Origin of the sequence: uncultured Aquimarina sp. (genome assembly GCF_947500065.1) — a bacterium.
Lineage (GTDB): Bacteria > Bacteroidota > Bacteroidia > Flavobacteriales > Flavobacteriaceae > Aquimarina.
The window spans coordinates 57672-115342 of record NZ_CANMQT010000014.1 but is presented as its reverse complement, the minus strand read 5'-3'; the positions used below and the strand labels follow the sequence as shown (position 1 = coordinate 115342).

Sequence of the window (57671 nt, the reverse complement as noted above, 5' to 3'; positions counted from 1 at the left end):
CATGGTGATGGGGCTTCTGTTTTATTGTATAATCTTACTAAGAAAACTGTTGTGCTAACACAACAATTCAGATTGCCTACTTTTTTAAATGGTAGTAAATCAGGAATGAGTATTGAAGTTTGTGCAGGATCTCTTGATGGAGATACTCCAGAAGTATGTGCAAAAAAAGAAGCATTAGAAGAAACAGGGTATGATGTTAATTCCGTTGAAAAAGCATTTTCTGTATATGCATCTCCAGCCACGATGACGGAAATAGCACATTTGTTTATTGCTGAATATACAGATGAGATGAAGATAGAGAGAGGTGGTGGACTTGATCATCAAGAAGAATATATTGATGTGCTGGAAATAGATTTTAGAAAAGCATTTAATATGATGGAAACTGGAGAGATTAGAGATGCTAGAACGGTTATGTTACTACAATTCCTAAAAATAAAAGATATAATGGAATCTTAATTACATATCTAATAAGTACACTTTTTAAGTATCTTTATCAAAAAACATTCATCCATATCAGAAAACAAAAAAACATGAAACAGATCACATTTTTTATCATTGCACTTTTATTTATAACCTGTAAAGAGGTAACTACAGCACAATCTCCAATGTCAAACATCACAGCTTCTGATGTTGAGGTTATTATGAACTTTCTAGCTAGTGATGCATTAGAAGGTAGAGATACTGGTTCTGAAGGACTAGAGAAAGCTGCAAAGTTTATAGAAGAGGAGTTTAAGAAATCGGGTATTGAGCCTTATTTTGATTCATACCTGAATACTTTTGATGCTAAAGGAACCGAAACATATAATGTAGTAGGTTATTTAAAAGGAACTGATCCTGATTTAGCAAATCAATTTGTGGTAATTGGAGCACATTTTGATCATATAGGAAAAGGGAAACCTGTGAGTGGAGATACAATTGCTAATGGAGCGAACGATAATGCTGCAGGAAGTACTGCTGTGATTTCGTTAGCTAAACATTTTGCAAAAACAAAAAATAATAAACGTAGTGTATTGTTTGTATTGTTTGGCGCTGAAGAAAGAGGATTGCTAGGTTCAGGTCATTTAGCCAAAGTTTTAAAAGAGAAAAATATTGATCTATACACTATGGTGAATTTCGAAATGATAGGAGTGCCACTAAATGACAAGAGCTATAAAGCATATATCACAGGGTATGAAATTTCTAATATGGCAGAAAAAATCAATGAATACTCAGGAAAAGAATTCATAGGTTTTCTGCCAAAAGCAAAAGAGTTTCAGCTATTCAGAAGAAGTGATAACTATCCTTTTCATAAAGAATTCAATGTGCCTTGTCAGACAATTTCCACCTTTGATTTTACCAATTATGACTATTATCATCATGTGGATGATGAGGTTTCAGAAATGAATTTCGAATTTATGGCAGAACTAATAAATGACTGTGCTCCAGTTATTGCCAAAATTCTAAATACACCAACAAAAGAAATTAAGTTAAATTAAAACTTTCAGACCTATTAGGTTTTCAAAACCTGAAAAGTCTTTTTTATAAAAAAGATGAAAAACATTATAATTACCGGTGCAAGCAGAGGAATAGGATATGAGATGGCTAAGTTGTTTGCGGACGAAGGGCATCAGGTTTTGGCTTTATCTAGGAATGAGAAACCTATTGCAGCTTTGAATCATAAAAACATTCATACATTCTCTTTTGATTTGTGCAACTCATCTGATTTGCAAAAATTAAAAAGTTATGTCGCCGATTCCTGGGATCAGGTAGATATTCTTATCAATAATGCAGGTAAACTATTGAATAAACCTTTTGGTGAAATTTCTACTCAGGAATTCGAAGAAGTATATAAAGTAAATGTTTTTGGTGTGGCAGAAATTACTCGCCTTATGTTACCTTATATGACAAAAGGAAGTCATGTGGTTACTGTAAGTAGTATGGGAGGAATTCAAGGAAGTATGAAATTTCCTGGTTTGGCAGCATACAGTTCTAGTAAAGGAGCGGTTATCACGTTAAGTGAATTGTTAGCAGAAGAGTATAAAGAAAGTGGTATTGCATTTAATGTCCTAGCCTTAGGTGCTGTGCAAACAGAAATGTTGGAAGAAGCATTTCCAGGATACGAAGCACCACTCACAGCAATTGAAATGGCAAATTATATTAAAGACTTTTCGCTTACCGCTAATAAATTTTATAATGGTAAAGTATTGCAAGTATCTAGTAGTACACCCTGATTTATAATAATTGTTTTTTTTCTTTGATATGCATAAAAAAGCGGGAATACTACTATTACTACTTATAACTTTTTCTTGTAGTAAAAAAAAGAAAAACTTATTTACAGAAGTAGATAGCGAATGGCAGTTTAGGTCCGTTAAAGATGCTTCTTGGTTACCCGCATATGTGCCCGGCACAGTGCATACAGATTTATTAAAAAATGAAAAAATAGAAGATCCATTTGTAGGAACCAATGAAGAAAAACTACAATGGATTACTTCTAATGATTGGGAATACAACACTATTTTAAAGTTAGAAGAAGAACAGTTAGAAAGAAAACATCATGAGCTTAGTTTCGAAGGAATTGATACCTATGCAGAAATATTTCTGAATGATAGTTTACTTTTAAAAACTAATAATACTTTTAGAACTTGGGATGTAGATGTAAGTGGAAAACTTCAGAAAGAAAACAAATTAAGGGTTCTGTTTAAAAACCCAACAGAGATTGAAGCGATTAAAAAAGGAAAGTTGCCTTATGAATTACCCGCTGGAAATCGTATTTTCTCTCGTAAGGCACAATTTCATTATGGATGGGATTGGGGACCTACATTTATTACAGCAGGTATTTGGAAACCCATAATCCTTAAATCTTGGGATGATATACAGCTAAAAGATGTATATATTAAACAAAATTTCTTAGATAAAAAACAAGCGAAATTACAAGCCGATATTCTGTTGAATACTACCCACGACTTAGAAGAAGATGTGATTGTACATGTATTGGTTAATAAAGAAGTAATTGAATCTAAAAAAATAACACTAGAAAAAGGAAGTAAAAAATATAGTGTAGATTTTGTCATTAACAACCCAAAATGGTGGTGGACGCATAACCTTGGAGAACCTTTTCTATACGATATTGATATTCAGATACAATATGGAGATGAGGTCGTTGCGTCACGAAAAGTTAAAAAAGGATTGCGGACTATTGAGCTAATTACTGATAAAGATACACAGGGAGAATCTTTTTATTTTAAGTTAAATGGAGTGCCAGTTTTTATGAAAGGCGCTAATTACATTCCTCAAAATATCTTTCAACCAGAAGTAACGGATCAAGATTATAAAAAACTTTTCGAGGATGTGATTGAGGCCAATATGAATATGTTACGTGTTTGGGGCGGAGGAATCTATGAAAACGATATTTTTTATGATTTAGCGGATGAAAAAGGTATTCTTTTGTGGCAAGATTTTATGTTTGCTTGTGCTATGTATCCTGGTGATACGGCTTTTTTAGAAAATGTAAAACAAGAAGCGATAGATAATGTTACGCGTTTGCGTAATCATGCTAGTATTGCACTATGGTGTGGTAACAATGAAAATAATGAAGCTTGGCATAATTGGGGATGGCAAGCAAATAGAAGCGAAGAAGAGAAAACTGAGATATGGAGTAATTATCAGAAATTATTTAATGATATTTTACCGAATACAGTTTCTGATTTAACAAACACCTCTTATTGGGAGAGTTCACCTAAATATGGAAGGGGAAATCCAAAATTCCAAACGGAGGGAAATGCTCATGATTGGGGAGTATGGCATGATGGATATCCATTCGAACGATTCGAAGAAAAAGTGCCGCGCTTTATGAGCGAATTTGGATTCCAGTCATTTCCAGGTTATGAAGCCATTCAATATTTTACACAAAAAGACAGCATAGATATTAATCACTCAAGTTTTGCGACACATCAAAAACACAATAGAGGATTTGCACTAATAAAAGAGTATATGGAACGTGATTTTCCTGTTCCTGATAAGGATGAAGATTATGTATATGTTAGTCAGTTGTTACAAGCATATGGTATGACCAAAGGTATTGAAGCACATCGTCGTACCAAGCCATATAATATGGGAACACTGTATTGGCAATTGAATGATTGTTGGCCTGTAGTTTCCTGGTCAGGAATTGATGGTTTAGGAAACTGGAAGGCATTACACTATAAGGTAAAAAAGAGTTTTGAAGATGTACTTGTTTCTCCAAAAATTGAGAATGATACATTAAATGTATATGTTGTAAATGACGAATTAAAACAACAAGAAGGGACATTAGAATTAAAAATTAAAAGTTTTGACGGTAAGATAGTTTGGGAATATGATGAGCAAATTTCTGTAAAAGAAAATGCTTCTCAGGTAGTTTTTAAAATATCAATGAAAGCGTTAAATATTTTAAAAGACGAAGTAGTATTAATAGCAGATTTTAAGGAATCGAGCACTAATTTTTATTTTACCAAACCAAAAGATTTAAAACTATCAATACAAGATATCACTCAAAAAGTAACTAAAGTTGATAATGGTTATGAGATAAAATTATCATCAACGGCATTACAAAAAGACGTGTTCTTGTATGCTAGTAGTAAGGGTCACTTTAGTGATAACTTTTTTGATTTACTTCCAAATGAAGAAAAGGTAATTCTTTTCGAAACTTCAACAACTTCAGAGATTGATGTTTTAATGAAAACATTGAATATGTTGACTGATCTTTAAAGAAAGTGGGACGTTAAACAAGTGTCTTTTTGTTTTTTAACCACCCATAGAATAAAATATAGGCATAGCATACTATTACTAGTAATAGGGCCATTTTAAACCCAATATTATCGGTCAAAAATCCATAGAAAGGAGGGATCAATGCACCACCTACTATTGCCATACATAATAATCCTGAAGCTTGTGGTTTTAAATCTCCTAATCCGTCTAATGCAAGGGTAAATATGGTTGGAAACATAATAGAGTTGAATAATCCAACAGCTAGTATGGACCACATAGCGACAAGTCCAGCAGTATTCATGGATATCAAAAGCATGGTGATCGCAAGTCCGGCAAAAATGCTTAACACTTTTCCTGGCGACATAATCCTAGTAAGGTACGCTCCGATAAACCGCCCAATCATAGCTCCAGACCAATAAAAAACTACAAAGGCTCCCACAATTGCTTTACCGTCCATAGTAGTTAAGTCAGAGTTTAGAATACGTTCACACAGGTTTTTCATAAAAGGAGTATCCTTAATTACCGATACTAAATTCATATCCAAGAAATAATTAACCAAATAACTACCAATAGCAACTTCTGCACCTACATATACAAATATTCCTAGTGCACCCAGAAGCATTACTTTGTTTCGTAAAAGTCTACCATATCCATCTTTTGGACTTTCTTTCATGAGTGTAGGTAATTTGATAAACCTAAACAGGATTACAAGCAATAGTATAAAACCTGCAATCATTATAAAGGGAGTTTGTACAGTAGCCGCTTCAGCAGCATAATAGGTGTCTTTCTGAGTATCTGTTAAAACGTGGATTTCTTCAGAAGATTTCACAGAGTCGCTTAATAAAAAGATGGCTCCTACAACTGGTGCAATGGCCGTTCCAAGAGAATTAAATGCTTGGGATAGATTAAGACGACTAGCAGCCCCATCTTCACTACCTAGTAATGCAACATATGGATTAGCTGCTACTTGTAGAATGGTGATACCTCCTGCGAGCGTGAAATACCCTAATAAAAACACACTAAAAAAACGATAAGAAGATGCAGGGTAAAAAAGTAAACATCCAACGGCCATGGTAGTTAGGCCTAAAATGATTCCTTTTTTATACCCTATTTTGGATAGTATAAAACCTGCAGGAACTGATAATACAAAGAATGCTGTGAAAAAAGCAAATTGAACCAATCCAGCCTGAAAATAAGAGAGTTCGAATACATCTCTTAATCTAGGAATTAAAGAATCTACTAACACTGTTATAAACCCCCATAAAAAGAATAATATGGTAATAATGATAAAAGCACTTCGGTAAGATTTTGATTGATTCATTGTAAAATAGTTTATGCTTTATTATAAAAATTTGTTGGAATGTTTTCATTATTTCCATCTTGATATTTCATCATCGTAAACCCTTCGTGGATACAATAATGACCAACTTCTCCAGATTTATTCATGGCGATATAGGCAATCTGAAAATCTTTATAACGATCATTTTTAGTAACGATTCTTCGGATAGCTTCTTCACAAGCTTTTTGAGGGCTTGATCCATTTCGCATAAGTTCTACAATTAGAAAACTACCTACGGTTTTTAAAACTTCTTCTCCCATTCCAGTCGCAACAGCACCACCAACTTCATTGTCAATAAATAATCCTGATCCTATAATTGGTGAATCCCCAACACGACCTTTCATCTTATATGATAACCCAGAGGTGGTACAAGCACCGGCAATATCTCCGTTATTGTCCATAGCTAACATACCGATGGTATCGTGATTTTCAATATTAATGATAGGTTTATATTCTGGAGATTTCTTCCATTCTTCCCACGCTAATTTTGATTCATTTGTAAGTAAGTTTTCTTTTTTGAAACCATTACGATATCCAAATTCTTCTGCTCCCTCACCTGCTAATATTACATGCGGAGTATCTTCCATAACTTTTCTGGCTAATGCAGCAACATTAGTAATATTCTCTACACAAACGACAGCACCGCAATCACCATCAGAATTCATAACGCAGGCATCTAAGGTTACATTACCTTCTCGATCTGGAGCGCCACCTTTTCCTACAGTAGTGTTTTTTATATTTTCTTCTTCAATAGCAACTCCTTCAATAACAGCGTCAAGAGCAGATTTTCCAGCTGCTAAGGCTGCACCGGCTGCAGCATTTGCTTTGGTGAAACGCCAAGTGCAGATGGCAATAGGAGAAGGATTAGACATGTTCATAGTTGTGTTTTTTTCTTGTTCGACTAACTGATTCGGATTTTCTTTACAACCTATAATGGTGGATCCAACAGTGAGGCCAACACTAGTAAGTGCTGTGTTTTGAATAAATTGACGTCTCTTCATACTACTTGATAATTATTTCATCCGCAAAAATCCAAGCTTTTCCATTATGATCACTTCCTAAATGCCATTTGGGGATGTCTCCAACAGTTTTAGCTTGAATTTTTACATAGCGTGCTTGTTGTTTAGCAAATTTTCTTTCTACAACGTGAATGCTAGCCGTTTCGTTACTAATTGGTTCTTTTTCTATTTCATTTTTGGATAATGGTTTCCAGATTTCACCATCTTTAGAAATCCATATTTCAATTTTCTTTGGGTAAAAGATCCAACTTCGTTGATCCTCGAGAAAACCTATAGAAACTGTATTAATTTCTTTAGTTTTCCCTAAATCTATAGTAGCAATTAAATCACTGTTATGGAAACCTTGCCAGGATCCAGATCGATAATCTGTAGTCCCTTTAATACCATTTATAAGTGCATTGGGACCGCCGCCGTTATATCTATTGGCATACTCATTTTTTAATTCAATCGAAAGATTAGCATCTATCTTAAAGAATTCTGTAGAAATGACAGTACTTTTTAATCCATCTAGAGAAGCATATGTTTTTAGAATTGCAGGAGATGAAATTTCTATAGGCTCATTATATTTTTTGAATAGAGTATCATTAAGACTGTAGTGGATGATTGCGTTTGAGTCAATACTTTGCAATGCAATTGTTGTTTTTTCTTTAAATGCGATTTCACCTTTGGCAATAAAAGGTGGCGTAATAATGATATGTTCTTCAATTTCAGTACTTGGAATGTATGTATCTTTCGTAGCCCATTCAGTGGGTGTATTGGTCATTTCAAAAATTAAGGCTCCTCCTGTAATAATATCTTTATGTTTTAGGTAGGAAAAAGGATATTGCTTATTGTTTAATTTAGCAGAAGCGATGTACTTATTTTCTGTAGAAAGATTATTAGCGATAATAGTAAATTCTTTTCCATTTTCAAGATGTATCGTAGCTGTATCAAAAAGAGGTGTTCCAATAATATAATCGTTGGATCCTGGAGTTACAGGATAAAAACCAAGGCTACTAAAAACATACCAGGCACTCATCTGTCCACAATCTTCATTCCCAGAGATTCCATCAGGAGTATTAGTGTATAATTCTGTAAGAATTTGATGAACTTTTTCCTGAGTTTTATGAGGTTTGTTTACGTAATTATAGAGATAGGCCATATGATGACTAGGTTCATTTCCATGCGCATATTGTCCGATAAGTCCTGTAATGTCTACTTGATGTGATCCAGAAGTATTACTATTTGCAGAAAATAAGGTGTCTAATTGTTTCTCTAATGCTTTTTTGCCTCCTAATAAATTTATAAACCCATTAATATCTTGGGGAACATAAAAACTGTATTGCCAGGAATTGGCTTCTGTATAATTAAAGTTTACTTCATAAGGATCAAAAGGAGCGAACCAAGTATTTCTATATCTGCCGCGCATGAATTTTGTAGAAGGGTCAAATACATTTTTATAATTCTGTGCTCTTTTTGTAAACTCTGCTACATCTTCCGGTTTATTCATGGCTTTTGCCATTTGTGCAATCGTCCAATCATCATAGGCATATTCTAAAGTTTTGGAAACAGATTCACTTTCTTCCTCTACAGGGATATATCCGAATTTTTTATAAGATTTTAATCCTAATTTGTCTCTTGTCGCACTGTGTTTCATAGCTTCAAAAGCTTTTTCTGAATCATAATCAATAATTCCTTTCAGATAAGCATCTGCAATTACAGGAACTGCGTGATATCCAATCATACAATGTGTATAATTACCTGCTAAATCCCAGATAGGCATAATGCCACCTTCATCATATTTAGCAAGAAATGTATTGATGAAATCATTAGTTCGATCTTGTTCTATAATAGTATACAAAGGATGTGCAGCTCTATACGTATCCCAAAATGAGAATACAGAATAATAATCGAAATTAGAATTTTGGTGGATTTTTAAATCCATACCTCGATATCTACCGTCTACATCTTGATAAAGGTTAGGAGCAAGCATGGAATGATACAGTGAGGTGTAAAAATTAGTTTTGTAATCGTTGTTAGTACTTTCAATTACAATCTTACGTAACTGGTTTTCCCAAGTGCTTTGAGCGGTATCTTTTACCTGATCAAATGTTTTGATTCCTATTTCTTCTTCTAAGTTTTTTAAAGCTCCTTGCTCGTCAACTGCTGAAATACCTATGGTAATAAAGATGGGGTCGTTTGATGTGTTGTCAAATTCAAAAGCCATTTTTTTCCTATCTTCCGTAGATTGCGTACTCTTAATAGGCTTAGAAAATTTGATATGATAAAATAATAGTTGTTTCTCTGCCCAGGCTTTGGAGTGTCGATATCCATTGATCTCTGTATCAGAAATTATGTTTATTTGATGATCCAATACTTGATCCCTATGTACTAAATCAAGGATTATAATTTGTTTTTCTTTTGGTGGGAAAAGGTATTTATGCATCCCAGCTCTTTGGGTTACTGTTAATGCCACTTCTATATTAGTGGAGTCTAAATGAACTTCATAATATCCTGGAGATGCTTTTTCATTATCATGTGAGAAATGAGCACGATACCCTTTCTTGCCGTTAGCTCCATTATTAAAATTTATTTCATTGGTTGGCATTAGTAGGATGTCTCCGTAATCAGAAACTCCTGTACCACTTAGGTGGGTATGTGAAAAACCATAGATATAACTATCGCTATAATGATAACCTGAACAACCATCCCAACCATCTAATCGAGTGTCAGGACTTAATTGCATCATCCCAAACGGCATACTAGCACCCGGATATGTGTGTCCGTGGCCTCCAGTTCCTATAAAAGGGTTTACATATGTGGTAAGAGGAGTATTATTTTGTGCGGTTTTTATTTTGATTTCCTTTTTACAAGAATAGAATCCTGAAAGGATTAAAATTGTAAATACAGTGCAGAATGCTCTCATGTAAAAATAGATAGTTATTTTTAAACTTCTAATGTAATAAAAATGATAATTAAATCGTGTAATAATATCATAAGGGTTTGTGCCATAACTATGTTGCTTTTTTGTTTAGGTTTCGAAAAAAAGAAAAACCCCCCAATTAAACCACAAATTATTCCGACTCCTTTTCATCAAGAATTAGAAGATGGTGTTTTTATACTAAATGAAGAAACGGTACTTCAATATGATGAAGATTTAAAAGAAACTGCCAAATATTTTGATGCTTATATAAAAAAAGGAAGAGGTAATTCTTTAAAATTGACTACAGATATAGAAAAAAACAGTATCATTTTAGAGAAAGACGAAACAATTATAAATGACGAAGCATATCGTCTTTTTATTTCGAAAACTGATATAAAAATACAATCAAGTACCGAAAAAGGAGCTTTTTATGCCATACAAACATTACGACAATTATTACCCGAATGTTTCGAAAATGGCTCTTGTTCTGAAGAAGAGTTTGCGATTAAAGCAATGACAGTTTTAGATGCTCCTAGATTTTCGTATCGCGGAATGCATTTGGATGTGGGTAGACATTTCTTTTCTATTTCAGAAATCAAAAAGTATATTAATATGCTTGCCATGCTTAAGATGAATACATTTCATTGGCATCTTACAGAAGATCAAGGTTGGCGTATAGAGATAAAAAAATATCCAAGACTTACTGAAATTGGTGGATATCGTGAAGAAACATTGATAGGTCATTATAACGATCAGCCGCATCAATTTGATGGTAAACGTTATGGAGGGTTTTATACACAAGAAGAAATTAAAGAAGTAGTAGCATTTGCTACATCAAGAAATATTACTGTTATTCCGGAAATAGAAATGCCTGGACACTCTCAAGCCGCAATTGCAGCATATCCTGAATTAGGATGTTCTGGCGAAGAAGTTAAAGTGGCTACTAAATGGGGTGTTTTTGAAGAGGTGTATTGTCCCAATCAAAAGACCTTTGCTTTTTTAGAAAATGTACTGGATGAGGTAATTGATTTATTTCCTGGAAAATATATTCATATTGGTGGTGATGAAGCTCCTAAAACGAAATGGAAATCCTGTAATCATTGTCAACAATTGATAAAAGAAAAAGGGCTTAAGGATGAACGTGGTTTGCAAAGCTATTTTATAGCTAGAATGGAGAAATACATCAATAGCAAAGGGAAGCAGATTATTGGTTGGGATGAAATACTCGAAGGAGGGCTTGCTCCTAATGCCACGGTGATGTTTTGGAGAGGAACGGATGGAGCCATTGAAGCGGCAAAAGACGGTCATGATTTAATACTTTCTCCCACCTCTAATTGTTATTTTGATTATTATCAAAGTGATAATGAAAATGAACCACTAGCAATCGGTGGATTTTTACCACTCGAAAAAGTATATGATTTTAATCCAATTCCAGAAGGGATGAATGCTTCAGAAGAAAAGCATGTCTTAGGGGCACAAGGTAATGTGTGGACAGAATATATGCCTACATATGATAAAGTAGAATATATGGCTTTTCCAAGAGCAATAGCACTAAGCGAAGTAGTATGGACAACTGATAAAAATAAAAACTATATAGATTTTGTGTCTAGGTTAGCTAATTTTAATAATAGATTGGATACTCTGGGTGTGAATTATGCAAATCATTTGTATGAGGTTAATGGAAACCTGAAAAATGAAAAAGAACAACTCCTTTATAGTTTAGAAACCTTAATGAATGATAATACTATCCGATATACATTGGATGGTAGTGATCCTATTGGTTCCTCTGAAGTATATGACAAACCGTTATTAATCCGTAGAGATATGAATATCAGAGCTGGCGTATTTAATAATGATAAGTTGTTGGGAAATGTCTTTACTCAAGAATTGGATTATCATAAAGCAGTTGGTGCTGAAATAACGCTGAATGTTGCACCGCATAAAGCATATAGCGCTGGTGGTAAGGAGGCATTAATCAATAGTGTCAATGGAAGTAACACTCGTTTTGGTGATAAGGAGTGGTTGGGTTTTTGGGGAGATGATCTAGAAATTATGATCGATCTAGGTAAAGAGATAGAGATTTATAAGGTTTCTACTCGTTTTTTTGAAGCAAATGGGCAATGGATTTATAGACCTGAAGGAGTTAAAATCTCATTGTTGAATGAACATATGGAAAACCAACTTGAAGTAGGACTAGAGCAATTATTTCAAAAAGACACAAAACTAACCACTCAGGTTATTCAGAATTACGGAGGAGAAAAAGCTAGATATGTCAAGTTAGAGATAAAAAAATATGGGCTGATCCCTGATGGACAGCAAGGTTCAGGAAATCAAGCTTGGACTTTTATAGATGAAATAGTTGTAGAATGAAAATAGAAATTTGTGCAAATTCATATCAATCTGCAGTGAATGCCGAAAAGGCAGGAGCTGATAGAATAGAATTGTGTGTAGAATTAGCAGTCGGAGGAATTACACCATCACATGGATTGATTGAAAAAGTAGTCCAGAAATTATCGATACCAGTATTTGTGTTAATAAGACCAAGAAGTGGAAATTTCACGTATACATCAGATGAGTTTGATGTAATGAAGAAAGATATCGAATTTTGTAAAAGTATCGGTTGCAAAGGTATCGTTTCTGGTGTTTTGAAGAATGATAATACTATTGATAGTATTAGAACTCAAGAATTGATAACGCTTTCTAAGCCATTATCATTTACCTTTCATCGTGCATTTGATTGGGTACCTGAACCGTTAGAATCTTTAAAGCAATTAATAGCTATTGGAGTAGAAAGAATATTAACTTCAGGACAAGAAGCATCCGCAATAGAAGGTATAGAGTTGCTTAAAAATGCATTACAACTATCAAAACCCAACTTGATCATAATGCCAGGAAGTGGAATCAATGTAGAAAATGTCTTGACATTTAAGGAAGCAGGTTTTGAAGAAATTCATTTTTCTGCAACTTCTCTAGAACAAGTAATGCAGCATCCAAAGGTTACAATGAATAGCATTCGGTTTTTTGATGAAACCGTAGTAGCTACATCTGACTATGATAAGATGATAAGGATCAAAAACCTTCTATAATAAAATCTTTTGCGATAAATTAAATCAGGTTATTAAATATCAGTAAGTTTCAGGTATTTGTAAAACTGATGTACGGTAAGTACTTTTTTAAACTCCTCATTCTGAAAATAAACTATATTACTTAAGTTCTTTGTTTTTTCATTAGTTGAAGCATTGGACTGAATTACTTTGTTAGCCTTAATAGAATATTTTATGATTACTTTTTTTATACGATCACTAGCATAATTACTAAGATTAAGTTCTTGCTGTAAAAGAACTGCTCTTTGTTCCGCCAGCTCTTCTAACCTTTTATTTACTTCCTCTAGTTGTGCTTCCACTAATTTCAATTTCTCTTTCGGATCTTGGTCTTCAACTTGTGGCTGTGCTATACCCGTAGTACAAATAAAAAGTAATAGTAAAATTATAAAAGCTCTCATGACGTTTGATTGTTAAGTTTTCTTTATAAAATGTTAAAATCAGGGAGTCAAAAATATTAATAATTGATTAACAATGAGTTAAAATGAACAGATACTCGACAAATGTTAATTTTTTTTCGATAAAAAACCTGAAAATGAAAGGTTTTGTGTTTGTTGTAAGATGGAAAAACCGTAAAAATTATGTTAAGAAAAGTGTTTTAGTCAATTTTTTTTAACGATTTCACCCTTTCAAAAGCCGCTTTAGATGTTTTAAATTTAACACCATCAATCATTGTGAAAGAGGTTTTTATATAGGAAATAATAGTATCAGTTTTGGTGTTGCCAAAATGAACCTGAGTGATTATTTTAGTAATTGAATCAGAGAGTATTTCGGGTTGTCCGATAAATTTAATCTGCTCTATTTCTTTTATGTTTTTTAGATTAAATAGTTTTGTGTCTTTCTCATGAGCCTTAAACTCTGGATGCTGCTCCGCAAGTATTTGCTTGTCTAGATGATCTTGTAATTTTTCAGAGATTAAAACAGCATATGCATCTTCTAATATGTCAAATGAGGCTTTTTCTTCTACATAAATTTCATCAGCAGCTGTTTTGTTAATTTCCATCATTTTGTTAGAGCTGTTTGCACAACCTATAAGCAGTAATGATGATATGAGATACACAAATTGTTTCATGATTTCACTCGGAATTTTAGTTTCACAATTTGCCCTTTATATCTTTTGGATTCAATGATTTCAATATTTTTCAAACTCTTTATAGGCGTAGTAAGCTTATCTATAAATTCATTTTTTGAGTATACTTCGATACCTAGACCAGATGGCAATACCTGAAATATGGTAGCGTCATTAGCAATCATTTTGGATAATTCATTTTTTCTGTTTTTCCAATCTTCAAGTTTACCATTAGCATAATAATGTAACATTAAAGCATAATCATCTGTACTAACTGTTATGTTTTCATTAATAATGGTAGAAACAGTTCTAAAGATGGTATCTGTCCTATGATAGGGTGATTTGATTATAAAATGAATGTAATCATCTTTTGTACTCCATTTAAAACATCCAAGACTATCGCTTTTCACATAAAAAGGAGATTGTTTATCATTCAATATTATAATATCAATAGGATTTTTGGTAATGGGTAGATTTCTGTCCTGATCAATAAAACAAAAGCTAAAGGTGTGTGCTTTTGGGATTAAAAAGTAAGCTGAGGTAATAAATACAATCCCGATTAATAAAAAAATAACCAATTTGGGAATTAAACGATTTTTTTTCTGAATTTTCTTCTGAGAATTCGGCGCTTTAAAATGAGCCCAATTTTTATGACCACAGTATTCGGACAGCATATTAAGGATATCTACACGCGGTAACTTTTCTGTTGTATTTTTAAAATAACTGTAGAAAGATTTTTCACTAATACTACCCTTTATTTGTTTCCGTAAATCTTCTTGAAATAAAATAATATCCTGGCCTTTCCATTGAGAAATATCATCACTAGAGGCAGTATTCTCCTTTAAAAACTGTTGAGTAACCGCTTTTTTAAGATGAGAAAATGCTATGTGTTCTTCAGGGTTTATAAGATTATTGTTTTGATTGTTAGGTTCTTGTGTTTTGTAAAATAGTTTACAATGGTTTTACAAAGGTAATACAAGAGCACCCGTTTTTATGATACTATGTTTGTTTTCAGTTTAACAAGGTAAAAACAATAAATATGAAAACAAAGACTATTAAAAAAATCGGATTTATACTTCTTGGATTATTCTTTTTAGGAATAAGTTCTTGCAACCAATATCCCAAAAGAAGTTACACTGTTCATGAGAGTATTGTTTTAGAAGAAAAAGTGGATGCTACACAAGATTTTGAAATTCAGAATGATGATGAGACGTATAAGGAAATAATAGAGAACGCTTTTAAAAGAGCCAGTCTAGCTCCATTATCGACTTTTTCTATTGATGTAGATAAAGCTTCTTATAGCAATATTCGTAGAATGATCAATAACGGTCAGGAAATCCCAAAAGACGCTGTAAAAATTGAAGAAATGATAAATTATTTTAAGTATGATTATAAACAACCATTGGATCAACATCCTTTTGCTATTCATGCAGAATCAGGATTCACGCCCTGGAATGAAGAAACACAATTAGTCAAAATAGGCATAAAAGGAAAAGAAATACCTACAGAAAATTTTCCTGCATCTAATCTGGTATTTTTAATTGATGTTTCTGGATCTATGAATGATATGAACAAATTGCCATTACTAAAAAAGGCATTTAAACTCTTGGTAGCGCAATTAAGAGCAAAGGACAAAGTATCTATTGTAGTATATGCAGGTGCCGCAGGAGTGATACTTAAACCTACAAGTGGGAAAAACAAAGAAAAGATACTAGAAGCATTGGATAATCTTCAGGCGGGAGGTTCCACAGCTGGAGGAGAAGGAATTAAACTTGCTTATAAAATTGCTGAAGATCATTATATCAAAAATGGAAATAATAGAGTAATTCTGGCAACCGATGGCGATTTTAATGTAGGAGTTAGCAGTGATGCGGGGATGAAAGAATTAATTGAAGAAAAGAGAGAATCTGGAGTATTTCTTACCTGTCTGGGTTTTGGAATGGGAAATTATAAAGATAGTAAACTAGAAACACTAGCAGATACTGGTAACGGTAATCATGCATATATCGATTCGATGCAGGAAGCTCAAAGAGTTTTGGGAACTGAGTTTGGAGGAACATTATATACGATTGCAAAAGATGTGAAAATTCAGGTCGAGTTTAATCCTGCAAAAGTGCAAGCATATCGTTTGATTGGTTATGAAAACCGATTACTGAATGATGAGGATTTTGTAGATGATACTAAAGATGCGGGAGAACTTGGTAGCGGACATACAGTGACAGCGTTGTATGAAGTAATACCAATTGGAATACAAAGTAAATATCTTAAAGATGTTTCAGATCTAAAATATTCGGATAAAACTGTTGATACTACATATGGAGATGAGTTACTTACGGTAAAATTTAGATATAAAAAACCAAAGGAAAATCAAAGTATAGAAATAGCTCATATACATAAAACCGAAGGGAATGAACAAACGTCAACTGATTTTAAATTTGCTGCTGCTGTAGCTTGGTATGGTATGAAGTTGAGAGATTCGAAATATATACAGAATAAAAATATTGAAGATATCGCCACTTTAGCGAAAAATAATAGAGGGAACGATGAACAGGGATATCGAGCAGAGTTTGTAAGATTAATGAATAGTTATGATAAAGCGAATTAATATGGAAAGTGAGCATATGAGATTGATTAAGAGCTTCTTAATAATATGTCTTTTGCCATTGGTGCTTTCTTGTTCTCAGGCAGGAAAAGAGTATAGCGATATATCGGAAAGCCTTCCCATGGATGAAATTGAAGAGACTTCTATTCTGAAAACACAGGAAAAAGAAGATGAAACGAATATAAAAACTGAAAAAGAAAGTATAACCAATAAGTTAAGGATAATTAAAAATGCAAATTGTCGCATCAAAGTGAGTCATGTGGAGAAAGCTACTTTGTTATCAAAAGAGATCGTTTCAAAGTTTAAAGGTTACATTTCCAATGAGTACTTTACCAATACTAATTATGCTAAAGAAAATAGATTTACAATTAGGGTTCCCAAAGAGAATTTTGATAAAGTATTGGATAGTATCTGTGCGATTGCGGATTTTGTAGATTATAAAACTATAACGACAAAAGATGTAACAGAAGAATATGTTGATATTACATCAAGATTAAAAACAAAGCTAGAAGTCAAACAACGTTATGAAACAATTTTAAAGACCAAAGCAAATACTGTAGAAGATATTTTATTGACTGAAGATAATTTAAGAATGCTTCAAGAAGAAATAGAAGTAGCGCAAGGACGGTTGAATTATTTATCCAACCGGGTTTCTTATAGTACTATTCAGTTTGAAGTATATGAAACGGTTATTCCTATAGAAGAACCAGATGTGTACCAACTTAGTTTTTTAGATAGAACAAAAAATGCAGTATCCTTTGGTTGGAATCTATTGGAATATTTAGTCTTGATATTCTTTTATATATGGCCTTTATGCTTGTTGGGAGCAATGTTTTTTATTTATTTTAAATGGATAAAAAGATGAAATAATTTGAATAAAGCGCATTTGTCCGATGCGCTTTATTTTGTATTTTGCGACAATGAAGGAAATTCTGGCTAGATATATCCCTGAGCGTGCTATAGAACCAGCTTTTGATCTGATTGTGAAGTGTAATGTTCATCTGAAAATTGTTAATGAACGTGCCACACGTCATGGCGATTATCGAAAAATGCCAGATGGAAGACACTTGATAACCGTCAATTCATCTCTTAATGGATATCGTTTTTTGATAACGTTGATTCACGAAATCGCTCATTTAGTTGCTTTTGAGAAATATGGACGTTATATCAAACCTCACGGAATAGAGTGGAAACGAACCTTTCAGCAGTTGATGTTACCATATATTAATCCAGATGTTTTTCCGTCCAGATTATTGCCTGTGATTGCTAATCACTTTAAGAATCCAAGAGCAAGTAGTGATACGGATGCAAAATTATCATTAGCACTAAAACAATATGATCCTGAGAATGATAAAAATTATATCTTTGAAGTACCTTTAGGAAGTAAGTTTAGGTTATATAACGGAAAGATATTCCAAAAAGGAAATAAGCGCGTTAAGCGCTACGAATGTGTCGAAATTAGCACAGGTAGAGTGTACCTGTTTAACCCCAATGCTGAAGTCGAATTACTAAATTAATTATGAACAAAAATTATTACGCCATTTTGATGGCTGGAGGAGTAGGATCTCGATTTTGGCCTGTAAGTACTACAGATTTCCCGAAACAGTTTCACGACATGTTAGGAACAGGAGAAACCTTGATTCAGCGAACGTTTAATCGCTTAACAAAAATTATCCCAGCAGAGAACATATTTATACTGACTAATGAGCGATATAATGATTTGGTGTTAGAGCAATTGCCAGAAGCAGAGCAGCGACAAGTGGTTACTGAACCAGCAATGCGTAATACAGCTCCCTGCATACTATATGCAGCATTAAAAATCCAAAAAGAAAATTCGGATGCAGTTATGGTAGTGGCACCAAGTGATCACTGGATTGAAGATGAGGATGCGTTCACTGATAATCTAAAGCAAAGTTTTGACGCTTGCTCCGAAAATGATATACTAATGACTTTGGGTATTCAACCTACCTTTCCGAATACAGGGTATGGATATATACAATACAATAAAGAAACTAATGCAATTAAAAAAGTAGCACAGTTTACAGAAAAACCGAATTATGAAACTGCTAAGCAATTCTTGGATCAAGGGAACTATCTCTGGAATGCAGGAATCTTTATTTGGAGTGTAAAAAGTATTGTAGACGCGTTTGCTAAATTCCAAAAAGAAATGACCACATTGTTTGAAAAAGGGTCACTTATCTATAATACAGAGCAAGAGAACGATTTTATTGCTAAAAATTATCCGCTTGCAGAAAATATATCTATAGATTATGCTATTTTAGAGAAAGCAGAAAACGTGTATGTACTTCCGGCTACTTTTGATTGGAATGATTTAGGTACTTGGGGTTCATTATACGATAAATTAGATAAAACAGATGCTAATAACGCAGTGGTAAATGCCAGGGTTTTGGCAGAAGATGCGTCTGGTAATATGATCAGAACCTCTGGAGATAAAATTGTGGTGGTTGATGGACTAGAGGATTATATTATAGTAGATGAAGAAGAAGTACTGCTGATTTACCCTAAAAAGAAAGAACAAGATATCAAACAAGTACTTAAAAAAGTAAAAGATACCTACGGAGAAAAATACGGATAATATGGCAGAGAATACTCAGGAATCTAATGATGAGATTCAGGATAAGAAGGTAGAAGAACATAAAGAAGCAGTAAAACAAGATGCTAAAGGATTATTTAAAAGTGCGGTCTCTTTTTTAAGAGAGTTGTTAGATTTTCGTCATGATACAGATAGAGATAGCACTATAGAGTTAATTAAAGCAGATATACCATTTAAAGGGGCTACAGCTTGGATTTTGATATGTTCTATATTTATTGCCTCTATTGGTTTAAATGCTAATTCAATTCCGGTTGTAATAGGAGCGATGTTAATATCACCCTTAATGGGACCTATTTTGGGAATAGGAATGTCTATTGCAGTTAATGACATTGATACGCTAAGAAAATCGTTAGTTAATTTTACTGTGATGGTAGTTCTTAGTATCCTCACAGCTTGGTTATTTTTCTTTTTATTTCCGTTAAAAGTAGAATCTTCAGAATTATTAGCTCGAACAAAACCAGATATTAGAGATGTACTAATAGCTTTTTTTGGAGGACTAGCATTGATTATTGCTAGAACAAAAAAAGGAACCATTGCCAGTGTGATTTTTGGTGTGGCAATTGCTACAGCTTTAATGCCTCCACTTTGTACGGTTGGATTTGGATTAGCTATCGGGAACTATGAATATGCTTTAGGAGCAATGTTCCTGTTTACGATTAATACTATTTTCATTGCATTAGCAACATTTATTGTATTAAAGTTACTAAGGTTTCCAATGCTTCGATATGCTAATTCGGCGAAACGTAAACTAACTGCTCGATTAGTGTCTTTTACAGCTGTATTAGTTATGATTCCTGCTATTTACACCTTTATTGTTACCTTAAATCAAAGTAGGATGGAAGGAGATTATGATCTTTTTATATCACAAGAAATTGAAGGAAACCCTGATTTATACCTTAGAAAGCCAATCCCTGACTATGATAACAAAACTATAAAGTTATTTTTTGATGGGGAAATTACAGAAGCTACCAAAAGTGACCTTGAAAATGAAATTCTTAAATATGAAAATATAAGTGATTTTAACTTAACAATCAGAGGTAATAAAGCTAGAGGGATAGACCAAATTTCTAAAGCAAATGATCGATATATTGTGGAGATAAATCGTTTAGAAACGGAGAATGAGGCATTATTAGATAAAGTCGAAGATTTAAAAATAAGACTTGCACTTATGGAAAACCAATTAGCTGAGGCACAGAAGGTAATTCCTGTAGATGTATTACCCTATAACAATATTGCTAAAGATGCTAAAATCCGTTTTCCGGATTTATCCGAACTGGGATATGGAGAAGTACTACAATCTAATTTCTTAAAAGTTGATACGGTAAAAGTTATCTTTCCACAATGGAAATTCCAAGTATCGGATAGTTTAAATGATGTTAGAAATAAAGATCTCCGAGAGTGGATTACTGGTGAGCTGAAGGCTGATACGTTGTTGGTGAGGTGATATTTCTAAGTATTCCATTACAAAATAGTAGATGGATAAGAGATTTTTTACCCATCTACTGTCAATTTTTAGTATTTGTAATCAAGAACTATTGATAGAAGTTGATTTTTTAGTAATGTTTTAAATATAGTCATCTATCACTTTGAATTTATAAACTTCGAAGAGTGTTTTTTATTCCATAAATTGTAGTATTAAAGTTTACTTTTTCTTCTAACAGGTTGCAAAATTCGTAGTAGCTAATTATCATCTATTAGTGATTTTTCCAGCTCTGTTTACCAGCTTAATAAAAGGACTTCTCCAATGATTTGAATATTTACTATATTGAGTACCGGTCATAATGGCCCTGTCCATGAATTTCCAATCATAAATAATCCCTCCATTTTTTCTGTCTATAACGTCTAAGAAACCTCTACCATTACTTCCTTTAAAATAAACATTTGTTCTTAATCCTTTATCTCCATAAATCCCTTGATATTTTCTCAATATTTTTGTTGCATGAGCATGCTTTCTTATCCCTAATAACCAAGCAGGACCTTTAGTTTTTGCAAATTTTGCCTCAGCCCTAATTGCTGCTTTTGAAATTAATTTTGCATTCCTACTTTTTGATATAAGCTTTGCCCCCCAACGAAATACCTTAGCAGCACCTCCAACAGGAACAACAGTCGTTATTAATTCAGTCATAAACATAGGTACAGCGGACCACTGTTCTCTAGATTGAGCATAAGCTCTTCTATAGATACCTTCATTTTTAATACCAGTTCTAATAACTATTCCTGACAGTAATATAGTACTATTCCATTCCCCTTCTACAAAACCAAGTGGTTTTGGAATAGAAGTATCAATCCCTTTTCTACTGACGGATGGAGGATCTCCTACCTGAGTCATACCTCCATCTGGATCAATCAAACTAATAGGGTTATTACCCATTCCTAAATAAGGAGAACTAAATTCTCCATAAGGATCTGTCGTTAACCATCTTCCAATCCGACCATCCCATAATCGTAACTGGAAGCTTTCTTTTCCTGTCTCTGGGTCTTTTTCCTGCCCTTGATATGCATAACGATATTCTTCAGACCCAGTTAAAGATTTATTAGGCATCACCATCCCAAAGGGGTAATAATCGGAAGAAGATGTAAGATCTCCATTATTCCCGACTACCGCACGTACATTGCCTAAATGATCGGTAAGTTGGTAAGAGGTTGCCCCTTCTTTTTTATATACCCCAATTCTTTCTGATCCATATATTGGGTATTCTGCTGGTTGATTATCTCTATAGATGACCATAACTTTACCAGTAAAATCTCTTACATAATGTTCGGTGTAGTTACTTATAATAGATTCCTTTCTCAACCTATGTCCTAGACCATTATAAAAAAACTTAACTAATGTTTGATTATTTTTTCTTACCTCTGTGATCAAACCTGCCGTGTTATAAACATATTTTACGTTTTCTGACACGTTTTCTACCAATTGACCAATACCGTTATAAATATAGTTATCGCTATTTTGATCTTTGATATCATCTACATTGGTGGTGCTTGTCACAGTATCGTCTACCCTTAGTAACTGATTAGGTTTATCTGTTTTATACGTATAGGATAAATCATCCATCGCATTGTTTCCGTCTTCTGTATTTTTGTTTCGATGTAAAGTTTGTATATTTCCATTAGCGTCATAGGTAATTCCACTAACGTTATAATCACCGTTGTTATTTTCTTGTAAACCATCAGCATTTATAATTTTTCCTTTTATCACAGTTCCTGAAGTTGTTTTAAAGCCTGGTAAAAAACGAATGCTGTTGGTAGCTTCATAATTTTGTGTGCCGGATACAGTGCTGTTCTTTGTAATATCCGGAGGGATGTTGCTATTAGAAGGTGCATTATACTCCCCATATTGTGCATCGGTCAGCCAATTATTACGATCATATTGATATGAATATACATTTTGTGCACCTTGTAACGGTTGGTAACCATTATTCCAGCGTATTCCTTTTATATTTCCATTGAGTTGATCTGTACCATAGGTAGTGGATTTAATATTATTCAATCCGCGCATATAATCTGATTGATGATAGTCAATGGCCATCCCAAAGAGATCATTTGCGTCACCTCCCGGATCATGAGTAGTATTTAAGCTAGGATGGTTAATGCTTTTTAATTGCCCAGCTAAGTTATAGACATAATCTACTCCCTGAATCCCACCACCAAGCTCCATACGTTTTAAAGCTCCAGTTTCATAATAGGTGTAATCAGCATGGGTAGTGTAATTTATATCATCTATAGAAGTTTCTACTTGCACCAAACTGTAATCTTGTGGATTATAAGTGTATCGATGAATAAAACGTTCTGCCGTATTATGGCGCTGAAAATAAACCTTAGTCACACTGCCAGAAACAGGATCATATTCGTAATCGATGGTTTTTGTTCCCAAGCCATTTATTTTTTGAACAATCCACTCTACACGTCCATAAATATCATAACTATACCAGCTTGTTGTGGTTGTTGGATTTAGTGTCTGCGTGCTGGATACATTACCCGATACAAAGTTTTGAGCAGTATAATGAGATGATACATTTCCTAATGCATTATTAAGGCCAGTTAGGTCCGGTACATCATATGTAGTAAGTACTTGTTCTTTTTTACTGCCAGATGGAAGAACTGCATCAGGATTAGTTGTTGAAAATCCATTGTTAATAATTACACCTCCTTCTATCGGTCTGCCAAAACTATCATAATTGGTGTACGAAAATTCTCCAGCTGTACGCTGTTTGCTATTTTGTGAATAACGAATTTGTCCATCTTTACGATACTTAAACCAAACCTCTCCTTCATCAGGACTGGAACTATGAATCAATTGCCCCAAAGTGTTATATTCGAAGGTGCTCTCTAGGTGAATTAGCGGTTGTTTAGATGAAATTAATCGTCCAGTTTTATCATATTCATTAAGACTATAATCATAATAATTCTCTTTATAAGTTATTATAACCGGATTAGTCTGAGCATCATAGTTTTCTAAATCATTTACACTTATTCTATAGAAGCTATTAGGCATGGATGCTGCTGCTGAGGTTGTGGTTTCAGAAATCAGATCATGAATAGTAACAGAAATACCAGTTGGTGTAGCTATTGAAAAACCCATATTATTCCCACTTGGGACATGCAAATCTATAAAACCTTGCTCGCTTATGGGAATTGTCATAGTTCTGGTAACTGTTCCTCCACTTCGGGCTGAAGCTAATACTTTTCCATCAGTATCTGCGAACACAACATTTTCTACTCCATGAACATCCCTAGATATTGTCTTAATGGTTTTAGTAGTATTGTATTTTAAATCATTAAATGCACTACCTTGAGAAAGTTCCTGAGAAGCAGGCATACTGAAAACATACGATTGTGGCCATGCACCACTAACCTTAGTACCACCAGCTGTTCGTAAAATTGTTCCCGGATTTAAGGTGCTATATATAGTACCTGAAAAGGGATAGTCTGTAACATCCTGGTATGCTTCGGATGTATTGGACTCACTATAATACCATCCTAGAGTGCTCGACTGATTACCAACAACTGGAGGAGTATCAGGATTGTTTTCAAAATCAGATACATTGTAACTACTACCATCCGTTTTTAATATAAAGTCTTCTTTATAAAGAATGTGACCATCGGTGTTTACCGGTGCACTTAACGTTTGTATAACTGCTCTTCCTTGATCATCATAAAGCGTTTGATTTGCCCATACTTTATTCGTTAAAATATCAAGGCTTTGTGTTTGTATAGGCCTACCTAAATTATCTGCATACGATTTAGTTTTAGAAGTGCTTTCACCATTTGCATTATATGTAATGGTCAATACAGTATTAAAAGGTTCAATGGTATCACTGTCATTAGAAGGACAACCATTATTTGCTACCTCACCAGATTCATTAGGACATAAATCGGTATTATTAGTTACGTAACCTGCAGGCTTTATGCTGTAATACACCTTATCATTAGGATCTCCTAAACCATCATTGTCACTATCTTTATAGAAGTGTTGAGGAGGAATATTAGTGATATTTGCTGTTGTGTCATTATAATCCCCAAGAGGAAGTAGGGTTAGGGTATAACCATTTCCTGGACTGCTACAAGCAACTCTGGTCGATACTGCATAACCATCTCTATCTGCATCAAGGTACCATGTTCTTTCTGTATCAATTGTATAATTAATAGTTCTTACAGGCCCCCAACAATTGGTTTGCGTGTTTTTTCCTCGTAAATAATATACTGTTCCAGTGGTTCTATCAATAGAACGTTCAGAATTTGACGTACTAGAACCGGAGGAAGTGTTCTGCCAATAATAAACTGTATTAAAATTGATTTCTTGAAACCCCTTAGTAATCCTTGTGTATTCACAGTATTTTGTTATTACAGGAGTTACTGCTATTTCAGGGCAATTGCTACTCCCTTGTTCCGAGCCTTCAATAATTTGCGTAAATCCAACCAAACTTAATAAACTAAAAAAGATCAGAAGGATACTTTTTATCTTATATTGATTTTTCATCTGTTTTATTTTTAAAAACTGTATCATTTTTGTGAATATGAATTTTTCTCTTTTATTGATGATTATCTCCTCCTCCAGAGCCATCATCACATTCATTATCGTTTCTAACGGTGCGTAAGGATTGCCCAAGATTAGAATATTGATTATCTGTAACGATGAGTCTTACCCATCGAATATTGCATCCAGAGAGGTTGCTCCAAGTAAATGTAGGGCTAGTACTTGCCGGTGTGGATTGAAAATCAGTACTGGATGATCCAATACTCTTATACCATTTAAAACTATAGTTACCAGAACCACCAGTTGCTTTTCCTACAAAAGTTTGATGAGTTGCGCTTGAAGATCCATAGGTGACAGAAGCAAAAAGAGGGTCAATTGTGCTAGCATCCTCTAGGGATTCGCTATAGGTATATCGATGTTCCGCTATTTTTTTAAGACCTCCGGTCAGGCCTATATCATCCGCGACCTCACTATGGGTTTGGATTAGTCTTCCAACCGCATCGTATGTATACGTAGTTGCCAAATTGTTACTTCCCAGTATCGCAGAAAGTTCATCCCACTCGTTATATACATACGTTGCCATAGCAGATTGTACAGGGTGTATCCTAAAATCATCAAAATAAGTGCTTCCTGAAGCTGATCGAACATATACCGTTTTTGCGGCTGTATCCCAATCGACATAATGGTTTAGTAATACCCAATCACCAGCTATAACTTTTTCTCCATTAAATGATTTTAAGCTTTTTCCGTCATATACTCGAGCTTTTGTATAATTATTCTTAGACGCCCATACCGATATTTTATATGTTCCAGATCTATGTCCATTGGGGACATTGGTTCTAAACCCTTGTTGACTACTTATATTTATTGAGTATTTACCCGTATGCGCTTTTGTCTGAGTACGACCAATTCCATAAATTCCATCATCAAAATTAGAACCAGATATATATTCTGCTCCGCTATAATACATTTCATTATAGGCAGCATTTCCAACAGCAATGGTTTTGGTGTCTTTGTCTCCCATTTTGAGAGCAACACGGTTGTTGTTTATATCTATTGTTTCTAAAGACATTGAAAATCGATCGTACTTAGAAACTTCAGATAATAATTTCCAATCTGTAGGTTGATTCGTAGCATTTACATTCCAATTAAATCCATCATCGGATCCTGTAAACCCTACAAATAATCCATCGGTATTTGTTTGACCATCCCAGGTATACGTTTTATGTTTTCTCCAGATGTTATGCTCCCAGTTTTTCCAAGTAGTAATTCCAACTCCGGTTTCTATCCAGTTTCCTGATTGGTTTATATAACTTTTTGTCATTGCCTCCTGCGTCAACATATTCTTGTTATTTATGTTGTCTGTTTTACTACCTAATACAGGATATTTAGTATATGCAGGGATAACTTCAGTTTTAAATTCAGTTCCATCACTACTTTCGGTTCTGGTTTCTAATAATTGAGCGGAAGTATTATCATATTTGTCAAAATAGGTAGTACTAGAAAAACCACCTTGAATAGTCGTTGTAGATTCCAGAACACTTGGGTATACTATTCTCGTAGAAGAGTTTACCAACCATTTATCTGATTCATTTGTATTAGACACATAATCTATTTCTTTATACGTTTGGAATGACTCTTGAGTCACTCCCTGAGTAATGTTTTCAGGGGATTTATAATTATTGATCGTCTTAGTGATTAACTGTCCATAACTGTTATAGCTAGCAGTAGATAATAATTGTCCCAAATTAGACATATTGTCTTTAATTATGGTGCTTTTTGCCTCTACGCGTACATTATTGCTGGTATTCAAAACAGTTGGTTTTTGTCTTATGTCAGCTTCCAGAATATCAGCATACCCGATAACTATATCTTTATGTTTTACAGGTAATACCTTAAATTCATATTGCATATGACCAAGTGATACATCATTGTTTCCATAGGCAGTAGTTTTTACATGACCGTACATAGGTATTGGAGGTGGGAGTTCTATACCATATGGAACCTCTCCAGTTACTTCATTAACAAAAGGGATGTAACTTACTACACCTGATGTAGTATTTGTTCCTGGGTAATTATAATCATAGGCGGTTGTATATTCTACAATTCCATCGGTAGTCTTAATACTTCTCACTCGTATACCAGTAGTAAATTCTTGTGAAGGGAAATCTACTTTACTAACATCAGGTGTTGTCGAAACATCAGAGCAAGTTCGTCCATCATAGAATACACTGGTTCGCGTTTTTCGAGGGTTATTAAAACGAAGTTTTAGCTTGTAACCTCCATTGAGTATCTGAGTAACTGTTGCCATATCGTTATAAGATTCATAGGTAAACTCAGTTCGTGGATTTGGTAATGGGTCGCCATTTATATCGTGTTCTGTTTTTTTACAAGAGCGAAGTTTTCTATAGGTAATACCTAATTGAGTACCTATAGTAGCATTGTAGGCTATGAAGGGATCGGTGGATGATTCTATAAAGATTTCATTCTGACCATTAGGATTTGTCGCAGGAAAAGACAATTCATGATTTGTAGCGGAAGTAAAGGAATCAGGCTCGTATTCGATTTGAATCTTTCCTCCAGTAGGTACCTTTATTTCGCGTAAACTCCAGTTTTGAGGATAATTCCTATTATATCCCCATTCATCTTTTTGGTTTAACTGATAACTTCCTTTATTATATTCAAAACTATAAGGAGGCATTAATTGTTGTCCTCCTTTCCCTTTAAAGGTAAGATGTTTTAAAGAAAGTCTCCCATTAACCCCACCAAAAGTATAAGGCGCACCATCAGCTAGTTCATAACTATAACCAGTGAAATCAATAATTTTTAAAGCTTTGCTTCTTAAATTATCCCAATTGCTAAGATCTTTTCTATCCAAAACATTATCCTGAAGACTATACCGTATGGTTTTAGTTCCTCCTCCTTCATATTTAGGATCGTAAAAGGTTAATACATGATTATGGTTAGAAGGTGGAAAAGAACTTAAATCACTGGAATTCGTTTTTGTAACTCCAATAGCGTCCTCATTTTTTAATAAAATGATTTCACGTAAACGAAGTAATGCCTGAGCTTTAAAATTTAATGTAGTTTTATTGTTTTTGTCTAAACGATGTTCATAGATTTGTCTTTTTCCTTGGCTATCGTTTCTTTCTTCTTTTATAAAAAGAGCGGTATGCGTCCTAGTATTGATCTTATCGAGATAGTAAATTTCTTTTCGCCCCCATGTATAATTTTTAATATCTGGATTTTGGCGATCTGTGTTATATTCTTTACCATGAGGAGCATACCATATATAACCATCACTCCATTTACCATACTCCATATTTACCCAATATCCATAATCACCTTCATCAGCTACCTTATTTCCATTAGTATCCACAAAATCGGGTCCTGTTACTGCAGTTAACAACCAATGTGTAGCATATTTTTCTAACTGTCTTTTTTCGAAAAAAGCTTCATCTTCATCTGGTTTCCCAGCTATAAAACCAAATTGCCTAGAAACGACTTCATGATTGTAGACCGGTAAAGCGTAGTGATAGGTTTTACCATCTGGAGAAGTTATTTTAAATGCTCCAATTCCATCAGGTTCAAACAAATCGCTATCCCCATAATTAATTGAAGTATTTGGTTTTAACAGACCACTACTAAAACTTGAATTATTTGCCAGTTCCTTATTGGTAAATGACTCTACAAATCTACCTCCTTTTTTATGAGAAATCTCAGTAGACGGAGCGTAATTAAGATATCCAAAAATATCTGTAGGCTGGATATTTGTTTTAAAATTTGCAGGCTCAATTAATAATGAAGATGAATATTCATTTTCAAAATGAAAATTAGGATTTATATTAAAACCTGATGCAGAATTATCTTGTATTTTATAAGATATTTTATAATCATTATCATTGCTTTCAATATCCTTTGTAAACCCCAATAACGCGCTGTTTCTATATACACGAGGTTTCATAGAACCAGATAATCCTTGAGCGGTTACTCTGTAATTATCGTAATTAGGGAATACTGCATTATTATTATCAAGCTCAACAGCCGTAGAATTACCACGAAAATCTACCTCATAAATATCATTAAAAGCTACTACATTCTTTGTATAAATAACAGAATGAGGGGTATTGTTATGAACATGATTTTCATCAACTTCATGTACTCTAGATAAACCATAGAAACATAACCATCGCCCTTTAGTAGTTTCCGTATTCTTAAAATGAACAGGACCTGTTACTGAAGTATTCTCTAATTTATCTAAATCGTATGTTACTTTTTGATAGCCAAAACTTGCGGTAATCATACCTTCTCCTGTAGGAATCACAATTGGTATAAAAAAACCACTTTTTTTAATGTTATAATCACTTTGTGAAACTGCATTCTCAAACGCAATATTAGCTCCGGCACCTACTCCGTTAACTTTCCCTGAAACACTTACTCCTTTGGAAGAGAAATTAATCCCAACGCTGTTTTTTTTGCCTTTTTCACCAGCACTATAACTGGCATTAACGGATATATCGCCACTCCAACTGGAATTTAACCCCAAACCAACATTTTGGCCCCAATAACCACTACCATTGGTAGTTGTTTTAGCATCAAAACCATAACCAACATTGACCCCAACACCATTTGTACCGATACTTCCTCCTATTGAAAAAGGAGAATAAGGGATACGCGTGGAAGCATTAACAGAAGCTCCATCGGTACCCACACTAACACCAGCACTTGCTAATTCACTCAGGGCAAAACCATAACTAACGGAACCTCCAAAACCTCTATCATCAGAATATGATAAAGATAACCCCACTGATAAACCACCACTTGAAAAAGAGGTGTATCCTAAGCTTCCTGTGTATGTACTGTTTTCTCCTCCGGCGTCATAGAAATACTCTTTAAATCTAGCGTCATTCCAATCATCGGGATATCCATTTACAGAACGATTTATCGCACCAGGATTTAATGTCCATCCTAATCCAACCCAAGAGGCTTCTTGATCCATCGCTATACCGGCATGATATGATAATGATAATGGATATCCTCCTTCTGGAGAAGGAACATTTAATAATGGCAATACATATGCTAAATCTCCTGTTGCCAGATTTACCATATCCGAAGCATCTACTGGTTCAAAACTAGATGCCTCAGGTGCTGCAGGCCCGTTGTTATTTGCTAACAACATATTATAAGGCACAAAAGACTGTAAAAAATTGAGTGTTAAAAACACTGCTATGACTTTATGTGAAAATTTTGTTTTGGACATAGTCAAATCTTTATTTTGTTATTTACTTGTTAGTTCTTTTCTTGGTTTCGTTACCAGAAAATCACTTTTATGGATAAACGTTCACAAAAAACTTGGTAATGTTTTTATTTGAAATCTAATCCAGGTTCATTATTTAAAGGAGTGGTAGGGATTTTAAAAGTAATCTCCCCGGTAAACAATCCAATATCTTCAATACTCAAATTGACATACTCTTCTTCTACTAATTTCTTATCCCTTGGATATACTAATAGCATATTTGTACTAGTACCCATTCCATACATTCTAGGGTAGACATAATCTAACATGGTGATAGTATCTTTTTTTGAGGTGTACAGATGTACACGTTCTGTCATTCCGAACGCCAATTGATTTACCATTGCCCCGAATTGATTTCTATTACCAGCTACACTCGTTAATACTTCTTGATTGTTTTTAGACATCCTCAAGTTGAAATAGATATACTTCTTATATTTATTTCTAAGACTATCAAGTACTATTTCTGAAGAATCAACTGTAAGTTCTTGCTTAACCAATAAATCAGTGGGTCGATACGTCAATGAGAAATTGATACCATTCAAAGATTTATATTGGACATATTTATTAGACTCTTCTTTCATGTAATCCAATAATGCTTCTTCTGAAGCAAAGGTTTTTTGATTACAACTTGTAAAAACCGATCCGATAAATAGTACTATTATGCATAGTTTGTGTACTTTTATTATTTGCATCTCTTGATTATTATTGCTTATCAAACAATAAATTTTTTACTGTGTTATTTTCCTGAATAATTTCTGTTAAGTCCTTTAAGGATTTCTTCAGTAAGATCAGAAGCCTTATCTGCGTACATAATATTTCCACTACCACTAGCTCCAAAAATGAGTTTATACCCGTTGTCCTTACCATATTCTTTTACATAATCATTAATATCATTAATGACAGTTTGTGTTATCTTTTGATCTTCTTCTTGTATCTGTTTTTGTATAGCCTGCTGATAATTATTGATTTGTTGTTGTTTATTGGCCAAAAGCTCTTGTTTTAGTTCTATCTCTTTTTTAGACATAGAGATTCGTTCCTTTTCATAGTTCTTTAGTTCCTGTTGCCAGTTGGTAACTAAACTATCCACATTGGCTTTTAATGTTACCGCTTTTATATTAAAAGTTTTTCGTTCTGTCTTAGTACGATTGTAACCATCCAATAATTTATTAACATCTACATACACTAATTCGGATTCTGATTGGAAATAAAAAAAAGAAGATATGAAGGTCATTAATGCCATTAATGATATGAGTAATACTGATTTATTCACCATCTTAAATTGCTTTTTGAGTTTTTGTTTTAGGTTATTAATGGTCTTTTTTCGTTAAGTACTGTTCTAGTTTAGATAATCGGTTTTTTAAATCCTGATTAATTCTATTCTGTTCTTCATGCTTCTTCTCTTGTTTCAGCGTATACAACGTTAACTCTTCAATTTTTTCTAAAAGTTTCATGTTCATAATACCTAGTTCTACTCCGTTAGCTTCCATTTCTTTGGCGGATGGAATATTAGGTAAGTGTTTGTTTTTTAGTATGTATTGCTGAAGTTTTTCTAATGACCATAGTTTATAATCGTTTGCAAAAACATAATCTGGACCAGGTACAGAGAGATCTACCAGTACTTCTTCTACATGGATTTTACCTTTTACTGTGAGCTTAGCATCCGGCGCATTAGTTCCAATACCTATATTTCCATTACTTAGTAATCTCATTTTTTCAAGACCATCAAACTCCCAACGAATGTGATTTGCATGATTGGTGTTAATATCTGTTTTCAGAGATTTGGAGCTTACATTTAACCTTAGGAGACTACTTTTTGTAAAAACAGAATAATTATTATTATGCTGCCAATACGCTATAGAAGTTTCATTTAAACCATCATTCCCGATAGCGGTAAATGATTTGTTGACTTTAGTTCCTGATAGTATTGCAGAAGCATCATATTCTAACCAGAATAAAGAAGCTCCTTTATTTATGCTAGAACCACTCATTCTTTTACTACTTAATTTTAATATTGACGATTGACTATCATTAGTATGTCTGTTGAGGTTGTATTGAACATAATTATGGTCAAAGTCAACATTAAAAGAAGCTGAACTCGAGTTATTACCATTGTTAATTTCGAATATTGAAGAAGGTGAAGTTGTTCCAATACCTACGTTTCCTTCTGAAGGAAATGTGTTTCCCGCATTAATACTTCCTAAAACATTCACAGATAAAGTTCCTTGAATACTTTCTGGAGCAATAACTAGTGGTGATGTTGAGATTGGATTCCCATAATAAGATATGGTTTTAGAACCAGCACTATTCCATTGAATAGTAATACTGGTAGGGCTTTGATTTATAATAATACCTCCATTTACTGACCAATCGGCACTGGGAATACTCATTCCTAATGGCGTCGAAATATCATACCCCGATGTGCTATCTATAGTAACTTCGGTATTTCCTGATATGGCAATTATAGTAGGTGCAACAGGTGGATTTGCTTCAAGTGTATTAGGACCAGAACCGTTTTTAGCTTGTAAATTTAAACCGAGGATGACACAAAAAAAAAGTAATATACTATTGCCTTTAAACATTGATAAAGGGCGATCGTTTTTTTGAAACTGAATCTGATTTTTCATTTTTTTAATTTTCTTATTTTGATGAATAATAATGACCTATGATTTTGACTAAATATTGAGTGCTACAGATATTTATTTCACTCTATTATTTTATAATTTAGGATTACATTTTTTTGATAAATTGATAATTGTAATTGATTGACAGATGGTAAAATTATATGAAGTGAAAAGAATTTAACCCACCCTTTATGGGTGGTTTTTTAAAAGGGCATAAAACCTAAAGAGGACGTAGTAGTTACAATGCGACGCGATTATGTTTATTTTTAAGAGTAGACACTATACCATTTTTTGACTCTATAACTTTATGATTTTTAGTTTTAAATACAATCGTTATTTTTGATAGTACCATGAACGCTGAAGTATTACAACATATTGAATTGCTCGTCGGAAGTATCGGAGTTATTTTAGGTCTTTTTTTTGCTGGATTCTTGCTTGCCAATAGACAAAAGTTATCCGAAGCAAATATTTTCTTATCTATTTATTTAGTAGCATTTAGTCTGCGAATAGGAAAATCACTCTTTCATAATTATTTTGAATTAGATGCAACGTTGCGGACTATGTTTCTAGCTACATTGCTTTGCGTGGGACCGGCTATATGGTTGTACGTTTTATTTCTTATTAAACCTAAAACGCAAAGTCGTACTAAAAGTTACTTCCACTTTTTACCTTTCTTTATAGCATTAAGTATCTGTTGGTTAATCCCAAATAATGGATCTTGGATATTTGGAGTATATTATGATTTTTTGATTGTCCATATGGGAACTTATATTGTGTTTTCTCTAGTGTGGTTATGGAAACAAAACAATGAGATTGAGGCTACAGAAGGGATAAAAGTTTTGAGTTGGTTGCGCTATTTTTTATTCTTAAACCTGATATTCGTGGTCGTTTATTTTTTGATTTCGGAATTAATTATTCCGTTTTATATTGGGATTTCTTTCTTATTCTCTATAGTCGTAATCTCTTTATCATTTTGGGCTCTAAAAAATCCTTCTCTATTTATCGTTCCAGTAGAAAAATATAAACAATCGACTTTTGACACTAATGAGGCATATAAATTGATGGAAAGATTAAAGACTTTTATGAATGATGAAAAGCCATTTTTAGATCCAGAAATGACACTTCCTAAACTAAGCGCAAAGTTTAATATGTCGACTAATGAATTGTCTCAGGTTATCAATCAGGTCGAATCTCTTAATTATTCACAATTTATATCAAAGTATAGAGTCCAGGAAGCACAAAATTTAATGAATGCACAGGCGTATGCTAATATGACTATTGCGGCAATAGCTTATGATAGTGGTTTTAATAGTATTTCTTCTTTTAATAGTTCTTTTAAAAAGCATGCTAAAATGACTCCGATTGCTTATCGCAAATCATTAATACGATAATTCATTTTTTTTCGGAATAGTAGTGCCAAGATTATGATGTTGGTAGGTTTTTCATTTTTTAAACTACAATTTTGACCAATATTAAAATAAACTATAAAATGAAAATTACAACAACCTTATGCTTGGTAATGGTATGTCTTTTATCTTGCAACACGAATGAACATCAAGGTTCAACTCATAATTTTACGGTGCAACGTCTTATTATTCTTAATGATAAAAATGAAATATTGATGAGCAGAGAAGAATCTGTTTGGGCTACACCTTCTTTAGTTTATAATAAACGTCAGTTTTTAAAAGAAGGACTTGATAGCTTATCAAATGCGTATGGAATTAAAGTAACGGATCTAGAATTACGAGGGCAGTTTAGTTACAAATATGACTATCATCCATATGCAACATTGAGAAACTATTTTGTTGCCCGTTATGTAAGCGGTGAATTGACGGTGCCAAATGGTCTGGCAGAAGCAAAATGGATACCCGTAGATCAGGCTATTGAAAAAAACACGGTCACTTCAATAAAGGAAATCACTAAGCAGATTATGGAATTTCCAAATGTTGTTTGGGGTGGCTCTTTTATGGTGAGTCATGTAGGTGATGAACATCCTACAAAAATGGTGGAATCCTTTTATCCTTTGTTAGAATATAAGGCAGATAAATAAGTATTAAGTACAATTTTGAAACTGTGTAAAAGGAAAAATGTTTTACAAAAACGAGGTGCATTTAATCGCATGGCAATTCCCTGACATAAATCCTCTTGTTTTAAGTACCTTTACCAAAGGCTATAGCGCCTTTTTTAAAGACACAAACTTCATGTCGAAAAAAACAAATAAAGAATCTGATTTACAAGGTGTTACTCGTTTGGTTACAGATGCGACAATCGGTGTAACGGAATTGGTAGAAGCCATGCATAGGAGAGTGGTTCATCCTCCTTTTTTACCATCTACACCCATTCAACATTTAATTACCAATATTGCTGGGATCACTTTTAAAAATATAAAGAATAGTACCCGATTTATTGGTGGAGGTTTAGATAAAGCACTAGGGCGTTTAACTCCTGTGCTTGGAAAATTAAGAAAGACCAATGAAGTAGAAGGGATGCGCGCTGCATTAAATGGAGTACTCGGTGATTATTTAGAAGAAAAAGAAAATCCCTTAAAGATTGAAATGCAATTCAGGTATGAGTCAGAGGCTATAACATTGGATAGTAAAAACCTTGAAGCTAATTACTCTGATATCAATGGCAAAATTCTTTTGATGATACATGGTGCGTGTATGAATGATATTCAATGGACACGAAAAGAACATAATCACGGAGAAGTATTAGCAAAAGAATTAGGGAAAACACCAATTTACTTGCATTATAATAGTGGGAGGCATATTTCCTCAAATGGGCAAGATTTTAATAAGTTATTAGAAGATTTAATACTGCATTGGCCCGTTCCTGTAGAGGAGCTAATCATTATTGCCCATAGTATGGGTGGTTTAGTCACTAGAAGTGCATTATATTATGGTGATCAGGAAAAGAAAAAGTGGACTGAGCACCTCAAAAAAATTGTCTTTCTCGGAACACCTCACCAAGGTGCACCTTTAGAGCGGATAGGGAATTACCTGGATGTGATTCTTGAGTCTATTCCTTATACAAAGCCTTTTGCTCCATTGGGAAAAGTCAGAAGTGCTGGTGTTACAGATTTAAGATATGGAAGTTTAATTGATGAAGATTGGCAAGGCAAAGACAGGTTTGATATAGATGGAGGTGAAAGTCAAAGAATCCCATTGCCTAAAAAGATAGACTGTTATAGTGTCGCTGCTGTTTTGGGAAAAGAAACAGATACTTTATCCGCTAGAATGTTAGGAGATAGTTTGGTTACTGTAAAAAGTGCTTTTGGGGAACATAAAGATCCAGCAAAAAGTTTGAACTTTAAAGACGAGCATACTTGGGTTGCTTATGAGAATACTCATTTGGATCTATTGAATAACCCTGAAATCTATACTAAAATAATGACGTGGTTAGTTTGATCAAATTTTTGAATCATTGAACTGTGATGAATTATTCCTGATAGTTGATAACTCCCGAAATTATAAGGTAAAGAAATAGTAGATTGCTACCTTGATTTTTGTGCAGAATAAACAGTAAAGAATACATGAAAAACAAAGAAGCTCTTTTAGTGATTGATATGCAAAAAGGATCTTTCACTGCAAAAACACCTCGGTTTGATACCGATGGAGTTGTAAAACGTATCAATGAACTTGCTTTATTATTTAGAGAAAAAAAATTACCCGTATTGTTTATACAACATGATGGGACAGGAACCGGAGCGTTTGAAAAGAATACAGAGGAATGGGAAAATTTAGACGAACTAATCGTTAAGTCCAGTGATATTCTTATTGATAAATATGCAAATGATGTTTTTTACAAATCGATACTCCAATCAAAATTGATAGAATTAAATGTAAAGAAACTATTGATTACAGGTTGCGCAACAGATTTTTGCATAGAATCTACAATTCAGTCAGCTTTGACAAAAGAGTATGATATTACGGTTGTTTCTAACGGTCATACGACAGGTGATCGCCCTCATTTAAAAGCTGAAAAAGTAATTGAACATTATAATTGGGTCTGGGAAAATATGATACCTACAAAAGGGAAAGTCGATGTGAAAACCTTTGAGCAGATTAAAGAAAACGATAGTGTGTCATGACTTGATACACCGTAAATAGTAAGATTTTTTATATTATTAGTTAATGTATAGCCAAAGTAACAATTATGAATCTGCCTGAAGACGTAAAAGATTTCATCAACAAAAAAGTGGAGTTAGAGAATTATTGTTTACCACATTTTTATCCTGAATTAAATTCATTTGAAGATTTTCAAATAGGATATAAAATTAATGGTATAAGTGGTGAAAAAGAAACAGGAGATGGAGATGGTGATTTCAAGGAGAATTGGTTTGTCATATGTGCAGGATATGCTTCGGATCCATTTTTTATTGATATTACTGAAGCGGATAAAAAATTCCCAGTTTATTTTTCTTGGCGTGGAGCAGGAAAGTGGATTGCAATAAAAGTTGCTGAAAATATTAATGAATTTTCTGAAAAACTTCTCTTTCTTAAAGATTTAGAAACAAAGAATAACAATATTCAGGAAGAATTTCGAAAGAGTTTTGATATGAATAATAAGTTTTGGATGGAGGTTTACAATGGATATGAAGAAGAGGTAGAAGTGTATTCAAACCATCATTCACCAACTGAGAATGAAAAGCGCATTCAGGAAATCCGCAAAGAATTAAAAGTTTTAGATGAAAATAAAGAAAAAGGAAAAATTGAACTTAAGAGTTATCTGATTTATAAAAGAGAACTAGAAAATGAAATTAAGGAATTAAGCTAATATAGATACTATACTTGTAGCATAGTATAGAGCCACTATTCAATTTATGCTTAAGACTTCTACAACCCCTTCAATTGTGCATCTCTTACTTTTTTAAATAAGTTAGAAGAGTACACAAATTCTGTTACGGCTTCATTATCAGTTTGGAAGATTTGAGATTTATCACCTTCCCATTCTAAATGACCATATCTTAGAAAAATAATCTTTTCTCCAATCTCCATCACAGAGTTCATATCATGAGTATTGATAATCGTGGTAATGTCATATTCTTCTGTAATCTCTTTTATAAGATTATCGATCACGATTGCTGTTCTGGGATCTAGTCCAGAGTTAGGTTCGTCACAGAAAAGATATTTTGGCCTGGTTACGATCGCTCTGGCAATTGCAACACGTTTCTGCATACCTCCACTAATCTCAGATGGAAGTTTGTTATTAGCATTTTCGAGATTTACACGAGCTAGTACTTCGTTTACACGATCCAGCATTTCTTCTTTCTTCTGTTTGGTAAACATTCTTAGGGGGAACATCACGTTTTCTGCTACTGTCATAGAATCAAATAACGCACTACCCTGAAATACCATTCCCATCTGTTCTCTCAGATCTCTTTGTTGTTTTTCGTTTAACTCAGAATAAGTTGAGCCATCATAACAGATACTACCTTTTTCTGGTGTAAACAACCCAAGCATACATTTTAAGAAAACCGTTTTACCACTACCACTGGTACCAATAATCAAATTAGTTTTTCCACGTTCGAAAGTAGTAGTGATTCCTTTCAGAATCTCTTCTCCATTAAATGCTTTATGTATATCCTTTACTTCTATCATTAGCTTAATAATAATTGGGTTAATACATAATTAGCTATAACAACAACGACAGTAGTCCATACAAATGCAGAGGTACTAGCTTTACCAACTTCTAAGGCTCCTCCTTTCATATAATACCCATGAAAAGAAGGTATCGTAGCTAACAAGAATGCATATAAAAATGTTTTTATAAAAGCATATACCAGATGAAATGGGATAAAATCTTCCTGCAACCCACTGATAAACTCACTACTAGATACAAATCCACCATAAACACCTGCAACATATCCCCCAAAAATCCCCACAAACATAGCGATAGCAATTACAAATGGATACGTTAGCATTGCTATGATTTTTGGAAAAACAAGATAATTAAGTGAATTGATCCCCATTACTTCTAATGCATCAATTTGTTCCGTAACCCTCATAGTACCAATACTGGAAGTTATAAAGGAACCAACTTTACCAGCCATAATTACGGAAATAAAGGTAGGAGCAAATTCCAGAATTATAGATTGTCGAGATGCAAATGCAATAAGTTGTTTAGGAATCAAAGGGTTATTAAGATTCAGTGCCGTTTGTATGGCAACAACCGCTCCAATAAAGAAAGCTAAAAATACAGTTATACCTAAAGATCCTATAATAAGGTCATCAATTTCTTTTAAAATCAAATTCCTAAGAACTGAGCCTTTGGTCATTCGACTAAAAACTCCTTTAAGCATTAAAAAATAACGACCGATATCGTCTAGATAAAACATATGTCCTACATTAGAAGGGCTAAAATAGAAAAAAAAATAGGGACAGCATTTAACCTTCTATTAAAGTTTTACATTTGCATAAATGGTATTTTAACCGTCTAAAGGAAAAAAAGTAATGTTCAAGAAAATATTGTTAGTAATTATAATAATTACCTGTGCTATTCAATGTACAACTAAAGATTCGTCATCAATAGGCGTCAATTCGGAAGAAACAATTTCTGTAAGACCCAAGTTAATGGTTGGTATCGTAGTAGATCAAATGCGATATGATTACCTAACTAGGTTTTATGATCGTTTCGGAGAGGGAGGTTTTAAAAGAATGGTTAATGAAGGTTTTAATTGTAAAAACAATCATTTTAACTATATACCAACATATACTGGTCCAGGACACGCTTCTGTATTTACTGGAACGACTCCACAAAATCATGGGATCATATCTAATTACTGGTATGATAAGTTTGGAAAAAATATGGTGTATTGTGCTAGTGATTCATTGGTCAGAGCAGTAGGTTCTGATAGTGAGTTAGAAAGAATGTCTCCTCGTCGTATGAAAACTACCACTTTTGCAGATCAAAATAGATTACATACACAGTTAAAGGGAAAAAGTATTGGTATAGCTATAAAAGATAGAGGAGCAATATTGCCAGCAGGACATTCTGCTAATGGAGCCTATTGGTTTAGAGGTAAAGATGAAGGTAATTGGATTACAAGTACATATTATAGAAATGAATTACCGGATTGGGTACAACAATTTAATGATTCTGATCAAGCAGAATCTTATTTTAAAGAATGGAATACCTTATATGATATTACTACTTACGAAGAGAGTGGTGCGGACAAAAATAATTTTGAGGCAGGGTTTAAAGGAAAAGAAACCGCCACATTTCCCTATGATTTAGCAGAACTAAAAGATCAAAATGCTGGGTACGATATTATAAAAGGATCTGCATATGGAAATAGCTTAACAACGGATTTTGCAATAGCTTCAATTGATGGAGAAGCGCTAGGTAAAGATGATATCACAGATGTATTAACAGTTAGTTATTCCAGTACGGATTATGTAGGTCACAATTTTGGAGTTAATTCCAAAGAGATTGAAGATACATATTTGAGATTAGATAAGGATTTGGAACGTTTTTTTGGAGCCTTAGATAGCAAGGTTGGAAAAGGTAATTATACAGTTTTCTTAACAGCAGACCATGGAGCTGTTCATGTACCGTCTTATTTGCAGACAGTAAAGATACCATCCGGTTATTTTAAAATGGATACTTTATCGACTAAGGTTACCGATTTTGTAAAGGAAAGATTTAAAGTGGACGGATTGATAGAGAAAATAGCTAATGACCAGGTCTTTTTTGCATATGATGTTTTAGATAAAAATAATATAAATGCTCAGGATTTGCAGAAAACTATTGCGCATTACATCTTACAATATGATCAAATAGATAAAGTATTTACCAGAGAACAATTATTAACGGGCACATATACTGAAGGAATTGCTGCCTTAATCCAAAAAGGATATAATCAAAAAAGAAGTGGAGATGTGATATTTGTGCTAAACCCTGCGACTATTCTGTATTCTCGAACAGGATCTACTCACGGAAGCGGTTTGAATTACGATACTCATGCTCCTTTATTATTTATGGGTAAGGGTATCAAGCATGGGAGTACAACACAGAAAACTACAATTCCTGATATTGCACCAACAATTTCTGCTTTGTTAGGAATTACATTTCCTAATGGCGCTACAGGGGATGTATTGCCTTTTGTATTAAAATAAGATTATTAAATAAGTTTTTGGTATATGGATTGTGCGCTTTGTATTGCACCTTCCATATATCCTCCATGTCTAGTAGCGGTTTCTGACCCAGCAATAAAGAAGTTATTATCAAAAAAACCATTTTGATAATAATGATGTCCATTATTTTGATGTGGAAATATAAATTTTTCTGAATGAATAGTAGTATTTAGTTCTTGTTTCCAAACAACTTCTTCGTAGGCTAAGTATTCCAAAGCCTTCTCTCCAAACAGTTTTTGAAGTTGACTAAGTACCTTAGATTTTCTTTGTTCTTTGGTGTGCGTGTACATTCCATTTTGTAGAAACCCTTTTAATGCGAAACGAGTGTTTTCTACATTAGAGTGATCGTATAATTCTGTAATAGGACCAACATTGCTAAAAACGGTTCCCGAATAATTATTTTCTTTCCAGAAAGGTTGTTTATACGAAATGCCAAATTTAATAGAATCACCCATCCAGGTATGAGTTTTATTAGCAATATCATGTACGTTTTTAGGTAGTAATGGATTGAATTGTACAGCATTTACCAAAAGCATAGGAGGAACTGTAGAAATTACTTTATTCACATAATAGGTGTTAAGAGAAGATCGAACTTCAAAATGATTAGTATAATCAATGTGTGTTACTTTCTCGTTTAACGTTAGTTCTTCATTAGTAAGGAATTCAGCAAGTTTTTTAATAAGTGATGCGGTTCCACCTTGTATTCTATAACTGGGTTGTTGATTAGTTGGCAATTGTATTTGTTGAGGTGGAGCAGTGGATAAAGGTTCAAAAAGTGCTATTCCTTCCATGAATTGTTCAAAAACAGGAAGCTCTAGTTCTTCTAGTAGTGTAAGTAATTCATGATGTTCAGTACTTAACCAAGTTGCTCCCATTTCGATTGGAGTTTCATTTTCAGACTGTAGCGTGTGTATTCTTCCTCCGATTCTATTTCTGGCTTCAATAACCTTAACAGCTATTCCATGTTTTTTTAGTCTGTAGGCAAGTAATAAACCGGTTAATCCAGCGCCGATGATGAGTACTTCTGATTTCATATAGTATATAAATATATAAAGTAAAACTCCTCTCTTTAGGAGTTTTACTTTATAATGTTAATTTATTCATCCATAAGATGTGTTCCGTGTACAACAGCTGCTCCAGCACGAAGCGCAGCAGAGACAAATGTAGCTTCTGCTAGCTCTTCTTGAGTAGCGCCTGCTTTAATTGCATTCTTCTTGTGAATTTCTAAACAATATGGACACTGCGTAGTCAATGCTACAGCAACAGCCATTAGTTCTTTATATTTTACAGGAATGACTCCTTCTTGTAAAGCAATACTGTCAAATGCTTGAAAAGCCTTCATAGCCTCTGATGCATTTTTACCAAGTGTACCTAATTTTTTTAGGTGATTCATATCATACATAATCCGATGCTTTTTTTAATTAATTCCTTCCTGCAGTTACACCACCATCAGTATCCCAAATGGCTCCGGTTACCCATGAAGCTTGATCCGATAATAAGAACGTGATACTATTAGCTACATCTTGTGCAGTTCCGTTTCTTCCGATGGGATGAAAATTATTAAAACCAACTAATGCTTTTTTAGCCTCATCAGCTCCTCCAAAAACACCATCGTATACAGGAGTTTCTACTACCGCAGGTGATACTGCATTTACTCGGATTCCATGATCAGCTAATTCCATTGCTAAGTGTTGAGTTAGGGAATGTAATCCTGCTTTTTGCATAGAGTAAGCTGAAGAAGGAGTGGCTTTTACAGCTTGTTTTGCCCACATAGAACCAACATTTACAATAGATCCGCTATTGCTTTCTTTCATTTTCTTAGCCGCCGATTGCGTAATAAAAAAGAAACCTCTATTTAAATCCTGATAGGAATTATAATCTTCTACAGTGTGATCTAAAAATGCTTTTGGGCCAAAAATTCCAGAGGCATTTACTAAATAATCCAATCGATCTAATTTAGAAATAGTTTCAATAAGTTGGTTGACATTAGTAGGATTCGTAATATCAACTTGGTGTTTAATGATATTATCTGCATCAGAAATTTTAGAAGTATTTCTACCTACTACATGAACCGTAGCGCCTCCTTCTATTAAAGAATCAACAGTTGCTTTACCGATTCCGCTGGTTCCTCCAATTACTAGAGCTGTTTTGTTTTTGAATTGTGTCATTGTTTATATATTTAAATAATTAATAAAAAAGACAGACAAGTCTGTCTGTGTAAATGTAAATTTTTTTAATCAATGATTTTCTTACATAAAGATAAGGAGGCTTCTATTGGCCACGTATTTTGATGTACTTTACTTTCTGAAATCGCACCTTCATATAATAGGTAAATCTTTTTGGCAAGCATTTCGTTCTCTTGATCAGAGTTTTGATTACAATTCTCGATAACAAGATCCTTGATGAAATGTATAAAATCATTCTTCTGCTGTTGAATTTCAGTTCGAACAGTTTCGTTTTCTTTTGGCATTTCGGAGTATGTATTTAAACACCAACATCCATTAAAATCTTTTTGATCAAAGAAAAGTGTAAGAAAATCAAATAACGCATATATTCTGTCTTTTCCTGGAGAAGCTTTATATACAAAATCTCTTATATCTTTAGTGAAAGTACTATTCTTAAATTGAAGATAGGCGATACAAATATCTTCCTTAGACGGAAAATGATTATACAATGTAGCCTTTGCAATTCCTGCTTCTTTAATGATCTCATTTATCCCTGTAAGATTATATCCTTTATTATAAAATAAAGAAGAAGCAGTAGCTATAATATGATCTCTTACTTTAGAATGTTTCACCTAGTTAATATTTTATGTTTTGAGAATTCAGATGAAATTGCATTGTAATCATTTCATTTAATATTGAAATGCTTCATTATGTTATTTCACAGTGCAAATATATATAAAAAAAACAAAACTAGACAGACTTGTCTAGTTTTGAGGTTTGTTTAACAAAAACTAAACTGTTATTTGATGATTGTATTGGTTATCGGGAATAAGTTTTGAGTATACTTATTTTTGAGGTTTACTTCCGGTATGTGTTGGTTTATAGGTTGTTGGGTTTTCAGTTTCTACAATTTGAATATTACTACCTGTACGTTCTCCAAAAGATTCGATACGACCCGAGTTAATTAAGCTGATATTATCAATTGCACTAATAGCCCATCCTGGATCTTCATATTTTATGGCTCTTCCGCCTTTTCCAGAATTGATAAATAATAGATTGTCAATATTCAATTTCTGAACTCCCCAAAGCAGAACCACACTTCCTAGATCTTTATTATTTACATCTATAAAAGTAGAATTTTTAACCTCTAAAAATGGTCCTGTTGTACTTTCGTCATTACCCATTCTTAATAGAGAAATTGCACTGCCCATTACTTTACTAAAATGGCAGTTATCAATTTTTATATACTCTGCGTTGTAGCGACCTCTATTTTCATTTTCGCCATCTAAACTGATTGCATTCCCTGAAATATTATGAAAAGTAGAATTCTTAAAAATTAAGGTATCTGCATAGGTATTTTTGTAAGCTCTAAACGCGGTTTTACGACTCGCATTGAAATTTTTGAATTCGCAAGAAACCACCTTTAATTTATAGTGCTCAATCATAGGTTTTGATGAGGTGGCTATGGCGGATTTTGCAATACCATTTTCCGAAGCACCATCAAATAGCACTCCTTTAATTGATAGACTTCCTCCATTTTCTATAACAATCAAAGGATTTTGTGATTCGTTTTGGTCATATGTAAAGATTGCATGACTATCACTTCCATCAGTTTTGATTGTTAGTGTTTTGTTTATGATTAAAGGTTTTGTGAAAGTGTACGTTCCTGGTTTTAATTGAATAGTATCACCTGATACGGCACTTTTTACGGTATTAAAAAAAGCATCATTTTCATTACTCGATACTTGTGTTGTATTTGGGTTTTTATTTGTAATCTCAAAATATTTAAACTGGGGCGTATACCAGTTTGGTCCTACTTCATTTTTTGCAAAAGGAAGTTTTGGTTGATAGTTTTTGCTTTTTAGTAAACCATCCACTGGATCTTTGGAGAAGGTAGTTGTAACTTGGGTAAAACCTTTATGATTGAATTTTGAATCAGCAGATATTACCTCATTTCCTGAAAAGGAGAAGGTGCTGTAATCAGAAATAGCTTCGAAGACTTGTTTTCTTTCAGGATGATAGAACATATTATTTACAAGTCTTATATCTTTAGGAGTATCTGTTCTTTCGTTATCTGCTCCTACACCGAACTGAATATGATCACATTTTAAAAATTTATTTCCTATAATGTCTGTGTTCTCTGCTCTGTGATATCGGTTAATTAATGAATTAGGAACTCCATTCATTACCGGAAGCGCTCCAAAGAAACGTTTTCCCTTTAGTTCCTGAAAATGATTATTCTTGATTGTATGTCCTTCATTAATTACACGGACTCCACCAGTACCAGGTTTGTTATTTCCTATGAAAAAATTATTCTCTATCAGATTTCGATTTCCGTGTCTTAGTGCTAATACTCCTGCCGATTCATAGAAAACGTTATTACGTACAATATTGTCACTGGATTTAAGAGAAACAATTTCGACTTCGCCATCGCATTGTTCGAAATAATTATTCTCAATCAATGTTCTTGACGGACTTAGCGAATATGTAGAAACACCTACTCGAAGTGTTTCGCCTCCATTAGATCCTAGATTAGGTCTATATCCAAAATGGTTGTGATCAATCCTGTGATGATTTTCTAAGCTATTTTTGTTATTTAATTTTACCACGAGCGTAACTCCAGCATTTAGTTTTCCTCCGAAATAGTTGTGATCTACTCGATTGTTTTTTCCGTGAAGATGGATCCATTCAGATTTATCAAATCTGTTGGTTGGATTAAAATGATCAATTGCAATTTCTGTAAGTCTACAGTTTTCTGCTAATTTTCCATCGTCTGTTTTGAAAATAATTAAGGCATCTTCTTCGGTATATCCATCTGTAAATACCAATCCCTGTATAAGTATATGCTTTCCACCAATTTTTAACGAAGTATTACCAGAAAGGATCACTTTTCCTTTTTCTTGTGCTTTGATAGTAATAGGCTTTTCTTCTGTGCCCTCTGCAGCAATTACAAAATGCGAATCCGTCCAAATGCCATTACTTAGTGTAATCTCATCTCCAGGTATTGCTGAGGCAATTGCACTATTGAATTCTTCGATGGTTGTAACAACATTGGTTCCATCGGTTTGATTTTTGTGATTGGTTTTTGTGCAAGAACCTATCATTAATAGAATAGCTATTAGATAGCTATAAAGTCTACTTTTTTTCATTTGTTTGTTTTGAAATATTTGTATTAAACATTCCCACTAAACGTTGAAAATCGTCTAATGCTTTATTAAAAGTAGATACTTGTAAGTTGTGTGTGGGACGAAGTTAGGCCTATTTTTTTTAATAGCCAAAAGAATAGAAATATAGGAGTAGTTATAAAAAAAAGTTTCGATAGATATCTAGACCTATCGAAACTTTTAATGTGTCACATAATTTAGATTATGAATCACAATTACAATTAGGTTTGAAAATTAGAGTATCCCATATCGCACAGATAGACAAACTACATTGACCTCCGCCTCTTGGATTTATATAAAATCCACCGGTTATTTTTTTCTGATTTTCTTTTTTAAGGATTTCAACTCCTTTTACATTTAAAATTTTGTGTAACATAATAATTGTTTTATGATTATAAATATTAATGTCTTTAATAGCCGATATGTTACTGTTAAAAGAAGTTAATTTTTTTTAAATTGATAGTAATTAATATTCACGGAAAAAATAATAACACAAATTCGATATAAGGTTTTTGACAAAAAAATAAAAAGACTATTATAAAAGTTTTACGAACCCTAGTTTTCTTATTACAAAATAAGGTATTAGAATATTTTCTGTTTCATTTTTCTCCAACGAAGTTTTCTAATGAATTTGCCTTCTGGTTTAGAAACTAAAAATGATTGGCGTTCTTTTTTAGCCTTAAAAAAACCAGCTATATAATCACTTATTAACCGAGGTTGTTTTTTTAATAGCGCGAGTTTTACAGACGCAATTAGTGTAATTATAAAACCATACCGCATTTTATAAAAAGCTTCTCCCTGTTTGTGTTTTGCTTTAGAATTATAGGTGTTCCCTGTAGGTTTTAGGTGTTTTACTTTTAGCGATTCATCCGTTTTGATTTCCCATTTATGATATTGTGCTATTAGCTCATCCACAGTATCCCAACCCATTGCAGGTTTTAATCCACCAATATCTCGAAAACAAGATTTTCTATATGCTTTTAGCGCTCCACGGATATGATCCTTATTGGTTAGATTTTCTAGTACCCAGTCATTTCCTTTCTGGATGTAACAGAAACCACCTACCATTCCGGTTTTTTGATCTCTTTCGAAATTGGTTATCAATGTTTCCAGGTAGTTTTCTGGAAAAATAAGATCCGCATCAAACTTACAAATCACATCATATGCATCATCCAGTGTCTTATATCCTTTGTAGAATGCATTAATAACTTTACTACCTGGCATATGATCCTCAGAAGAGGTGGTATTGACCAGAGAAATATAGGGATGCTTACGGATAAAATTATTCACAACAGCTTCCGTACTATCTGTAGAATTGTCATTGACCACCACTATTTTTTTAGGAAGTACTGTTTGAGTTACTAATGAATCTAAGGTTTTAGCAATCAATAGTTCTTCATTATGCGCTGGTATGACAATATAAATGTTCAAGATGGTAGTGATTGATGTGAACTATTTTCTTTCTGCATATATGATATAGTATCTCGGAGTAAAGTACCTAAGTAAAGGTCTGAAACCAATTTTTTTGATAGGATGTGTCCATTTCTTTTTAGCTTTTATCTCCCAACCGGCTTTTTCTAATAACCAGTCAAATTGCCAATCCTCGAACTCATGATAATGACGATCCCACGGATCTGTTTTACTGCGATATGCAGGAGAAAACCATAGTTTAAGTGGTATAGAAGCTACTATCTTGTTTGCTTTAACATCGCGTAACACATTAAAAGGAGCAATCAGATGTTCAAAAATTTCGAACGCTGTAACAATTTCTGCATCTGTTGTTTTTACAGCTTCTGTTTCTATATCAAGATCTTCTCCAGAAGTATTGCTAACAGTATATCCTTCTTTTTCCATAAACTCCACGAAAGGGTTATGGACGCCAAGATCTAAAATAGAAGCCGGAGCTGGAATATGCTCTCTTAAGAATTCTAGTGTTTCTTTATATCGTTTATGAGGAAAAGTTCCTTCGTACATTTTTAAGTAAGTTGCAATCTAGTTATACGTGGTAAAAATAGACAATTACAAAGATTACTATATTCAGATATGAAGATTTTTACAAATTGATTTAGAATTTATATAGAAAGGCATTTATATTCATACCTGCACCTACACTAGCAAAGAGTAAGATATCACCTGATTGAATAGATTGGTTGGCTATTTTTCCTTTTAGAATTAAATCAAAAAGCGTCGGAATAGTTGCTACACTACTGTTTCCTAATTTTTGTATGCTCATAGGCATAATACCATCTGGAACTTCCTGTTCGTATAATTCGTAGAATCGTTTTACAATGGCTTCATCCATTTTTTCGTTAGCCTGATGGATAAGAATTTTCTTAACCTCAGAAATATCAATATTAGCTTGGTCTAGACATTTTTTCATTGCCTTAGGCACATTGGTTAAGGCAAATTCATATATTTTACGACCATACATTTTAATATATTTCGTAGGATCACTCGATGTGTTGTCATAGGTTTTTCCGAAGAATAAAAAATTAGCTTCTTCGTAGGTATGAGAAGCGCTAGCGGAGGATATAATTCCACCTGCGTCTTCAGTGATTTCAAGAATGGAAGCTCCTGATCCATCAGAATAAATCATAGAATCCCGATCATGTTTATCAATAACACGAGATAAGGTTTCTGCTCCAATAACAAGGCACTTTTTTGCCATACCACTTTTTAAAAAAGAAGTTGCTTGGATAACTCCTTCTATCCAACCTGGACATCCAAACAGTACATCATATGCTACACAATAAGGATTCTTTATTTTTAAAAGGTGCTTTACTCTTGTTGCAAGACTAGGTACAGTATCCGCTTGAGATGAGTTTTTAGCTACATCTCCAAAATTATGAGCGACGATGATATAATCCAAAGTTTCTGCATCTATACCAGAATCGGCGATGGCCTTTTCTGCAGAGATAAAAGCAATATCCGATGTATTTAATGTGGAAGATGCATATCTACGCTCTTCAATGCCAGTAATTTTTTGGAATTTGTCGATAATGACAGCTGCAGGGTACCTGATTTGGCTGCCATCTGTATTAAGGAATTGATGATTTTCAAAATCTTCATTCTGTATGATTTCTGTAGGAATATAGCTTCCTGTGCCAGTTATTTTGATATTCATCTTTCCTTTTTCTTTTTTCAAAAGGGAAGGTAGTCATTAAAAACGGCTTTATTATGCTTGCATAATAAATTCTACGATGGCTAAGGAGTAATCCATGAGTTAAAAAGGAGCTAAATAGACTAGTCCTGTCCAGTTTTTAATTGTATTACTGTAGCGATGGATAGTGCTCGAGTTTTCATTAGTTCTGCCTTTGGACCACTATAATTAAGATCTACAGTGCTAGTAAATAGTTCCAACCAGGTTTCAAAATGGATTTTCTCCATTATTTTTTGTTGATGAAGATTTTGGTGAATTTGCAGTACATTTTTTTTGTAGTTCCCGGTATAAAAAAGCTGTTGTTCCCAGAAACTAGCGATATGAGGAATATGATCTTCCAGATTAATTTGCGCTATTTCGGTAAAGAATGAACCAATGTTTGGGTCTTCTAATGCCTTTTTGTAAAACGCCCACATCAAATATTCGATATCCTCTCTGGTAGTAATATCTTTTAAATCATCCTTGTCCAAAAATACCTTGGTTTACGTTAATCTATTCTGCAAAATTACAAGGTATTCGGACAAGTACTTCGGTTTTGGGCTATAATTTTTGTTTAGAAACAATAAGATCTCGTAATTCTTGCTGTTTTTCTTTTTCGATCATTTTTTGATGGGCATAAGCAAAAATGGCATTCTCTATAACTTCATTTTCTCTTTCTCCAGAAAGAATATAGGATATACTCGTTTTAGAGTAGGGTTTTTGATTAGGGCTTAAAATCTTGTTTTGGTTTAAGTAAGCTTGTATTTTTTTTACATGTTTACTTCCGATAACCTTTAAGATCGCAGTACGTTCTTCAGGTGTGATCATAAATAAGTTGGCTAATGTTATTGGTATAAGTATCTTTGTGAATGTTACGTTATCGTTTTGTTATACAATATTATATAAAATATTAGATATACACAAATAATAGTCAATATTTTGGATAAAAAAGATAAAATTTTAGATAGAGTTATCGTTTTTGCGGCTCATTTAGGCATTAGCCTTAGAAGTTTTAGTCTCTCTATAGGTGCAAGTGCAGGCTATTTACATAGGTTGCAATCCGCTAATAGTAATATCGGTGGTGACTTTATAGAAAAAATTATACAATTGTATACAGAAATTAATCCTGTCTGGTTGGTTACAGGAGAAGGAAATATGCTTAAAGAGGGTCATCTGGTTAAAGAATCTGGAGTTGCTTATGGCAAAAAGGATTACTTCAAACAAGCTTTACTGAGATATCTGGATGATGAGGATATCCGAGATAAACTTGCAGAAATAAAAAAGAAAGATGAGCTCAATGTAGATGGACTATAAGCTACTCAGCTACTCATTACTACATATGTTATAATATTTCTTTTGTTTCCGTAGCAGCTTCGAGGTTTACTTTTACCACAGCTATACTGTTCAGAAACTTCTTTCCGTCTTTTCTTTTAATGGTAATATTGGTTTTTCCTTTTTTTACTTCTTTATCAGTGACCACTACCTTTATTCCTTGTAATTGTTTGAAATTAGTGGTTCCTCCCTTTTTGATGATGAAATTAGTAGGAGGAAACAAGATGTGTTGATAGCTTTGCCCCGAAGGCGCTCCTAAGGTAATAACGTCTCCAACGCCTATAGTGTCTGTAGATAAAACTTCCGAATCTTGAGCATTCATCGTAACTATCGATAAAAATGCTATAAATACTAGATTTTTCATAGATGTGTAATTTTATGTAGAATGATGTGTATCCTAAAGTTACTAATATTTGGTTAACAATAAAACATAAAATTTGGTTAAATAATAGTTAATGTATTATGTGCTAATAGTAATACTATTACTTTTGAGCTAAATAGTTTTAATTATGAAATACATACTTCAAGACTTAAAGGTTAATATCAACAATAATATATACCTTAAGGATCCGGAATCTTCGACTTTAGGGAAAAAAATTGTTGAGTATAGTATTCTTTTAATTGACGAGATAGGCTTTGATAGTTTCACTTTTAAGAAACTAGGAATAAAGATAGGATCAAATGAAAGCTCGATTTACAGATATTTCGAAAATAAGCATAAACTACTCTTGTATCTTACTTCTTGGTATTGGGGATGGTTAGAATATCAGTTGGTATTTACCACCAATAGTATTTCTGATTCGAAAGAAAAACTTACGAAGGCTATTGAGATTATCACTCAGACAACAAAAGAGGATTCTTCTTTTTCTCATATTAATGAGATCCTACTTAACAAGATTGTCATTAATGAATATTCGAAATCGTATTTAACTAAAGAAGTTGATAGTGAAAACAAAGATGGATATTTTTCTATCTATAAAAGGCTGGTAAATAGAATTAAAGATATGATTATCGAAGTTGATAAGAAGTATCAATATCCTACTAGTCTAGCCAGTACTGTTACAGAAGGTGCTTTGCATCAACACTTCTTAAAGGATCATTTTTCTTCATTAACCGATTGTAATGAGAACATCACTCCAACTACCTATTTTATTGACCTAGTATTTAATTCTTTAAATAACTAAAAGAATGTCTAAAAACATATTGACCGCTTGGCAGCGCCTTATAGGACTCTTAAAACTTGATAAAAGAGATATCCTTCAAGTATTTTATTATGCAATTTTCGCAGGATTGGTAAGTTTATCGCTTCCCTTAGGGATACAAGCGATTATCAATTTACTTCAAGGAGCTCAGGTTAGTACCTCCTGGATAATTCTGGTAATTTTAGTTACCGCAGGTGTGCTATTTGTTGGGATACTTCAGCTTATGCAAATCAGAATTATTGAAAATGTACAGCAGAAGATTTTTACCAGAGCTTCCTTTGAGTTTACGTATCGATTTCCTAAAATTAAAATGAGCGAATTACGTAATTATTATCCACCAGAACTGGCCAACCGTTTTTTTGATACGTTGACAATTCAAAAGGGGTTATCTAAAATATTAGTTGATTTCCCCACAGCATTGGTTCAAATCATTTTTGGACTCTTACTATTATCTTTTTATCATCCATTCTTTATCATTTATGGCTTGTTGTTATTGGTTTTGATTTATATCGTATTTAAATATACAGCAACCAAAGGATTAGAAACAAGTTTGAGTGAATCAAAAAGTAAATACAAAGTAGCCCATTGGATTCAGGAAATCGCACGATCTATTGTAAGTTTTAAACTATCCGGTAGAACGAATCTTTCACTAAATAAGAATGATGCTCTGGTAGCCGATTATCTGGATTCCCGAGAGAGTCATTTTAGGATATTGGTGATACAATTTATTCAGATGATTGGTTTTAAAGTACTGGTAACTGCGGGACTTTTACTTATCGGTGGAGTGTTAGTATTGAACCAGCAGATGAATATCGGTCAGTTTGTAGCGGCAGAGATCATCATTTTATTAGTCATCAGTTCTGTAGAAAAATTGATCGTGGGATTGGAGTCTTTTTATGATGTACTAACGTCTTTAGAAAAAATAGGGCAGGTTGTCGATAAGGAACTAGAACCTCAGGAAGGAGAAAAACCCTTTAAAGAGAATGAAGGATTTATCATAGAACTAGACCAAGTTACTTATACAGTTCCGGATAGAGACAAAAAAATCATCGATGATATTTCTCTTAATATCTCGGAGACTTGTACGATATTAATACAAGGTTCTAATGGTTCTGGGAAGACAACACTTTTGCGATTGATTGCCGGATTAATAGAACCTGATAGCGGTAGTATTTATATTAATGATGTTTCGCTAAAAGGAGTAAATCTTAATTACTACAGAGGGCATTTAGGACAGTCGCTTACAGAAGAATCTCCTTTCGAAGGAACTATTTTAGAGAATATCACCTTCGGAGATACAAGTATTACCAGTGAACAGGTGTATTGGGCACTAGAGAAAGTTGGATTACTTCAATTTGTTAAGGAACAACCAAAAGGATTATTAACCATGTTATATCCAGAAGGTAGGCAAATTCCATATACAATTTCTAAAAAAATCGTACTAGCTCGAGGCATTGTCAGAAAACCAAAATTATTGATTCTTAAGGATCCATTAGATCAATTTAACGGAGCAGAAGCCACAAGGATTATGGATTTTCTGGCAGACCCATCAAGCCCTTGGGCATTAGTTGTAGTCAGTGAGAATAATAAATGGTCATCACGCTGCGGTAGAATTATTACAGTAGATAATGGGAAAATAGTAAGCGAAAAATAAAAAGTATGCTAAATATTTCAAATAACAAGCTCAACAAAACTGTAGATATTTTAGGGTATAAAGCATCACAGAAGGTATTTGGTAAGAAACATTATAAATACTTTAATCGGTTTTTATTAGCATTTACCATCATCATTTTTATCATCTTGTTTTTTCCCTGGACTCAGAACATCTCGGGGAATGGTTTTGTAACCACATTAACACCAGATCAGCGCCCTCAGACAATTCAGTCACCCATACCAGGCAGAATAGAACAATGGTATGTGCGAGAAGGAGATTTTGTGAAAAAAGGAGATACGATTCTACGAATTTCAGAAGTTAAAAATGAATACTTTGATCCTGATCTGGTAGCAAGAACAGGGCAGCAGATCAAAGCAAAATCTATGTCGGTTACTTCGTATGAAGAAAAGGTAAAAGCATTAGGAAATCAAGCTGAAGCACTGGTGCGAGAACGTACACTAAAATTACAACAAGCAAATAATAAGTTACTGCAATCTAGACTAAAAGTAAAGAGTGATAGTATTGATCTGCAAGCTGCCAATACCAATATTAGCATTGCAGAGCGGCAATACAATCGAATCCTGCAGTTAGAAACTGAAGGGCTAAAATCGCTGACGGATGTAGAAACAAAACGATTGAAATTACAAGAGACCCAGGCAAAATTAATTTCTCAGGAAAATAAATTACTGGCCAGTAAGAATGAAGTGATCAATGCACAGATAGAGTTGAATCGTATCCAAGCAACGTATGCAGAAAAAATCTCTAAGTCGCAGAGTGATCGATTTACCGCGCAATCTGGTCAATTTGATGCAGAAGCACAGGTAACTAAATTAGAGAATCAGTATACCAACTATGAAATACGAAATGGTTTATACATCATCAGAGCTCCTCAAACCGGATATATCAACAAAGCTATCCAATCTGGTCTTGGAGAAACCTTTAAAGAAGGGGATGAATTAGTCGGGATTATGCCATCAGAGTATGACATGGCGGTAGAAACCTTTGTAAAACCTATCGATCTGCCTTTGGTACACCTCGGTGAAGAAGTGCGAGTACAATTTGATGGATGGCCTGCGATTATTTTTAGTGGATGGCCTAATGCATCTTATGGAACTTATGGAGGTAAAATAGTTGCGGTAGAGACATTTATCAGTACTAATGGAAAATACAGAGTACTAATATCACCTGATCCCAACGATCATCCTTGGCCTGAAGGTGTGCGTGTAGGCTCTGGAGCTAACACCATTGCATTATTAGAGGATGTACCGATCTGGTTCGAATTATGGAGGCAGCTTAACGGTTTTCCTCCTAATTATTACCAACCTGAAGATAAAGCGACAACAACCAAAAAGAAAAAATAGCCTATGAACAAATACTTGTTGTACAGTTTTCTTTTTTTGACAACGGTGCTGTATGCACAGGAAGAAGATACCATTACTCTTAACTTTAAGGAGTATCTGGGTTTTGTGAAAAAACATCATCCAGTTGCAAAACAAGCGGAGTTAAACATCAGTATAGGAGAAGCGAATCTATTAAAATCCAGAGGCGGTTTTGATCCTAAAATTGAAGTAGATTACGATCGAAAAAAGTTTAAAGGATCAGAATATTATGATTTGCTGAATGCTACTTTTAAAGTGCCAACCTGGTATGGAATCGAGCTGAAAGCTAATTTCGAGCAGAATGAAGGTATTTTTCTAAATCCGGAACGAACAGTGCCAGATGAGGGATTGTATAGTGCAGGAGTATCCGTGCCTATTGCACAAGGATTATTGATCAATGATCGTATGGCGTCACTTAAAAAAGCCCGATTATTTAGAGAGCAAACCAAAGCAGATCGTGACCTTTTGGTCAATGAGATTCTATACGATGCATCATTAGCGTATTTTGATTGGCTGCAAGCATTTAATGAGAAAGAAATCTATCAGGATTTTTTAATCAATGCCAGAGCACGTTTCGATGGTATAAAAAAGAGTGCCTTAGCAGGTGATAAAGCAATTATTGATACTGTCGAGGCAAAAATCACGGTACAGAATCGTCAATTAAGTTTGGAACAAGCAAAGTTGAAACTGATGAAATCTACCTTAGACCTTTCTAATTATCTATGGATTGGGAACAATATTCCGGTAGAGTTACAGCCTAATGTGATTCCGGATAACGAGGTAGATGCAGTGATAGATCAGACATTACAGATACAGCAGGCACTGTTTGCAGAAGTAGATCTGGTAAATCATCCTAAACTAAGATCGCTGAACTATAAAATAGAAGGATTGGAGATAGATCGTAAACTGAAAGCCAATAAGTTGCTGCCTACAATTAATCTGGAATATAATTTTCTGACGGCTTCGCCAGAAGAAGCGAATTCTTTTAATACGGCAGATTACAAAGGTGGAGTAACCTTTAAGTTTCCATTATTTTTGCGGAAAGAGCGTGGTGCGGTAAAATTAGCTAAATATAAAATTCAGGACAGTCAGTATGAATTGGCAAGTGTGCAATTACAGATAGAAAATAAAGTAAATGCCATTTATAATGAGTTAGAATCTTTTAAAACTCAGAATAATTTAATCGCTAGTATTGTAAATGATTACACCACTTTATTAAAGGCAGAAGAACGCAAGTTTAGTTTTGGAGAGAGCTCGTTGTTTTTGATCAATTCCCGAGAAAGTAAATTGATTGATGCAGCGCTAAAAAGTAACAAATTACAGAATAAGTATTTCGGTACTAAAGCAAAGTTATTTAAGAATCTGGCCGTCAATCCAGAGAATTTGTAACTTACATTATATGTTTTTTTCTATGAAGAAAGAGACTTCGAGAACCTCAGTCTCCATTCGAGAACCTCAGTCTCCATTCGAGAACCTCAGTCTCCTGTGATGGCAGAAAGACTGATCGTGTACACTGAACGTTTACACTGAGCGTTTACGCTGAGCGTTTACACTGAGCGTTTACACTGAGCGTTTACACTGAGCGTTTACGCTGAGGGAAGTCGAAGTGAAGCCGAAGTGAAGCCCAAAAAACAACTCGTCTCAGTACTGTTAATATATTTCGACCCATTACGGAACCCATTATACGTATTAAGAGGTTGTCTAAAAAATAATTTTCCCTGTCATTTTCGAGCGGAGTCGAGAAATAACCATCCTTCGATTTCAGTACATTTCGATTTTGCCCAGTGATCTAAAGGGACTTTTTTTAAGCTCTTTTCCTTTGAAGGAGAGGTTTGGGATAAATGTTAATATAAGATAAAAATACATCCCTCTAAATCTCCCTTCAAAGGGAGACTTTTAAAAAAAAATATCAAAATGGAGCTCCTCTCCTTTGAAGGAGAGGCTGGGTGAGGATGTTATTCCCAGAAACTAACTCTTGTCATACACCTTCCTAAATCCCTCTTATATTTCACCCCATTACGGAACCCATTATACGTTTTAAAACAATCCTTAGAAGGATTGTTTTGTGGTTTCTAACCCCAATAATCAAATCTAATTGCCCTTAGAACAAGGGTTGCAAGCTGTATTACAGGCATTTCTTGCTTTGTAACAAGCCTTAGCACCTATAGAGAATACTTTATAAGGATTAAAATACTAGTTATAATTATTAAAACGATCCTTAGAAGAATTACCTGAT

At 33.8% G+C, this 57671-nt stretch carries 47 protein-coding genes (1 of these 47 only partly in view); 22 read left to right on the top strand and 25 right to left on the bottom strand.

Annotation, left to right across the window (positions count from 1 at the left end):
• The 4 genes from Q0975_RS25450 to Q0975_RS25435 all read left to right on the top strand — a co-directional run.
• Nucleotides 1-456: the 3' portion of an NUDIX domain-containing protein gene (locus tag Q0975_RS25450; protein ID WP_299442761.1), read on the top strand. Its footprint begins 132 nt before the window's first position; 456 of the gene's 588 nt are visible here — the last part of the coding sequence; its start codon lies beyond the left edge, outside the window; it ends in the stop codon at nt 454-456.
• 74 nt (nt 457-530) lie between these two features.
• Complete coding sequence (locus tag Q0975_RS25445) at nt 531-1475, top strand: M28 family peptidase (protein WP_299442758.1); 945 nt, start codon at nt 531-533, stop codon at nt 1473-1475.
• A gap of 54 nt (nt 1476-1529) precedes the next feature.
• Nucleotides 1530-2210 carry an SDR family oxidoreductase gene (locus Q0975_RS25440; protein ID WP_299442755.1) on the top strand — a complete coding sequence of 227 codons (681 nt, stop codon included), beginning with the start codon at nt 1530-1532 and terminating at the stop codon, nt 2208-2210.
• A 28-nt stretch (nt 2211-2238) separates the two neighbouring features.
• Nucleotides 2239-4725, top strand: coding sequence for a glycoside hydrolase family 2 protein (locus Q0975_RS25435; protein ID WP_299442752.1), 2487 nt, complete (start codon nt 2239-2241; stop codon nt 4723-4725).
• Nucleotides 4726-4738: 13 nt separating this feature from the next.
• On the opposite strand, the gene Q0975_RS25430 is transcribed toward Q0975_RS25435, so the two are convergent.
• From Q0975_RS25430 to Q0975_RS25420, 3 genes are read right to left on the bottom strand one after another with little or no spacing between them, the layout of a single operon-like run.
• A complete protein-coding gene (locus Q0975_RS25430) occupies nt 4739-6046 on the bottom strand; it encodes a sugar MFS transporter (RefSeq protein ID WP_299442749.1) in 1308 nt (435 codons plus the stop codon).
• A gap of 11 nt (nt 6047-6057) precedes the next feature.
• A complete protein-coding gene (locus Q0975_RS25425) occupies nt 6058-7065 on the bottom strand; it encodes an isoaspartyl peptidase/L-asparaginase family protein (RefSeq protein ID WP_299442746.1) in 1008 nt (335 codons plus the stop codon).
• A 1-nt stretch (nt 7066) separates the two neighbouring features.
• Complete coding sequence (locus tag Q0975_RS25420) at nt 7067-9988, bottom strand: GH92 family glycosyl hydrolase (protein WP_299442743.1); 2922 nt, start codon at nt 9986-9988, stop codon at nt 7067-7069.
• Nucleotides 9989-10078: 90 nt separating this feature from the next.
• Between Q0975_RS25420 and Q0975_RS25415 the strand changes: the two genes are divergently transcribed.
• Both Q0975_RS25415 and Q0975_RS25410 read left to right on the top strand, forming a co-directional pair.
• Complete coding sequence (locus tag Q0975_RS25415; protein ID WP_299442740.1) at nt 10079-12355, top strand: family 20 glycosylhydrolase; 2277 nt, start codon at nt 10079-10081, stop codon at nt 12353-12355.
• A complete protein-coding gene (locus tag Q0975_RS25410; protein WP_299442737.1) occupies nt 12352-13071 on the top strand; it encodes a copper homeostasis protein CutC in 720 nt (239 codons plus the stop codon). Before Q0975_RS25415 ends, Q0975_RS25410 begins: the two co-directional genes overlap by 4 nt.
• Nucleotides 13072-13103: 32 nt before the next feature.
• Here Q0975_RS25410 and Q0975_RS25405 read toward each other — a convergent pair whose 3' ends face one another.
• The 3 genes from Q0975_RS25405 to Q0975_RS25395 all read right to left on the bottom strand — a co-directional run bounded on the left by Q0975_RS25405 (nt 13104) and on the right by Q0975_RS25395 (nt 14829).
• Nucleotides 13104-13487, bottom strand: coding sequence for a hypothetical protein (locus Q0975_RS25405; protein ID WP_299442734.1), 384 nt, complete (start codon nt 13485-13487; stop codon nt 13104-13106).
• A gap of 197 nt (nt 13488-13684) precedes the next feature.
• Nucleotides 13685-14158, bottom strand: coding sequence for a hypothetical protein (locus Q0975_RS25400; protein WP_299442731.1), 474 nt, complete (start codon nt 14156-14158; stop codon nt 13685-13687).
• Nucleotides 14155-14829, bottom strand: coding sequence for a hypothetical protein (locus tag Q0975_RS25395; RefSeq protein WP_299442727.1), 675 nt, complete (start codon nt 14827-14829; stop codon nt 14155-14157). Before Q0975_RS25395 ends, Q0975_RS25400 begins: the two co-directional genes overlap by 4 nt.
• A gap of 365 nt (nt 14830-15194) precedes the next feature.
• Between Q0975_RS25395 and Q0975_RS25390 the strand changes: the two genes are divergently transcribed.
• Genes Q0975_RS25390 through Q0975_RS25370 form a run of 5 tightly spaced genes read left to right on the top strand, consistent with a single transcriptional unit; the run spans nt 15195 to nt 20815 of the window.
• Nucleotides 15195-16760, top strand: a complete 1566-nt coding sequence (locus Q0975_RS25390; RefSeq protein ID WP_299442724.1) for a VWA domain-containing protein — start codon at nt 15195-15197, stop codon at nt 16758-16760.
• Nucleotide 16761: 1 nt separating this feature from the next.
• Nucleotides 16762-17622, top strand: coding sequence for a DUF4349 domain-containing protein (locus tag Q0975_RS25385; protein WP_299442721.1), 861 nt, complete (start codon nt 16762-16764; stop codon nt 17620-17622).
• A 55-nt stretch (nt 17623-17677) separates the two neighbouring features.
• Nucleotides 17678-18274 (top strand): SprT-like domain-containing protein, encoded by a 597-nt coding sequence (locus Q0975_RS25380; protein ID WP_299442812.1) that lies wholly within the window; start codon nt 17678-17680, stop codon nt 18272-18274.
• A gap of 2 nt (nt 18275-18276) precedes the next feature.
• A complete protein-coding gene (locus tag Q0975_RS25375) occupies nt 18277-19353 on the top strand; it encodes a mannose-1-phosphate guanylyltransferase (RefSeq protein ID WP_299442718.1) in 1077 nt (358 codons plus the stop codon).
• Between the two features lies 1 nt (nt 19354).
• On the top strand, nt 19355-20815 hold the full coding sequence (locus Q0975_RS25370; RefSeq protein WP_299442715.1) for a DUF389 domain-containing protein: 1461 nt from the start codon (nt 19355-19357) through the stop codon (nt 20813-20815).
• Nucleotides 20816-21058: 243 nt separating this feature from the next.
• Here Q0975_RS25370 and Q0975_RS25365 read toward each other — a convergent pair whose 3' ends face one another.
• From Q0975_RS25365 to Q0975_RS25345, 5 genes are all read right to left on the bottom strand, one after another.
• Entirely contained in the window at nt 21059-25351 is a 4293-nt protein-coding gene (locus tag Q0975_RS25365) for an RHS repeat-associated core domain-containing protein (protein ID WP_299442712.1), read from the bottom strand.
• Nucleotides 25352-25403: 52 nt separating this feature from the next.
• Nucleotides 25404-30608: a hypothetical protein gene (locus Q0975_RS25360; RefSeq protein WP_299442709.1), complete on the bottom strand. Its 5205-nt coding sequence runs from the start codon at nt 30606-30608 to the stop codon at nt 25404-25406.
• 104 nt (nt 30609-30712) lie between these two features.
• Complete coding sequence (locus Q0975_RS25355) at nt 30713-31336, bottom strand: hypothetical protein (RefSeq protein ID WP_299442706.1); 624 nt, start codon at nt 31334-31336, stop codon at nt 30713-30715.
• A 44-nt stretch (nt 31337-31380) separates the two neighbouring features.
• Nucleotides 31381-31917 carry an OmpH family outer membrane protein gene (locus Q0975_RS25350; RefSeq protein WP_299442703.1) on the bottom strand — a complete coding sequence of 179 codons (537 nt, stop codon included), beginning with the start codon at nt 31915-31917 and terminating at the stop codon, nt 31381-31383.
• Between the two features lie 34 nt (nt 31918-31951).
• Nucleotides 31952-33268 carry a tail fiber protein gene (locus tag Q0975_RS25345; protein ID WP_299442698.1) on the bottom strand — a complete coding sequence of 439 codons (1317 nt, stop codon included), beginning with the start codon at nt 33266-33268 and terminating at the stop codon, nt 31952-31954.
• A 347-nt stretch (nt 33269-33615) separates the two neighbouring features.
• Between Q0975_RS25345 and Q0975_RS25340 the strand changes: the two genes are divergently transcribed.
• The 5 genes from Q0975_RS25340 to Q0975_RS25320 all read left to right on the top strand — a co-directional run bounded on the left by Q0975_RS25340 (nt 33616) and on the right by Q0975_RS25320 (nt 38041).
• On the top strand, nt 33616-34656 hold the full coding sequence (locus tag Q0975_RS25340) for an AraC family transcriptional regulator (RefSeq protein WP_299442695.1): 1041 nt from the start codon (nt 33616-33618) through the stop codon (nt 34654-34656).
• A 98-nt stretch (nt 34657-34754) separates the two neighbouring features.
• Nucleotides 34755-35315 carry an NUDIX hydrolase gene (locus tag Q0975_RS25335; RefSeq protein ID WP_299442692.1) on the top strand — a complete coding sequence of 187 codons (561 nt, stop codon included), beginning with the start codon at nt 34755-34757 and terminating at the stop codon, nt 35313-35315.
• A 151-nt stretch (nt 35316-35466) separates the two neighbouring features.
• Nucleotides 35467-36672, top strand: a complete 1206-nt coding sequence (locus Q0975_RS25330) for a hypothetical protein (RefSeq protein WP_299442689.1) — start codon at nt 35467-35469, stop codon at nt 36670-36672.
• Between the two features lie 125 nt (nt 36673-36797).
• On the top strand, nt 36798-37355 hold the full coding sequence (locus tag Q0975_RS25325; RefSeq protein WP_299442687.1) for an isochorismatase family protein: 558 nt from the start codon (nt 36798-36800) through the stop codon (nt 37353-37355).
• A gap of 65 nt (nt 37356-37420) precedes the next feature.
• A complete protein-coding gene (locus tag Q0975_RS25320; protein ID WP_299442684.1) occupies nt 37421-38041 on the top strand; it encodes an SMI1/KNR4 family protein in 621 nt (206 codons plus the stop codon).
• 59 nt (nt 38042-38100) lie between these two features.
• Here Q0975_RS25320 and Q0975_RS25315 read toward each other — a convergent pair whose 3' ends face one another.
• Nucleotides 38101-38865, bottom strand: coding sequence for an ATP-binding cassette domain-containing protein (locus Q0975_RS25315; protein ID WP_299442682.1), 765 nt, complete (start codon nt 38863-38865; stop codon nt 38101-38103).
• On the bottom strand, nt 38865-39602 hold the full coding sequence (locus Q0975_RS25310) for an ABC transporter permease (protein WP_299442680.1): 738 nt from the start codon (nt 39600-39602) through the stop codon (nt 38865-38867). Before Q0975_RS25310 ends, Q0975_RS25315 begins: the two co-directional genes overlap by 1 nt.
• A 115-nt stretch (nt 39603-39717) precedes the next feature.
• On the opposite strand from Q0975_RS25310, the gene pafA reads away from it, so the two are divergent.
• A complete protein-coding gene (gene pafA / locus Q0975_RS25305; RefSeq protein WP_299442678.1) occupies nt 39718-41382 on the top strand; it encodes an alkaline phosphatase PafA in 1665 nt (554 codons plus the stop codon).
• Nucleotides 41383-41387: 5 nt separating this feature from the next.
• Here the strand turns inward: pafA and Q0975_RS25300 are convergent, their stop codons facing one another.
• The 11 genes from Q0975_RS25300 to Q0975_RS25250 form a co-directional block, all read right to left on the bottom strand.
• Nucleotides 41388-42434 carry an FAD-dependent oxidoreductase gene (locus Q0975_RS25300; RefSeq protein WP_299442676.1) on the bottom strand — a complete coding sequence of 349 codons (1047 nt, stop codon included), beginning with the start codon at nt 42432-42434 and terminating at the stop codon, nt 41388-41390.
• Between the two features lie 62 nt (nt 42435-42496).
• Nucleotides 42497-42793: a carboxymuconolactone decarboxylase family protein gene (locus tag Q0975_RS25295; RefSeq protein ID WP_299442673.1), complete on the bottom strand. Its 297-nt coding sequence runs from the start codon at nt 42791-42793 to the stop codon at nt 42497-42499.
• Between the two features lie 28 nt (nt 42794-42821).
• Entirely contained in the window at nt 42822-43568 is a 747-nt protein-coding gene (locus tag Q0975_RS25290; RefSeq protein WP_299442669.1) for an SDR family oxidoreductase, read from the bottom strand.
• A 65-nt stretch (nt 43569-43633) separates the two neighbouring features.
• Complete coding sequence (locus tag Q0975_RS25285; protein WP_299442667.1) at nt 43634-44197, bottom strand: TetR/AcrR family transcriptional regulator; 564 nt, start codon at nt 44195-44197, stop codon at nt 43634-43636.
• A gap of 213 nt (nt 44198-44410) precedes the next feature.
• On the bottom strand, nt 44411-46714 hold the full coding sequence (locus tag Q0975_RS25280) for a chondroitinase-B domain-containing protein (RefSeq protein ID WP_299442664.1): 2304 nt from the start codon (nt 46712-46714) through the stop codon (nt 44411-44413).
• 217 nt (nt 46715-46931) lie between these two features.
• A complete protein-coding gene (locus Q0975_RS25275; protein ID WP_299442661.1) occupies nt 46932-47105 on the bottom strand; it encodes a hypothetical protein in 174 nt (57 codons plus the stop codon).
• 206 nt (nt 47106-47311) lie between these two features.
• The gene (locus Q0975_RS25270; RefSeq protein WP_299442658.1) at nt 47312-48160 is read right to left on the bottom strand and encodes a glycosyltransferase family 2 protein; all 849 of its coding nucleotides are present in this window, start codon (nt 48158-48160) and stop codon (nt 47312-47314) included.
• A gap of 21 nt (nt 48161-48181) precedes the next feature.
• The gene (locus tag Q0975_RS25265) at nt 48182-48703 is read right to left on the bottom strand and encodes a methyltransferase (RefSeq protein WP_299442656.1); all 522 of its coding nucleotides are present in this window, start codon (nt 48701-48703) and stop codon (nt 48182-48184) included.
• Between the two features lie 91 nt (nt 48704-48794).
• Nucleotides 48795-49853 carry a 3-oxoacyl-ACP synthase III family protein gene (locus Q0975_RS25260; RefSeq protein WP_299442653.1) on the bottom strand — a complete coding sequence of 353 codons (1059 nt, stop codon included), beginning with the start codon at nt 49851-49853 and terminating at the stop codon, nt 48795-48797.
• A 119-nt stretch (nt 49854-49972) separates the two neighbouring features.
• The gene (locus Q0975_RS25255; RefSeq protein ID WP_299442650.1) at nt 49973-50359 is read right to left on the bottom strand and encodes a group III truncated hemoglobin; all 387 of its coding nucleotides are present in this window, start codon (nt 50357-50359) and stop codon (nt 49973-49975) included.
• Nucleotides 50360-50429: 70 nt separating this feature from the next.
• Nucleotides 50430-50696, bottom strand: coding sequence for a recombinase family protein (locus Q0975_RS25250; RefSeq protein ID WP_299442647.1), 267 nt, complete (start codon nt 50694-50696; stop codon nt 50430-50432).
• 111 nt (nt 50697-50807) lie between these two features.
• On the opposite strand from Q0975_RS25250, the gene Q0975_RS25245 reads away from it, so the two are divergent.
• Nucleotides 50808-51182, top strand: coding sequence for a hypothetical protein (locus tag Q0975_RS25245; protein WP_299442644.1), 375 nt, complete (start codon nt 50808-50810; stop codon nt 51180-51182).
• A 28-nt stretch (nt 51183-51210) separates the two neighbouring features.
• Here Q0975_RS25245 and Q0975_RS25240 read toward each other — a convergent pair whose 3' ends face one another.
• Nucleotides 51211-51564, bottom strand: a complete 354-nt coding sequence (locus Q0975_RS25240; RefSeq protein WP_299442641.1) for a hypothetical protein — start codon at nt 51562-51564, stop codon at nt 51211-51213.
• 145 nt (nt 51565-51709) lie between these two features.
• Here Q0975_RS25240 and Q0975_RS25235 point away from each other — a divergent pair, with 145 nt between their 5' ends.
• From Q0975_RS25235 to Q0975_RS25220, 4 genes are read left to right on the top strand one after another with little or no spacing between them, the layout of a single operon-like run.
• A complete protein-coding gene (locus Q0975_RS25235) occupies nt 51710-52384 on the top strand; it encodes a TetR/AcrR family transcriptional regulator (RefSeq protein WP_299442638.1) in 675 nt (224 codons plus the stop codon).
• A gap of 4 nt (nt 52385-52388) precedes the next feature.
• Nucleotides 52389-54056, top strand: a complete 1668-nt coding sequence (locus tag Q0975_RS25230; protein WP_299442635.1) for an ATP-binding cassette domain-containing protein — start codon at nt 52389-52391, stop codon at nt 54054-54056.
• 5 nt (nt 54057-54061) lie between these two features.
• The gene (locus tag Q0975_RS25225; RefSeq protein ID WP_299442632.1) at nt 54062-55417 is read left to right on the top strand and encodes a biotin/lipoyl-binding protein; all 1356 of its coding nucleotides are present in this window, start codon (nt 54062-54064) and stop codon (nt 55415-55417) included.
• 3 nt (nt 55418-55420) lie between these two features.
• A complete protein-coding gene (locus Q0975_RS25220; protein WP_299442629.1) occupies nt 55421-56824 on the top strand; it encodes a TolC family protein in 1404 nt (467 codons plus the stop codon).
• The last annotated feature ends 847 nt before the right edge of the window (nt 56825-57671 follow it).

Bases quoted from the DNA above. Each gene is read 5' to 3' on its own strand.
- Q0975_RS25290 (WP_299442669.1), bottom strand. From the start codon at position 43,568: ATGACACAATTCAAAAACAAAACAGCTCTAGTAATTGGAGGAACCAGC.
- Q0975_RS25310 (WP_299442680.1), bottom strand. From the start codon at position 39,602: ATGTTTTATCTAGACGATATCGGTCGTTATTTTTTAATGCTTAAAGGA.
- Q0975_RS25275 (WP_299442661.1), bottom strand. From the start codon at position 47,105: ATGTTACACAAAATTTTAAATGTAAAAGGAGTTGAAATCCTTAAAAAA.
- Q0975_RS25295 (WP_299442673.1), bottom strand. From the start codon at position 42,793: ATGAATCACCTAAAAAAATTAGGTACACTTGGTAAAAATGCATCAGAG.
- Q0975_RS25360 (WP_299442709.1), bottom strand. From the start codon at position 30,608: ATGTCCAAAACAAAATTTTCACATAAAGTCATAGCAGTGTTTTTAACA.
- Q0975_RS25400 (WP_299442731.1), bottom strand. From the start codon at position 14,158: ATGAAACAATTTGTGTATCTCATATCATCATTACTGCTTATAGGTTGT.
- Q0975_RS25330 (WP_299442689.1), top strand. From the start codon at position 35,467: ATGTCGAAAAAAACAAATAAAGAATCTGATTTACAAGGTGTTACTCGT.
- Q0975_RS25265 (WP_299442656.1), bottom strand. From the start codon at position 48,703: ATGTACGAAGGAACTTTTCCTCATAAACGATATAAAGAAACACTAGAA.
- Q0975_RS25375 (WP_299442718.1), top strand. From the start codon at position 18,277: ATGAACAAAAATTATTACGCCATTTTGATGGCTGGAGGAGTAGGATCT.
- Q0975_RS25250 (WP_299442647.1), bottom strand. From the start codon at position 50,696: ATGATCACACCTGAAGAACGTACTGCGATCTTAAAGGTTATCGGAAGT.
- Q0975_RS25355 (WP_299442706.1), bottom strand. From the start codon at position 31,336: ATGCAAATAATAAAAGTACACAAACTATGCATAATAGTACTATTTATC.
- Q0975_RS25405 (WP_299442734.1), bottom strand. From the start codon at position 13,487: ATGAGAGCTTTTATAATTTTACTATTACTTTTTATTTGTACTACGGGT.
- Q0975_RS25335 (WP_299442692.1), top strand. From the start codon at position 34,755: ATGAAAATTACAACAACCTTATGCTTGGTAATGGTATGTCTTTTATCT.
- Q0975_RS25445 (WP_299442758.1), top strand. From the start codon at position 531: ATGAAACAGATCACATTTTTTATCATTGCACTTTTATTTATAACCTGT.
- Q0975_RS25300 (WP_299442676.1), bottom strand. From the start codon at position 42,434: ATGAAATCAGAAGTACTCATCATCGGCGCTGGATTAACCGGTTTATTA.
- Q0975_RS25430 (WP_299442749.1), bottom strand. From the start codon at position 6,046: ATGAATCAATCAAAATCTTACCGAAGTGCTTTTATCATTATTACCATA.
- Q0975_RS25345 (WP_299442698.1), bottom strand. From the start codon at position 33,268: ATGAAAAATCAGATTCAGTTTCAAAAAAACGATCGCCCTTTATCAATG.
- Q0975_RS25260 (WP_299442653.1), bottom strand. From the start codon at position 49,853: ATGAATATCAAAATAACTGGCACAGGAAGCTATATTCCTACAGAAATC.
- Q0975_RS25220 (WP_299442629.1), top strand. From the start codon at position 55,421: ATGAACAAATACTTGTTGTACAGTTTTCTTTTTTTGACAACGGTGCTG.
- Q0975_RS25365 (WP_299442712.1), bottom strand. From the start codon at position 25,351: ATGAAAAATCAATATAAGATAAAAAGTATCCTTCTGATCTTTTTTAGT.
- Q0975_RS25315 (WP_299442682.1), bottom strand. From the start codon at position 38,865: ATGATAGAAGTAAAGGATATACATAAAGCATTTAATGGAGAAGAGATT.
- Q0975_RS25340 (WP_299442695.1), top strand. From the start codon at position 33,616: ATGAACGCTGAAGTATTACAACATATTGAATTGCTCGTCGGAAGTATC.
- Q0975_RS25225 (WP_299442632.1), top strand. From the start codon at position 54,062: ATGCTAAATATTTCAAATAACAAGCTCAACAAAACTGTAGATATTTTA.
- Q0975_RS25395 (WP_299442727.1), bottom strand. From the start codon at position 14,829: ATGCTGTCCGAATACTGTGGTCATAAAAATTGGGCTCATTTTAAAGCG.
- Q0975_RS25280 (WP_299442664.1), bottom strand. From the start codon at position 46,714: ATGAAAAAAAGTAGACTTTATAGCTATCTAATAGCTATTCTATTAATG.
- Q0975_RS25370 (WP_299442715.1), top strand. From the start codon at position 19,355: ATGGCAGAGAATACTCAGGAATCTAATGATGAGATTCAGGATAAGAAG.
- Q0975_RS25230 (WP_299442635.1), top strand. From the start codon at position 52,389: ATGTCTAAAAACATATTGACCGCTTGGCAGCGCCTTATAGGACTCTTA.
- Q0975_RS25425 (WP_299442746.1), bottom strand. From the start codon at position 7,065: ATGAAGAGACGTCAATTTATTCAAAACACAGCACTTACTAGTGTTGGC.
- Q0975_RS25415 (WP_299442740.1), top strand. From the start codon at position 10,079: ATGTTGCTTTTTTGTTTAGGTTTCGAAAAAAAGAAAAACCCCCCAATT.
- Q0975_RS25235 (WP_299442638.1), top strand. From the start codon at position 51,710: ATGAAATACATACTTCAAGACTTAAAGGTTAATATCAACAATAATATA.
- Q0975_RS25240 (WP_299442641.1), bottom strand. From the start codon at position 51,564: ATGAAAAATCTAGTATTTATAGCATTTTTATCGATAGTTACGATGAAT.
- Q0975_RS25420 (WP_299442743.1), bottom strand. From the start codon at position 9,988: ATGAGAGCATTCTGCACTGTATTTACAATTTTAATCCTTTCAGGATTC.
- Q0975_RS25410 (WP_299442737.1), top strand. From the start codon at position 12,352: ATGAAAATAGAAATTTGTGCAAATTCATATCAATCTGCAGTGAATGCC.
- Q0975_RS25440 (WP_299442755.1), top strand. From the start codon at position 1,530: ATGAAAAACATTATAATTACCGGTGCAAGCAGAGGAATAGGATATGAG.
- Q0975_RS25435 (WP_299442752.1), top strand. From the start codon at position 2,239: ATGCATAAAAAAGCGGGAATACTACTATTACTACTTATAACTTTTTCT.
- pafA (WP_299442678.1), top strand. From the start codon at position 39,718: ATGTTCAAGAAAATATTGTTAGTAATTATAATAATTACCTGTGCTATT.
- Q0975_RS25350 (WP_299442703.1), bottom strand. From the start codon at position 31,917: ATGGTGAATAAATCAGTATTACTCATATCATTAATGGCATTAATGACC.
- Q0975_RS25320 (WP_299442684.1), top strand. From the start codon at position 37,421: ATGAATCTGCCTGAAGACGTAAAAGATTTCATCAACAAAAAAGTGGAG.
- Q0975_RS25385 (WP_299442721.1), top strand. From the start codon at position 16,762: ATGGAAAGTGAGCATATGAGATTGATTAAGAGCTTCTTAATAATATGT.
- Q0975_RS25325 (WP_299442687.1), top strand. From the start codon at position 36,798: ATGAAAAACAAAGAAGCTCTTTTAGTGATTGATATGCAAAAAGGATCT.
- Q0975_RS25390 (WP_299442724.1), top strand. From the start codon at position 15,195: ATGAAAACAAAGACTATTAAAAAAATCGGATTTATACTTCTTGGATTA.
- Q0975_RS25380 (WP_299442812.1), top strand. From the start codon at position 17,678: ATGAAGGAAATTCTGGCTAGATATATCCCTGAGCGTGCTATAGAACCA.